General features: G+C 66.5%; 55 protein-coding genes and 1 pseudogene (2 of these 56 only partly in view). 31 read left to right on the top strand and 25 right to left on the bottom strand.

The features are described 5' to 3' along the window. The 5 genes in view from QW861_RS25965 to QW861_RS25945 are tightly spaced (at most 5 nt apart) and all read right to left on the bottom strand, a layout consistent with a single transcriptional unit that may run on beyond the window. On the bottom strand, positions 1–330 hold the beginning of the coding sequence (locus tag QW861_RS25965; protein ID WP_316193656.1) for an FAD/NAD(P)-binding oxidoreductase. 1,065 nt of this gene lie to the left of the window's left edge; the window shows 330 of its 1,395 coding nt (coding positions 1–330); it begins with the start codon at positions 328–330; its stop codon lies beyond the left edge, outside the window. Continuing rightward, the gene (locus tag QW861_RS25960; RefSeq protein WP_316193654.1) at positions 323–616 is read right to left on the bottom strand and encodes a (2Fe-2S)-binding protein; all 294 of its coding nucleotides are present in this window, start codon (positions 614–616) and stop codon (positions 323–325) included. The genes QW861_RS25965 and QW861_RS25960 overlap by 8 nt, the downstream gene beginning before the upstream one ends. 4 nt (positions 617–620) lie before the next feature. Further along, a complete protein-coding gene (locus QW861_RS25955) occupies positions 621–1,415 on the bottom strand; it encodes an ABC transporter permease (RefSeq protein WP_316193652.1) in 795 nt (264 codons plus the stop codon). 5 nt (positions 1,416–1,420) lie between these two features. Next, positions 1,421–2,275 carry an ABC transporter permease gene (locus QW861_RS25950; RefSeq protein ID WP_316193651.1) on the bottom strand — a complete coding sequence of 285 codons (855 nt, stop codon included), beginning with the start codon at positions 2,273–2,275 and terminating at the stop codon, positions 1,421–1,423. Then, entirely contained in the window at positions 2,272–3,327 is a 1,056-nt protein-coding gene (locus QW861_RS25945; RefSeq protein WP_316193650.1) for an ABC transporter ATP-binding protein, read from the bottom strand. Before QW861_RS25945 ends, QW861_RS25950 begins: the two co-directional genes overlap by 4 nt. Before the next feature lie 177 nt (positions 3,328–3,504). On the opposite strand from QW861_RS25945, the gene QW861_RS25940 reads away from it, so the two are divergent. Then, positions 3,505–4,326 (top strand): IclR family transcriptional regulator, encoded by an 822-nt coding sequence (locus QW861_RS25940; protein WP_316193649.1) that lies wholly within the window; start codon positions 3,505–3,507, stop codon positions 4,324–4,326. A 191-nt stretch (positions 4,327–4,517) separates the two neighbouring features. Here QW861_RS25940 and QW861_RS25935 read toward each other — a convergent pair whose 3' ends face one another. From QW861_RS25935 to QW861_RS25910, 6 genes are all read right to left on the bottom strand, one after another. Further along, on the bottom strand, positions 4,518–5,528 hold the full coding sequence (locus tag QW861_RS25935; RefSeq protein WP_316193648.1) for a CobW family GTP-binding protein: 1,011 nt from the start codon (positions 5,526–5,528) through the stop codon (positions 4,518–4,520). After that, a complete protein-coding gene (locus QW861_RS25930; RefSeq protein WP_410052334.1) occupies positions 5,525–7,129 on the bottom strand; it encodes an amidohydrolase family protein in 1,605 nt (534 codons plus the stop codon). The genes QW861_RS25935 and QW861_RS25930 overlap by 4 nt, the downstream gene beginning before the upstream one ends. A 229-nt stretch (positions 7,130–7,358) precedes the next feature. Next, positions 7,359–8,189 carry an ABC transporter permease gene (locus tag QW861_RS25925; protein ID WP_316193645.1) on the bottom strand — a complete coding sequence of 277 codons (831 nt, stop codon included), beginning with the start codon at positions 8,187–8,189 and terminating at the stop codon, positions 7,359–7,361. An 81-nt stretch (positions 8,190–8,270) separates the two neighbouring features. Further along, positions 8,271–9,302 (bottom strand): PotD/PotF family extracellular solute-binding protein, encoded by a 1,032-nt coding sequence (locus QW861_RS25920; RefSeq protein ID WP_315754406.1) that lies wholly within the window; start codon positions 9,300–9,302, stop codon positions 8,271–8,273. Positions 9,303–9,331: 29 nt separating this feature from the next. Further along, a complete protein-coding gene (locus QW861_RS25915) occupies positions 9,332–10,396 on the bottom strand; it encodes an ABC transporter ATP-binding protein (RefSeq protein WP_315713573.1) in 1,065 nt (354 codons plus the stop codon). Then, on the bottom strand, positions 10,396–11,220 hold the full coding sequence (locus tag QW861_RS25910; RefSeq protein WP_316193644.1) for an ABC transporter permease: 825 nt from the start codon (positions 11,218–11,220) through the stop codon (positions 10,396–10,398). Before QW861_RS25910 ends, QW861_RS25915 begins: the two co-directional genes overlap by 1 nt. Positions 11,221–11,674: 454 nt before the next feature. On the opposite strand from QW861_RS25910, the gene QW861_RS25905 reads away from it, so the two are divergent. The 6 genes from QW861_RS25905 (at position 11,675) to QW861_RS25880 (ending at position 20,746) form a co-directional block, all read left to right on the top strand. Continuing rightward, positions 11,675–12,565, top strand: coding sequence for an ABC transporter substrate-binding protein (locus QW861_RS25905; protein ID WP_315713575.1), 891 nt, complete (start codon positions 11,675–11,677; stop codon positions 12,563–12,565). A gap of 317 nt (positions 12,566–12,882) precedes the next feature. Next, complete coding sequence (locus QW861_RS25900) at positions 12,883–14,523, top strand: amino acid ABC transporter permease/ATP-binding protein (protein ID WP_316193643.1); 1,641 nt, start codon at positions 12,883–12,885, stop codon at positions 14,521–14,523. A 58-nt stretch (positions 14,524–14,581) separates the two neighbouring features. Next, a complete protein-coding gene (locus tag QW861_RS25895; protein ID WP_315713577.1) occupies positions 14,582–15,823 on the top strand; it encodes an acetamidase/formamidase family protein in 1,242 nt (413 codons plus the stop codon). A gap of 281 nt (positions 15,824–16,104) precedes the next feature. Then, positions 16,105–18,438 (top strand): acetamidase/formamidase family protein, encoded by a 2,334-nt coding sequence (locus QW861_RS25890; protein ID WP_316193642.1) that lies wholly within the window; start codon positions 16,105–16,107, stop codon positions 18,436–18,438. 191 nt (positions 18,439–18,629) lie between these two features. Further along, complete coding sequence (locus QW861_RS25885; protein WP_316165848.1) at positions 18,630–19,013, top strand: RidA family protein; 384 nt, start codon at positions 18,630–18,632, stop codon at positions 19,011–19,013. Positions 19,014–19,150: 137 nt separating this feature from the next. Next, positions 19,151–20,746, top strand: coding sequence for a gamma-glutamyltransferase (locus QW861_RS25880; protein ID WP_316193641.1), 1,596 nt, complete (start codon positions 19,151–19,153; stop codon positions 20,744–20,746). Positions 20,747–20,807: 61 nt separating this feature from the next. On the opposite strand, the gene QW861_RS25875 is transcribed toward QW861_RS25880, so the two are convergent. Continuing rightward, positions 20,808–21,761, bottom strand: a complete 954-nt coding sequence (locus QW861_RS25875) for a threonine/serine dehydratase (RefSeq protein WP_316193640.1) — start codon at positions 21,759–21,761, stop codon at positions 20,808–20,810. A 55-nt stretch (positions 21,762–21,816) separates the two neighbouring features. Between QW861_RS25875 and QW861_RS25870 the strand changes: the two genes are divergently transcribed. Continuing rightward, positions 21,817–22,119 (top strand): helix-turn-helix transcriptional regulator, encoded by a 303-nt coding sequence (locus tag QW861_RS25870; RefSeq protein ID WP_315754417.1) that lies wholly within the window; start codon positions 21,817–21,819, stop codon positions 22,117–22,119. Positions 22,120–22,182: 63 nt separating this feature from the next. Here the strand turns inward: QW861_RS25870 and QW861_RS25865 are convergent, their stop codons facing one another. Genes QW861_RS25865 through kynU form a run of 4 tightly spaced genes read right to left on the bottom strand, consistent with a single transcriptional unit; the run spans position 22,183 to position 26,252 of the window. Continuing rightward, positions 22,183–23,304 carry a hypothetical protein gene (locus QW861_RS25865; protein WP_315754419.1) on the bottom strand — a complete coding sequence of 374 codons (1,122 nt, stop codon included), beginning with the start codon at positions 23,302–23,304 and terminating at the stop codon, positions 22,183–22,185. Between the two features lie 59 nt (positions 23,305–23,363). Continuing rightward, complete coding sequence (locus QW861_RS25860; RefSeq protein ID WP_315754421.1) at positions 23,364–24,188, bottom strand: alpha/beta hydrolase; 825 nt, start codon at positions 24,186–24,188, stop codon at positions 23,364–23,366. Positions 24,189–24,222: 34 nt separating this feature from the next. Beyond that, positions 24,223–25,062, bottom strand: coding sequence for a tryptophan 2,3-dioxygenase (gene kynA / locus QW861_RS25855; RefSeq protein ID WP_315754423.1), 840 nt, complete (start codon positions 25,060–25,062; stop codon positions 24,223–24,225). Next, positions 25,059–26,252, bottom strand: coding sequence for a kynureninase (gene kynU, locus QW861_RS25850; RefSeq protein WP_315754425.1), 1,194 nt, complete (start codon positions 26,250–26,252; stop codon positions 25,059–25,061). Before kynU ends, kynA begins: the two co-directional genes overlap by 4 nt. Positions 26,253–26,490: 238 nt before the next feature. On the opposite strand from kynU, the gene QW861_RS25845 reads away from it, so the two are divergent. Continuing rightward, positions 26,491–26,895: a DUF4864 domain-containing protein gene (locus tag QW861_RS25845; RefSeq protein ID WP_315713584.1), complete on the top strand. Its 405-nt coding sequence runs from the start codon at positions 26,491–26,493 to the stop codon at positions 26,893–26,895. 10 nt (positions 26,896–26,905) lie between these two features. On the opposite strand, the gene QW861_RS25840 is transcribed toward QW861_RS25845, so the two are convergent. The 4 genes and pseudogenes from QW861_RS25840 to QW861_RS25825 form a co-directional block, all read right to left on the bottom strand. Then, complete coding sequence (locus QW861_RS25840; protein WP_315713585.1) at positions 26,906–27,301, bottom strand: thioesterase family protein; 396 nt, start codon at positions 27,299–27,301, stop codon at positions 26,906–26,908. Between the two features lie 217 nt (positions 27,302–27,518). Further along, positions 27,519–27,725: pseudogene (locus QW861_RS25835) on the bottom strand (tautomerase family protein); the annotation flags it as partial. 124 nt (positions 27,726–27,849) lie between these two features. After that, positions 27,850–29,313, bottom strand: coding sequence for a histidine--tRNA ligase (hisS, locus tag QW861_RS25830; RefSeq protein WP_410051206.1), 1,464 nt, complete (start codon positions 29,311–29,313; stop codon positions 27,850–27,852). A 459-nt stretch (positions 29,314–29,772) separates the two neighbouring features. Continuing rightward, positions 29,773–30,852 carry a branched-chain amino acid aminotransferase gene (locus QW861_RS25825; protein WP_315754429.1) on the bottom strand — a complete coding sequence of 360 codons (1,080 nt, stop codon included), beginning with the start codon at positions 30,850–30,852 and terminating at the stop codon, positions 29,773–29,775. Positions 30,853–31,198: 346 nt separating this feature from the next. Here QW861_RS25825 and QW861_RS25820 point away from each other — a divergent pair, with 346 nt between their 5' ends. From QW861_RS25820 to QW861_RS25810, 3 genes are all read left to right on the top strand, one after another. Beyond that, positions 31,199–31,747, top strand: coding sequence for a MarR family winged helix-turn-helix transcriptional regulator (locus QW861_RS25820; protein WP_315754431.1), 549 nt, complete (start codon positions 31,199–31,201; stop codon positions 31,745–31,747). Next, positions 31,744–32,475, top strand: a complete 732-nt coding sequence (locus QW861_RS25815) for a response regulator transcription factor (protein ID WP_315713590.1) — start codon at positions 31,744–31,746, stop codon at positions 32,473–32,475. The genes QW861_RS25820 and QW861_RS25815 overlap by 4 nt, the downstream gene beginning before the upstream one ends. Positions 32,476–32,601: 126 nt before the next feature. Further along, complete coding sequence (locus QW861_RS25810) at positions 32,602–33,990, top strand: ATP-binding protein (RefSeq protein WP_315713591.1); 1,389 nt, start codon at positions 32,602–32,604, stop codon at positions 33,988–33,990. A gap of 13 nt (positions 33,991–34,003) precedes the next feature. Here QW861_RS25810 and QW861_RS25805 read toward each other — a convergent pair whose 3' ends face one another. Continuing rightward, positions 34,004–34,987: a VOC family protein gene (locus QW861_RS25805; RefSeq protein WP_316193639.1), complete on the bottom strand. Its 984-nt coding sequence runs from the start codon at positions 34,985–34,987 to the stop codon at positions 34,004–34,006. A gap of 140 nt (positions 34,988–35,127) precedes the next feature. On the opposite strand from QW861_RS25805, the gene QW861_RS25800 reads away from it, so the two are divergent. The 5 genes from QW861_RS25800 (at position 35,128) to QW861_RS25780 (ending at position 40,694) form a co-directional block, all read left to right on the top strand. Continuing rightward, positions 35,128–35,919, top strand: coding sequence for a DNA-binding transcriptional regulator (locus tag QW861_RS25800; RefSeq protein WP_315754435.1), 792 nt, complete (start codon positions 35,128–35,130; stop codon positions 35,917–35,919). A gap of 69 nt (positions 35,920–35,988) precedes the next feature. After that, positions 35,989–37,512 (top strand): bifunctional 3-(3-hydroxy-phenyl)propionate/3-hydroxycinnamic acid hydroxylase, encoded by a 1,524-nt coding sequence (locus tag QW861_RS25795; RefSeq protein ID WP_316193638.1) that lies wholly within the window; start codon positions 35,989–35,991, stop codon positions 37,510–37,512. A gap of 31 nt (positions 37,513–37,543) precedes the next feature. After that, the gene (locus QW861_RS25790) at positions 37,544–38,395 is read left to right on the top strand and encodes a fumarylacetoacetate hydrolase family protein (RefSeq protein WP_316193637.1); all 852 of its coding nucleotides are present in this window, start codon (positions 37,544–37,546) and stop codon (positions 38,393–38,395) included. Positions 38,396–38,477: 82 nt separating this feature from the next. Beyond that, positions 38,478–39,683, top strand: a complete 1,206-nt coding sequence (locus QW861_RS25785) for an ABC transporter substrate-binding protein (protein ID WP_316193635.1) — start codon at positions 38,478–38,480, stop codon at positions 39,681–39,683. An 18-nt stretch (positions 39,684–39,701) separates the two neighbouring features. Next, a complete protein-coding gene (locus tag QW861_RS25780) occupies positions 39,702–40,694 on the top strand; it encodes an NAD(P)H-quinone oxidoreductase (protein ID WP_316187097.1) in 993 nt (330 codons plus the stop codon). Positions 40,695–40,740: 46 nt separating this feature from the next. Here the strand turns inward: QW861_RS25780 and QW861_RS25775 are convergent, their stop codons facing one another. Next, positions 40,741–41,289 (bottom strand): DUF3617 domain-containing protein, encoded by a 549-nt coding sequence (locus tag QW861_RS25775; protein WP_315754445.1) that lies wholly within the window; start codon positions 41,287–41,289, stop codon positions 40,741–40,743. An 83-nt stretch (positions 41,290–41,372) separates the two neighbouring features. Continuing rightward, positions 41,373–41,678: a hypothetical protein gene (locus QW861_RS25770; protein WP_316166178.1), complete on the bottom strand. Its 306-nt coding sequence runs from the start codon at positions 41,676–41,678 to the stop codon at positions 41,373–41,375. Positions 41,679–41,846: 168 nt separating this feature from the next. Between QW861_RS25770 and QW861_RS25765 the strand changes: the two genes are divergently transcribed. The 4 genes from QW861_RS25765 (at position 41,847) to QW861_RS25750 (ending at position 44,598) form a co-directional block, all read left to right on the top strand. Beyond that, the gene (locus tag QW861_RS25765; RefSeq protein ID WP_315713599.1) at positions 41,847–42,311 is read left to right on the top strand and encodes a hypothetical protein; all 465 of its coding nucleotides are present in this window, start codon (positions 41,847–41,849) and stop codon (positions 42,309–42,311) included. 132 nt (positions 42,312–42,443) lie between these two features. Continuing rightward, positions 42,444–43,148, top strand: a complete 705-nt coding sequence (locus QW861_RS25760; RefSeq protein WP_315754447.1) for a ribonuclease T2 — start codon at positions 42,444–42,446, stop codon at positions 43,146–43,148. Between the two features lie 121 nt (positions 43,149–43,269). Further along, entirely contained in the window at positions 43,270–44,130 is an 861-nt protein-coding gene (locus QW861_RS25755) for a 23S rRNA (adenine(2030)-N(6))-methyltransferase RlmJ (protein ID WP_315713601.1), read from the top strand. A gap of 252 nt (positions 44,131–44,382) precedes the next feature. Then, the gene (locus tag QW861_RS25750; RefSeq protein ID WP_006612991.1) at positions 44,383–44,598 is read left to right on the top strand and encodes a cold-shock protein; all 216 of its coding nucleotides are present in this window, start codon (positions 44,383–44,385) and stop codon (positions 44,596–44,598) included. A gap of 255 nt (positions 44,599–44,853) precedes the next feature. On the opposite strand, the gene QW861_RS25745 is transcribed toward QW861_RS25750, so the two are convergent. Then, positions 44,854–45,489 (bottom strand): porin family protein, encoded by a 636-nt coding sequence (locus QW861_RS25745; RefSeq protein WP_315713602.1) that lies wholly within the window; start codon positions 45,487–45,489, stop codon positions 44,854–44,856. A 243-nt stretch (positions 45,490–45,732) separates the two neighbouring features. Between QW861_RS25745 and uvrC the strand changes: the two genes are divergently transcribed. Next, entirely contained in the window at positions 45,733–47,796 is a 2,064-nt protein-coding gene (uvrC, locus tag QW861_RS25740; protein WP_315713603.1) for an excinuclease ABC subunit UvrC, read from the top strand. Between the two features lie 12 nt (positions 47,797–47,808). Here uvrC and QW861_RS25735 read toward each other — a convergent pair whose 3' ends face one another. Continuing rightward, entirely contained in the window at positions 47,809–48,297 is a 489-nt protein-coding gene (locus tag QW861_RS25735; protein WP_315713604.1) for a MarR family winged helix-turn-helix transcriptional regulator, read from the bottom strand. Positions 48,298–48,348: 51 nt separating this feature from the next. On the opposite strand from QW861_RS25735, the gene QW861_RS25730 reads away from it, so the two are divergent. The 9 genes from QW861_RS25730 to QW861_RS25690 all read left to right on the top strand — a co-directional run. Then, positions 48,349–49,302: a zinc-binding alcohol dehydrogenase family protein gene (locus QW861_RS25730; protein ID WP_315713605.1), complete on the top strand. Its 954-nt coding sequence runs from the start codon at positions 48,349–48,351 to the stop codon at positions 49,300–49,302. Between the two features lie 102 nt (positions 49,303–49,404). After that, positions 49,405–49,740, top strand: coding sequence for a GIY-YIG nuclease family protein (locus QW861_RS25725; RefSeq protein ID WP_315713606.1), 336 nt, complete (start codon positions 49,405–49,407; stop codon positions 49,738–49,740). A 255-nt stretch (positions 49,741–49,995) separates the two neighbouring features. Continuing rightward, positions 49,996–50,637 carry a CDP-diacylglycerol--glycerol-3-phosphate 3-phosphatidyltransferase gene (gene pgsA / locus QW861_RS25720; RefSeq protein WP_315713607.1) on the top strand — a complete coding sequence of 214 codons (642 nt, stop codon included), beginning with the start codon at positions 49,996–49,998 and terminating at the stop codon, positions 50,635–50,637. Continuing rightward, complete coding sequence (moaD, locus tag QW861_RS25715) at positions 50,634–50,885, top strand: molybdopterin converting factor subunit 1 (protein WP_315754458.1); 252 nt, start codon at positions 50,634–50,636, stop codon at positions 50,883–50,885. Before pgsA ends, moaD begins: the two co-directional genes overlap by 4 nt. Positions 50,886–50,904: 19 nt before the next feature. Beyond that, the gene (locus QW861_RS25710; RefSeq protein ID WP_315713609.1) at positions 50,905–51,369 is read left to right on the top strand and encodes a molybdenum cofactor biosynthesis protein MoaE; all 465 of its coding nucleotides are present in this window, start codon (positions 50,905–50,907) and stop codon (positions 51,367–51,369) included. Beyond that, positions 51,369–52,334 (top strand): 50S ribosomal protein L3 N(5)-glutamine methyltransferase, encoded by a 966-nt coding sequence (prmB, locus tag QW861_RS25705; RefSeq protein WP_316193634.1) that lies wholly within the window; start codon positions 51,369–51,371, stop codon positions 52,332–52,334. Before QW861_RS25710 ends, prmB begins: the two co-directional genes overlap by 1 nt. A 306-nt stretch (positions 52,335–52,640) precedes the next feature. Further along, positions 52,641–53,984: an aspartate aminotransferase family protein gene (locus QW861_RS25700; protein WP_315754462.1), complete on the top strand. Its 1,344-nt coding sequence runs from the start codon at positions 52,641–52,643 to the stop codon at positions 53,982–53,984. 455 nt (positions 53,985–54,439) lie between these two features. Then, positions 54,440–55,000 carry a phage holin family protein gene (locus tag QW861_RS25695; RefSeq protein WP_315754464.1) on the top strand — a complete coding sequence of 187 codons (561 nt, stop codon included), beginning with the start codon at positions 54,440–54,442 and terminating at the stop codon, positions 54,998–55,000. A gap of 344 nt (positions 55,001–55,344) precedes the next feature. Then, positions 55,345–55,710 carry the 5' portion of an EAL domain-containing protein gene (locus QW861_RS25690; protein ID WP_316193633.1) on the top strand. Its footprint extends 1,173 nt past the window's final position, so 366 of the gene's 1,539 nt are visible here — the first part of the coding sequence; the start codon lies at positions 55,345–55,347; the stop codon falls past the right edge of the window.

The following is a 55,710-nucleotide window of genomic DNA, read 5'->3' as shown; positions in this document are numbered from 1 at the left end:
ATCATAATTGATGCGATGGCTGATGCCGTCGCGGAGAATGGCGGCCGCGCCGTCGCGCAGATTCCACAGCAGCGTGTTCGACTGATAGTCGATTGCGGTGCCGAGCGCCGCAAAGTCGTGATGCAGCCGCGCGGCCTTCGAAGCCTCCGAGCCGTAGCGCGCCGTGGCATCGCGGCCGTCGGGACTCAGCGGCTGGCGATAGATCTGGCCGCCGCAGGCGTGGCCTTCATCGACCACGATCGGCCGCAGGCCGGCCGCGACCAATGTCATCGCGGCGCGGATGCCGGCCGGGCCGGCGCCGACGATCAGGGGCGATGCGCGCTCAGCCATGGCCGCGCCCTCGTCGTGTGATGATGTCCATGCCTTCGGTAAGCGGCGTCGTGCAGGCGCGCAGCTGCTCACCGCTCGCGAGCTGCACCCGGCAGTCCTGGCACGCGCCCATCTGGCAGAAGCCGGCCCGTGGCGCGGCGGAAAACTCGCTGTAGCGAAGCCGGTCGACCTGGCAGAGCATGGCCGTCAGCACGGTGTCGCCGGCGCGGCCGTCGCAGGGCACGCCATCGATCGTGAAGGAGATGACGGCGCTGTCGTTGCGGACGAGGCGATGCAGCAACGGCATGGTATCAGCCTTGGCCCACGAGGATCTTGTCGAGGCCGAAGATGCGGTCGAGCAGCAGCATCGCCGCCGCCGTCACCGCGATCATCAGCGCCGATACGGCGGCCATCATCGGATCAATCGATTCGGTCGCGTACATGTACATGCGCACCGGCAGGGTGATCGTGGCGGGCGAGGTGATGAAGATCGACATCGTGAGCTCGTCGAAGGAGTTGATGAAGGCAAGCAGCCAGCCGCCGGTGATGCCGGGCAAAATCATCGGCACGGTGATGCGGCGGAACACGATCCAGCCGGAAGCGCCCAGGGTCACCGCCGCCTGCTCGGCGCTGAGGTCGAGGCCGGACAGGGCGGCCAGAACCAAGCGGAGCACATAAGGCGTGACGACGACAATGTGACCTGCGGTCAGCCACAGCAGGCTGCCGGTGGCGCCGAGCAGCGCGAACAGCCGCAGCAGCGCAACGCCGAGCACGAGATGCGGGATCATCAGGGGCGACAGGAACAGCGCGTTCAGCGCCGCGCGGCCGCGGAAGTCGTAGCGATCGAGCGCGAGGCCGGCGGCGACCGCGAGCACGACCGCAATCGTCGCGGCTGTTGCCGCAACCCACAGGCTGTTGAGGAAGGAGGCGACGAAATCCGGATGCGCGAACACGGCCGTGAACCAGCGCAGCGAGACCTGCGTGGTCGGCAATGTCAACGTGTTGGCCGGCGTGAACGCGACGAGGCAGATCACGATGAGCGGCGCCAGCACGAAGCCAGTGACGAGCGCATGAAAGACCAGGGCGATCGGACCGTTGTGGCGCATGCCGCTCACCCCAACATCCGCCTGGCGCGCGCCTCGACGACGCGCTGATAGGCCAGCATGATGACGAGATTGATCACCAGCACGAGAATCGCGATGGCGGCCCCCAGCGGCCAGTTCAGCTCGTGCATGTATTCGTCATAGACCAGCGTCGCCGCCATCTTCAGCCGCCGGCCGCCGAGCAGCGCGGGGATCGCGAAGGCCGAGGCCGAAAGTCCGAACACCACCAGGCTGCCCGACAGCAGCCCCATCGTCACCTGCGGCAGCACTACGCGGCGCAGCGCCGTGAAGCGCGAGGCGCCGAGCGTCCAGGCGGCGGCCTCGACCATCGGATCGAGCTTCTGCAGCGAGGTCCAGACCGGGATGACCATGAACGGCAGCATCACATGGACGAGCGCGATGACGATGGCCGTCTCGGTGTAGAGGATCCTGACCGTGCCGAGCCCGAGCGCACGGGAGGCCTCGTTGACGAGGCCCGTGGGGCCGAGCAGCATGCTCCAGCCAAAGGCGCGCACCACGACCGAAACCAGCAGCGGGCCGATGATCGCGAGCAGGAACGCCGAGCGCCAGGGCTCGCGCATGCGCGCCAGGATGTAGGCCTCGGGCGCGCCGATCACGGCGCAGATCAGCGTGGTCAGCGCGGCGAGCCGCAGCGTGCGCCAGAAGATATTGAGAAAGTAGCTGTCGGAGAGGATGCCGATGTAGTGCGCCAGCGTGGTCTCGTCCTTGACGCCGGTCGCGGCGTCATAGACGTGGAACGACAGCGCCAGGGTGAGCACGAGCGGCACGGCCACCAATGCGGTGAACAGCAGCGCGCCCGGCGCCGCCAGCAGCCATGGTGTCGTCGCGCGCGTGCCGCTCATGCCGACTGCGCTCCGTCGGGCTTCGACGCGCGTGCGCTGGCGCTGCTCCAGGCGAGACCGACCTGATCGCCCTCGCACGCCGGCTCCTCGCCCGCATTGGGCAGGGCGACGCCGATCAATCCGGCGGGCGTCTCCACGGTGAAGAACCAGCTGCTGCCGAGGAAGAAGCGCGCTTTGATGCGGCCATCGAGCACGCCGGCGCCGGGAGCTGTCAGGCCGATCTTCTCCGGCCGGATCGCGAGCACGGCGGCCGTGCCGTCGGTGAGGTCAGCCCCCTCGCACGGCAGCAGGCGCCCGCCGATCTCGACGCCCCCGTTGCGCCGCACGCCGGACAGCCGGTTCATCTTGCCGACGAAGGAGGAGATGAACGGCGTCACCGGATTTTCGTAGAGCCGATAGGGCGCGTCGATCTGCATGATGCGGCCCTGCTCCATCACCACCACGCGATCGCTCATCGACAGCGCCTCGCTCTGGTCGTGCGTCACCATGATCGTGGTGGTGCCGACGCGCTGCTGGATGCCGCGCAGCTCGAACTGCATCTCCTCGCGCAGCTTGGCGTCGAGATTGGACAAGGGCTCGTCGAGCAGCAGCACCGGCGGATCGATCACGAGCGCGCGCGCCACCGCGACGCGCTGACGCTGCCCGCCGGAGAGCTGGCGTGGATAGCGGTCGGCGAGCGCGGCGAGTTGCACCAGCGCCAGCGCCTGTTTGACGCGCGCCTCGCGCTCGGCCCTGATCACCTTGCGCATTTCGAGTCCGAAGGCGACGTTCTGCGCCACCGTCATGTGCGGAAACAGCGCGTAGCTCTGGAAGACGATGCCGAGGCTGCGGCGATCGGGCTTCTCGTGGGTGATGTCGCGACCGTCGAGCGTGATGCGCCCCGACGTCGGCTCGACCAGGCCGGCGATCATCTGCAGCGTCGTGGTCTTGCCGCAGCCGGAGGGGCCGAGCAGCGAGATGAACTCGCCCTTGGCGACGCTGAGTTTGACGTCGCTGACCGCAGCGACATCGCCGTAGAGCTTCGTCAAACCGTCCAGCGTCAGGAAACCCATGCGTCCTCGCGCGGGAGGCTTCCTGTCATCGCCAGGGATTGCCGCCCTGGGGCTCTTTCATGCCGGCAGGCAACGCAGACGGTCAATCATGTATTCCGATATCCTGAATTTATCTGTCTGGAATTCTGATATATGAAATCTATGCGACGAATTTGACTCCAACATTCACCAGATCAGATGACGACAGCCGACACCGATTCGTCCTCCAGCCTTCGCCGGGCCCTGAAGCTGCTGCGCATCCTCGCCGAGGGCGACCCCGACGGGCTGCGGCTGAAGGACATCGCGGAGACCGCGGGCTGCAGCCAGCCGACCGCGCATCGCATGCTGCAGGACCTCGCCGCCGAGGGTTTCGCCGAACAGGCGGCCGGCAAGCGCTATCGCCTGGCGCTCGACTTCTACGTGCTCGCCGCACGCGCCGGCCAAGCCAGCGGCCTGCGCGAGGCGGCGCGGCCGGCGCTGCTGCGGCTGTCGGCGACCTTGAGCGACACGATCTTCCTGCTGGTGCGCAACGGCTTCGATGCGGTCTGCCTCGACCGCGTCGAAGGACCGTTTCCGATCCGCTCCTTCACCGGCGACATCGGCGGCAAGGTGCCGCTCGGGCTTGGCCAGGGCAGCCTCGCGATTCTCGCCAACCTGCCCGAGGACGAGCAGGAGGCCGTGATCCGCTTCAACATCCCGCGCCTGCTCGATCGCGGCTTCCTCGACGAGGCCTCGCTGCGCAGTGCGCTGGCGCAGGCGCGCGCGCAAGGCTGGGTCAACACCAGCACCGGCCTCATTCCCGGCATGGCCGGCGTCGGCGTGCCCGTGCTCGACGCGCAGGGCCGCGCGGTGGCGGCGCTCAGCGTGGGCACGCTGGCGGAGCGGCTGAACGCGGACCGGCTGCCGCATGTGGTGAAGATCCTGCAGGGCGAGGCGCAGGTGCTGGCCGGCAAGCTCAACCCGTTCGACGTGGCTTTGCGCTATCCATCACGGAGCTTGAGCACGATCGGGGGAAGCTGATTCTTCTCTATCGCAACCACCGTCATTCCGGGGCAAGGCCGCAGGTCTTGAACCCGGAATCCCGAAGTTGTCTTGCGTTCGTTTCCAACAATCTCGAGATTCCGGGTTCAATCGCGCACACGCCGTCGCGTGTGCACGATTGCCCCGGAATGACGCCAAGTCCTTTCGCACGGTCCAACCGAGACAACCGCCTAGGTCACCCACTCCGCGCGGATGCCGCCCCTCGCTGCTCCGCGCTCGGGCTCTCGCCAGGAGAACGTGAACAACCCCATCGGCTCGACCTGTTCGAGCTCATCGCGGGCAATGTCGCGCGCGATCACGACGATGAAGGGCGCCGGCGGTTTCTCGGCCGTCAATTGCCGCGGCGGCGAGAACACCGTGCCGACGCTTTCGACCAGCAGCGGCCGCGGCGCCTCGTGGATCTTCACCAAGCCCTTGATCCGCAGCAGGCGCTCGCCGAGCCGACCCGCGACGTTGTCCAGCCAACTGGCGAGATCGGCATAGCCGATCTCATGGCGCGGCCGGACCAGGCAGAGCGCGAGGCGCGGATGCGCGGCGGCGAGATCAGGCGCGACGTCGCGCAGCGGCGGGGACGCCGTAAGCGGCGCAAAGGCCGCCGACACCACAGCGGCGCGATCCGCGTTGGCGACGGCCTTCGCGACTGGATTGAGCTGCGCGATCACCACCGGCGCATCGGTCAGCCCCTCCGGCGCAAGATCCGCCTTGGTTGCAATGATCCGATGTGCCGCGGCCCATTGGGCCGCGGCCTCCTCGAACGTCGCGACGTCCAGGCCGCGCGTGAGATCGTAGGTCGCGACGACGGCGACGCGCATGCGGTGCTCGGCCAAGGTCGCGAGCTGGCGCAGCACCGGTCCTGGCATCGACAGGCCCGAGGTCTCCAGGATGATCCGGCGCAACGGCGGCAGGCCGGCGGGCCGCGGCGCCATGATCAGGCGGTCGATGGTGAAGGCGAGATCGCTGCCGACCTGGCAGCAGACGCAGCCGTTCGACAGCATCGCCAGCGGCACGTCATCGCCGCTCTCGCGCAGCAGCACGCCATCGAGCCCGACCTCGCCGGCCTCGTTGACGATCACGGCCGTGTCGGACGCCGTCTCCGCGCTCAGCACATCGCGCAGCAGCGACGTCTTGCCCGAGCCGAGAAAGCCGGTGAGGACGAAGAAGTCGATGATGCCGACGCTCATGGCGCCGCGGCGTCCTTGTCTTTATCCTTGGCGGCGTATTTCTCCGGCACGTCGCTCTCCCAGCTCGCCTTGACGAGCTCGCGCACGTCGGCCAGCAGCTCCTCCGTGTCGTAGATGATGCCGTCCTTGATCGTGTATTTGAGGCCGCGGTGCCACTCGACCGCGTTGGTCGTGTCGTTGAAGCGCATCGCGCCGGTGCCATAGAGCAGCTTGAAATCGGTCAGCGGATTGTGGTCGTGCACCAGCATGTCGGCGCGCATGCCGATGTCGATGGTGCCGATCTCGTCCTGCAGCCCGCACAGCGCGGCGCCCTGCGAGGTCGCCGAGCGGATCACCTCCAGCGGATGGAAGCCCGCCTCCTGCAGCAGCTCCAGCTCACGGACATAGCCGAAGCCGAAGATCTGGTAGATGAAGCCGGAATCCGAGCCGGTGCAGACCCGGCCGCCGCGGTTCTTGTACTCGTTGATGAACGCCATCCAGCGCCGGTAGTTCTCCTTCCACTCGATCTCGTTCTGGGTCGACCAGCGATACCAGTACGAGCCGTGGCCGCCGCGCTGCGGCGTGAAGTAGTCCCACATCGACTTCCAGGTGTACTCCTTGTGCCAATAGGCCTGGCGCGCCCGCATCAGGTCGCGGTTGGCGTCGTAGATCGTGAAGGTCGGCACGAAGGTGAAACCGATCTCCAGGAACTGCTCCAGCACCTCGTTCCACTTGGCCGAGCCGGGCTCGGCGCCCTGCCTGAACATCTGCCCCGAGACCGAGAAGCGGAAATATTCATCGGTGTAGTTGTAGTCGAGCGGGAAGTTCTGGATCACGCGGTCTTCGAACAGCGCCTCCGGCAGGCCGTAATAATGCTCCGCGCTCGTCAGGCCCCACTTCGCCGTGGTCAGCGCATTCATGCGCGACACCGCCATCTGGGCGTGATGGCAGCCGGTGCGCAGGCCGATCTGTTTGCACTCGTCGAGCGCGGCTTCCATGATCGCGGGCGGCGCGCCGAAGAACTTGATGCCGTCGGCGCCGCGCTCCTTGACCTGACGCAGCCAGGTGCGCCCCTGCTCCGGCGTGTAGATCGTCTTGACCATGTCGTTGACGGCCGGGAAATAGGCATAGGCGAGCAGCCGCGGCGCGGCGATCGTGTTGTTCTCGGCGCGCTCTTTCTGGTCGAGCATCCAGGACAGCCCGTTCATCGAGCCCATCTCGCGCACCGTGGTGACGCCATGCGCCAGCCAGAGCTTGTAGACGTAGTCGACCGGCGGCACCCAGCCATTGGCGGAGTGATAGGCAACGCCGGCATGGGCGTGGCAGTCGACGAAGCCCGGCGTCACCCATTTTCCGCGACAGTCGATCTCGTGATCGGCCGGTTCGCCAGCGTTGCCGGCATAGCCATAGCCGACGATCTTCTTGATGCTGACGATGCGGCCGTTCTCGACGATGATGTCGACCGGCCCGATCGGCGGCGCCCCGGTGCCGTCGATGACAGTGGCGCTGCGCAGCGCCAGCCGCTTGAACGGCCCGATCCCGCGATCCCGCGTCGTCGCCTTCGGCACGATCGGCGCCGCGCCCTTGTTCCGGATGAAGGCGAGCTCATCGCCAGGGAGCATCTGTTCCGTCACGACGGCGTGTCCTCCATTTGAGACCGTAGGGTGGGCAAAGCGCAGCGTGCCCACCATGCGTCTGCTTTCTTCCAAGATGGTGGGCACAGCGCTGCGCGCCTTTGCCCACCCTACGCATCGTCTTCCCGTCATTGCGAGCGGAGCAAAGCAATCCAGGGCCAGGAAGCAAGTCTGGATTGCTTCGTCGCTGCGCTTCTCGCAATGACGGCGTCTACCGTCACCCCGCCCTGTACTTCCGCGCGAACGCCACGCTGCCGAACACCGTGAAGGCCATGGTCACCGCCAGCAGCATGAAGGCGAGGGCGGCGCCCATCGGCCAGTTGTTGCCGCGCACGAACTGGTCGTACACGGCAGGCGCCATCATCTTGAATCGCGGGCCGCCGAGAAGCACCGCCGTTGCATAGGTGTTCATGCACAAAACGAACACCAGGATCGAGCCGGCGGCGACGCCGGGACCCGACAGCGGCAGGATCACCCGCCAGAACACGCGCGCGCCTGAGGCGCCGAGATTGGCGGCGGCATATTCGAGGTCGCGGGGGATGCTCTCGATGACCGCGGACAGCGTCAGGATCATGTAGGGCAGCACGACGGCGATGATGCCGATGATGACCGCCTTGGTCGTGTACATGATCTCCAGCGGCGTGGAGATCAGGCCGAGCTTCATCAGAACCGTGTTGACGAGCCCGTCGCGCGCGAACAGCGCCATCCAGCCGGCCGAGCGCACGACATTGCCGACCAGCAGCGGAAACAGGGTCGCGATGACGACCAGGCTCTTCCAGCGGCTCTCCATGCGGCCGAGCCAATAGGCCGCCGGAAAGGCGAGAATCAGCGTGAGCAAAGTACACAGCAGCGCGATGCCCAGCGTGGCCAGGATGATCTGCTGGTAGTACGGATCGGTCGCGGCCTTGACGTAGTTGTCCGGCGACAGCGCCTGCACCATCAGCTGGGTCGGGCTGAACTGGTTGAGCGAGATCCGGAACATCAGGATCATCGGCCCGACCAGCAGCGCCAGGACCAGCAGACAGGCAGGAACGACCAGCAGCGCCATCGCGCGAGCTCCGATTGCAGATAAGCGGCGCATCGGCCGCGTGCTCCTGCGGCCGGTGCCGCAGGAGCGAGGTTTTGAGGCTCAGGCCTTGAACTCCTTGTTCCAGAAGTCGAGCGTGCGCTGCGCACGCCCGGCGGCGTAGGCATAATCCGGCTTCAGCAGCCGCGCGCGCTCGGCCTCGGTCAGGCTGACCTGCTTGGCGAGATCCTCCGGCAGCGGCGCATCGGTGACCGTCGGGACATAGCCCATCTTGTCGGCGAAGCCGCCTTGCGCCTTGGCGTCCAGCATCGCGTCGAGATAGGCGAAACCGCCGGCCTTGTTCTTGGCGTTCTTCGGCACCGCGGCCTGGAACACGATCGCCGGCGTGCCTTCCTTCGGCACGACATGGGCGAGCGGAATGCCGGACTTCTTCCACATGAAGCCGCGGGCAAGCCACATCGTGGTGATCCAGACCTCCTCCGACTTCAGCGCCGCCGCCAGCGCCTCGTTCGAAGGATAGATCTTCACGTCGAGCGAGCGCCATTCCATCAGCTTCTTCTCGGCCGGATCGAGATTGCTGACGCCGCCGCCGCCGGCGAGCGCCGCGGCCAGCGTGTTGTTGGGATAGAGGATGTCGGCGAGACCGATGCGGCCGCGCCATTTCGGATCCCACAGATCGGCGAAGGATTGCGGCGGCGTCTTCACCTGGTTGGTATTGTAGAGGATCACCTGCGCCGAATAGATGTGCGGGATCGCGATGTCGCTCTTGAGCTCCGGGAACACCTTGTCGAGCCGCTTCACCTGGGCTGCATCGACCTTTTCGAACACGTCCGACTGCGACACGATGTAGGTATCGTTGTCGGACAGGCACGACACGTCCATCGAGCCGCGGCGACTCTGCCGCTCGGCCAGCAGCTTGGTCTTGCGCGGATCGGCGTTGGCGACGTCCTGCACGATCTCGAACCCCTTCGGCGTCATGATCGGCTTATCGATGATGTCGGAGAGCAACTGACCGTAGTCGCCGCCCCAGGTGCCGACCACGACCTGTCCGCCTTCGGCGCGGGCAGTGGGCATGCCGGAGGCCAGCGCGGCGACGCCGGCGCTGGCGGAGAGAAAATGTCGTCGCGAAATCATGGGAGAACCTCTCGCTGTGGATGGATGCGTTACGAAGATGTCTGCGGCACGAGACGCGGGACCTTGCGGTCCCACTGCAGGGACACGGGATCGTTCGGTTTGAGTGTTGCCAGCGGCTCGCTCGCGTCGGGCGTTGGCCTGACGGCCACCAGCGTCTCGTCGCCGATCGCCACCACATATTCGCTCTGCGCGCCCATATAGGTGATCGCCAGCACGCGGCCGCGCACCTCGCCGGACTCGCCGGCCACCACTGCAATGCGTTCAGGCCGCAGCGCGAAGGCATCGGCATCACCGCGCTCGCCGCTGGCGACATCGACCGGCAGCAGCAGGCCAGCGCTGGTACGGAAGTTATTGGCGTCCGCACGCCGGCCGGCCAGGATGTTGCAACGGCCGACGAAGTCGGCGACGAAGGCATCCCTGGGCGAATCATACAGCTCCTGCGGTGTGCCGATCTGGCGGACGCGGCCGCCCTCCATGACCACGAGGCGGTCGGCCATCGTCAGCGCCTCCTCGCGGTCGTGCGTCACCATCAAGGTGGTCAGGCCGAGCCGCTGCTGCAGCGCGCGGATCTCGAGCCGCACCTCGGCGCGCAGCTTGGCATCGAGGTTGGACAACGGCTCGTCGAGCAGGAAGATGCGCGGATTGATCACCAGCGCCCGTGCCAGCGCGACGCGCTGCTGCTGGCCGCCCGACAATTGCCGCGGCAGCCGGTCGGCGAGATGCGACAGCCGCACCAGCCTGAGCGCCTCCTCGATCTTCGTCTTGCGCTCGGCCGCACTGATGCCGCGCATCTCCAGGCCAAAGCCGACATTGTCGGCCGCGCTCATGTGCGGAAACAGCGCGTAGGACTGGAACACCATGCCGGTCGCACGCTTGTAGGCCGGCAGATGCGTAACGTCCTCGCGGTCGAACAGCACGCGGCCACTGGTCGGCGGCAGGAAGCCGGCGACCATGCGCAAGGTCGTCGTCTTGCCGCAGCCGGAGGGTCCGAGCAGCGCGACCAGCTCGCCCTCGCCGACGGCGAGATCGAGCCCCTCCACGCCGATCGACGTGCCGAAGCGCTTGGTCAGCTTCTCCAGGGTGAGCTGCGCCATCACACCACCCGCGACAGCTTGACGAAGCGGTCGGTCGCCACCATCAGAATGCCAACCAGCGCGATCTGCACAGTGGCGACCGCGGCGAGCGTCGGATCGATGCGGAATTCGAGGTAGTTCAGCATCGCAACCGGCAAGGTGATCCGGCCGGGACCGACCAGCAGCATCGACAGATCGAGATTCTCGAAGCTCTGGATGAACGAGAACATCGCCGCCGCGACGATGCCGGAGCGCATCATCGGCAGGGTGATACGGCGGAACACCGTGAACGGGCTGGCGCCGAGATTGGCGGCGGCCTCCTCGGCGGCACGGTCGAGCCCCTGCAGGCTGGCGACCACGAGCCGCACCGTCCACGGAATCGCCAGCAGCGTATGCGCGGCGACGAGGCCTTCCGTGGTTGCCTTGATGTCGCGGTCGAGCAGGTCCTCGGCGAGCACATAGAACATGTAGAGGCCGGAGCCGGCGACGACGCCGGGCACGGCCAGCGGCGCCAGCAGGAACGACGACAGCGCCTGGCGGCCACGGAACTCGCCCCGCACGATGGCAAGCGCCGCCGCAGTGCCAATGGGCACGCCGATCGCGGTCGCGAGCAGCGCGACCTGGAAGCTGGTCACGAGGCCACGCAGAAATTCCGGCTTGCTCAGCGCGTTCGCGTACCATTTCAGCGACAGGCCCGGCGGCGGAAAGCTCACGATCTCCTGCGCGAAGAAGCTGGTCACGACGATCATGACGACGGGCGCGAAGATGATTGCGTAGGCGACGACGATCAGTGTCCGCACTGCGAATTGGCCGAGTGATATTTGTCCCGTAAAACGGAACAGCATTGCAGACACCTCAACAAACAGATCAGCGACTTGTGCAGCGGCATCGTAGTCGGCAGCTCCGCTGCCGCCAAGCCTGTGCCACGAGTTATCGCAATGCACATTCGCATGGGCGCAGCGACGCGGCGATCCTGACGCGTGATGCGGCGGCAGCGCCATCTTGGCGCTAGCCCCGTGCGCACGTGAAACCGTCGCCGGCGCGCTCGATTTCCGACTTTCGGAATCTTCGAGGACCGAGCAGGCGGACTTGACGCCTGCGCGACGGTCCGTCGCAACGGCGCGGATTTGAGCAATGCGTGCTCAATTCTTGCACCGGCACGATCCAATATTTTGTGCGCCCACGGACAAGCCATCCGCGCAGGCCCGCACCTAAGCTTGCCTTCGAGCTTGGACCGGGGCGACGGCACCAATGCACCGCCGGACCAGCGCGACATCATCGTTCGAAGGAGCTGGCAACATGCAGACGAGGCTATTCACTGGAGCGCGGCGGGCGTGGCTTGCCGCGCTCGGCGCCATCATCGCGGCGGGACTTCTCGCCCCCATCGACGCGCAGGCGGCGACGCCCGCGGGCTGCGCGGCGCTGAAGGAGAAATATCCGGACTGGAAGGGCAAGACGCTGGTCAACGCGATCAATCCGCACACGCCGGGCTATGAGTCGATCGACCCGAAAGACCCGAGCAAATATGTCGGCTTCGACATCGATCTCGGCGAGGCCATCGGCGACTGTCTCGGCTTCAAGCTGACCTACAAGCCGGTGACCTTCGCCGCGCTGCTGACGACCTTGGCGAGCGGCCAGGCCGACATCGTCATCTCCGACATCTACGCCACCAAGGAGCGCGCCAAGGCCGCCGACTTCATCACCTACTCCAAGGTGTTCGACGGCGTGCTGGTCGCCAAGGGCAACCCGAAGGGCATCAACGGCATCAACCTGTCGATGTGCGGCGCGGCCGCGGCCGAGAACACCGGCTACGTCGAGGTGCCGCTGATCCAGGATCTCGCGCCGAAATGCAAGGAAGCCGGAAAGCCTGAGCCGACGATCCAGCTCTACGACAACAACGCCAACTGTATCCAAGCCATCCTGGCCGGGCGCGCCGACACCTATGTCAACGACGTCAACACGGTCGACCAGGCGGTGAAGGCCTATCCGGACAAGCTCGAAAAGGCGATCGCGGTCACCATCCCCTATTCGGTCGGCATCGCCGTTCCCAAGGACAAGCCGAAGTTCCGCGACGCCGTCATGGCCGCGCTGATCGAGGTGCAGAAGGAAGGCATCCATCAGGAGCTGCTGAAGAAGTGGCAGCTCGATCCGGCGAACTTCAAGGAGCCGGATATTCTCACGGCGGACTAATGCCTCGTAATCGTCTCAAGGCGGAACCGCGGCCGCGCGCGCGCTGCGCTCCCCTCCCCCCGCGCGAAGCGGAGCTTCGCTAGGCGGGGAGGGGTCGGGGTGGGGTCCACACGATGACTCTTTGCTGGGTACCCCCCTCCCCACCCCTGCCCCACAAGGGGGGAGGGAGCGCACCAGTTACTTGGCGACTCGTGCGCGAGGCAACTTCGTAGGGCGGGCAAAGCGAAGCGTGCCCACCGTATTTCTTCCCGAACACCACGGTGGACACGGCGCGTCGCGCCTTTGCCCACCCTACGCATCCAGCAGGCCGCCCCCTCATGTCCCTCTTCCTGCACTATCTCAGCATGCCGTACATGATACAGGGCATCGAGCTGACCCTGCAGGTCACCGCGCTCGGCCTGATCGGCGGACTAATCCTCGGCCTCGTCCTCGCGGCCATGCAGCTCAGCCGGTTCTGGCTGCTGGCGGCGATCGCACGCGGCTACACCGTGATCTTCCGCGGCACACCCCTGATCCTGCAGATGGTGTTCGCCTACGACGCGCTGCCGCATATCGGCATCAAGCTGCCGGCGGTGCTGGCGGCGGGCCTCGCACTCGCCTGCAACGAGGCGCCGTTCATCGCCGAGATGCTGCGCTCCGGCGTGCTCGGCGTCGATCGCGGCCAGCTCCTGGCCGGCCAGGCGCTCGGCATGACGCCATCAGTGCTGATGCGCCGCATCATCGCGCCGCAGGCGATCCGCACCATGATCCCCGCCTTCGGCAACGAGGCGGTGAGCGCGCTGAAGAACTCTTCGCTCGCCTCCGTCATCGCGGTGCAGGAATTGACCTTGCGTTCGACGCAGCTCGCGTCGTCCACCTTCGACTTCTTCTCGATCTTCTTCGCCTCGGGTCTCATCTATCTCGTGCTGACCGGCGCGATCAGCGTCATCCAGCTCGCGCTGGAATGGCTGCTCGATCTCGACCGCACGGCGAAGCAGCGCAAGCTGGCGGACTACCTTGCGCTATTGCTACCTTGGCGCCGCATCGGCCACGCGACGAAGCTGGAACTCGCCGAGAAAACAGCCCCTGCCATCGAGGCCGCGCCGCCGGAGCCCGCCGAACTGAAAGAAACGCCGCGGCTAGCGCTGTCGATCGAGGATCGCGCCAGGCGCGCGGCGACGGTCGCCCGCAACAATGTCGCCGTCGAGGTCACCGGGCTGCGCAAGGCCTATGACGGCCACACCGTGCTCGACGGGCTCGATCTCACCGTGCGCATCGGCGAGGTGATCGCGCTGCTCGGCCCCTCAGGCTCCGGCAAGAGCACGCTGCTCCGCTGCATCAATCACCTGGAGAACTGGGATTCCGGTGAGATCCGCGTCGGCGGCCGCAAGCTCGGCTTTGACGAGGCCGGCCGCAAGCTGTCGCCGCGCGCGATCGCCAATGAGCGCGCCAACGTCGGCGTCGGCATGGTGTTCCAGCAGTTCAACCTGTTCGGCCATCTCACCGCGAAGGAAAATGTCGCAGGTCCCTTGCGCTGGGTGCACGGCCTGGGCCGCTTCGAGGCCGAGCGCCGCGCGGCGGAGCTGCTCGACCGCGTCGGCCTGTCGCATCGCGCCGATGCGCTGCCGCGCCATCTGTCCGGAGGCCAGCAGCAGCGCGTGGCGATTGCCCGCGCGCTGGCGCCGAACCCGAGCGTGCTGCTGCTGGACGAGCCGACCTCAGCGCTCGATCCCGAGCTCGTGGGCGAGGTGTTGGAGGTGATCCGCCGGCTCGCCATCGACGATGGGCTCACCATGATCATTTCCACGCATCAGATCCGCTTCGCCGACGAGGTCGCCGACCGCGTCGCCTTCCTCAACGGCGGCGTCATTCTCGAGCAGGGTCCGGCGCACGAGGTGCTCTCCAATCCGCGTCACCCGCTGACCGCGCGCTTCCTCTCGGTGATGGACGCCGAGCGGCCGAAGGACGCGGTCGCATGAGTTCATCCTTCACGTCAACATCAACGATCTCGCGTCCGATCTTTCATGAGGCCCTTGCATGAAGCACCATCTGCTGCCGGTGTCCCCGAAGACCATCCATTGGGGATATTTTTCCAAGGTGGTGACACCGGCTCTCACCTTGCGCTCCGGCGACCGCGCCACGATCGAGACGCTGACGCATCACGCCAACGACGACTACGAGCGCATGATCAAGGACGATCCCGGCGCCGAGAGCGTGTTCAAGTGGACGAGGGAGCACAAGGCCGTCGCGCGGCGCGGCTCCGGCCCGACCGAAGGCCCGTTCATCCGCGGCTCCGGCGAGGGCATCGGCGTGCATCTGCTCACCGGCCCGGTTGCGATCGAGAGCGCCGAGCCCGGCGACGTGCTGGAGGTGCGCATCCTCGACATCAGGCCGCGGCCGAGCCAGTGCGGCTGCCATGCCGGCAGATGCTTCGGCTCCAACGCCGCCGCCAATTGGGGCTTTCACTATCACGACCTGATCGAGGAGCCGAAGCCGCGCGAGGTCATCACCATCTACGAGCTGGACACCGCGGGGGAGCCGTTCGCCAGGGCGGTCTACAACTACGTCTGGACGCCGCAGACCGACCCCGACGGCATCGTGCATCCGACCATCGACTATCCCGGCGTGCCGGTCGACCACGCGACGATCAGGAAGCGCGAGAACATCATGCCGGGCATCAAGGTGCCGGCGCGGCTGCATTTTGGCACGATGGGGCTCGCGCCATCGGAAGCCGACTACGTGTCCTCGATCCCGCCGAGCTACACCGGCGGCAACATCGACGACTGGCGCATCGGCAAGGGCGCGCGGATGTACTATCCGGTCGCCGTGCCCGGCGCCTATTTCTCGGTCGGCGATCCTCATGCCGCGCAAGGTGACAGCGAGCTCGGCGGCACCGCGATCGAGACCTCGCTCACCGGCGACTTCGAGTTCATCCTGCACAAGAAGAACGATCTCGGCGGCACCCAGCTCGAAGGCCTCACACATCCGCTGCTCGAGACCAACGACGCCTGGTCGGTCTACGGCTTCACCTATCCGAACTATCTCGCCGAACTCGGCGCCAATGCGCAGACCGAGATCGCCAACCATTCCAGCCTCGACCGCGCCATGCGCGACGCCTTCCGCAAGCTGCGCCGCTTCCTGATGACGGTGCATCATCTCAGCGAGGACGAGGCGATCTCGCTGTTGTCGGTCGGCGCCGATTTCGGCGTCACCCAGGTGGTGGACGCCAATTGGGGCGTGCATGGCACGATCCGCAAGAACGTGTTCCGGTGTGAGTGAGGTCGACGTCGGGCACCCTCTCGCCCAGCGCAAGGTGCGCTCCCTCCCCCGCTTGCGGGGGAGGGTCGGGCGCCCCAAGCGACACCGCCGCTGTGGACCCCCACCCCTAACCCCTCCCCGCAAGGGGGAGGGGAACAGACCGCGCGCGCGGCGACAGCCCCAGCGACAACGACACCAGGAGCCGACGACTGACGCGCACCGAAACGCCGATGCCAAAACGACAAACGGTCAAGCTCATCTGGCACGGGGGTTGCTTCGCGTTCCCGGACCCGGGGCGTGCCATGAGTTTTCGTCCGTTCACCAGCGAATCCTATGCAAGGGACGAACGCCCTGAAGCGTGGCGCGACGTGCTGAATGCGATCGGGCTGCAGCCCGCGGCGAAGACGCCATTCTATGATGGCCATGCCACCGCCTCGCATCGCCATGCGCCGGGCATCGCGCTCTCGCGGCTGTCGGCCGGCGCGCAGGTGGTCACTGCGGTTCCGCAGCCCCACGAAGACCTGCCGATCGTGCTGCTGGCGATCGAGGACGGCGCCGTGCTCCGGAGCGGCGACAGCCACCGCATCGTGCCCGCGGGGCATCTGATGCTGCTGCCGCGCACGGGAGACTGGGGGATCGCCTTCCAGCGCGACCTGCGCGCGATCGTGCTGTCGGTGACGGCGGACGCCCTGCATGGCCGCATCAGCGGCAAGCTGAAATTGGCCAGGCCCCAGGTGATCGCGCCGAGCGGTCTTGCCGACGTGGTCTGCCGCACCATCGAGGCGACCGCGCGGGCGCTCGAAACCCTCAGCGATGCCGAATGGAGCACGGTCGCACAGAGCCTGGTCGATCTGCTGCTGACGCTCGCCCATCAACAAGCGGTGCCGGCAACGGAGGCCGGCAGCAGCGCGACGCAGGCCGCGATCCTTCACCGGATCTGCCAGACCATCGAGCGGCGGCTCGACGATGCCGAACTGACGCCGGCGCGGGTGGCCCAGGCCGAAGGCATCTCAGAGCGCTATCTGCAGAAATTGTTCGAAGGCGCTGGTGATAATTTCAGTCACTACGTGAGGGAACGGCGGCTGCAGCGGGCCTGGACCGACCTGTCCAATCCGGCCGAAGCCAACCATTCGATCTCGGAGATCGCCTATCGCTACGGCTTCGCCGATTCGGCACATTTCAGCCGCAGCTTCCGCGCCCGCTTCGGCCTGTCGCCGCGCGAGTTCCGGCAGCAGAAGGCCGAGCAGGCGATCACGTCGGCGACTCCGCGCGGCCAGCGCGGCTGGCCGCAGGATGCGCTGGCGCAGCAGCGCGTCTGCGAGAGGCCGGCGTCAACCAGGAGCGACATCGCCCTACCCGCGCCGGCCAACGACCAGGATGCGCGGCGGCATCACCATCATCTCGCGGTGTCGGCCGAACGGGTGCATTGGGGCTATTTCAGCCGCTCGCTGCCGCCGCAGATCGAAATCGCATCCGGCGACACGATCACGGTGGAGACGCTGACCCAGCATGCCTCCGATGATCCCGAGCTGATGATCGCAGGCGATGCCGCTGCGCTCAGCGTGTTCGGCTGGACCAAGGCCAAGAAGAACGTCGACCGCCGCGGCGCCGGTCCGATGGACGCCAGCGTGTTCGGCCGCGGCGCCGGCGAAGGCTTTGGCGTCCACATCTGCACCGGCCCGGTCGCGATCAAGGACGCGCAGCCCGGCGACGTGCTCGAAGTTCGCATCCTCGACATCGTGCCGCGGCCAAGCAAGAGCAGGACGCATGAAGGCCGTGTGTTCGGCTCCAGCGTCGCGGCGTGGTGGGGCTATCACTACAACGAACTGATTGCAGCACCGGCGCCGCGCGAGGCGGTGACGATCTACGAGATCTTTGCCGGCGATCCCGAGCCGCATGCGCGCGCGCTCTATTCCTACCGCTGGGAGCCGCAGACCGATCCGGCCGGAGTCGTCCACGCGACCTACGACTATCCCGGTGTGCCGGTGGCGCCCGGCAGCATCAAGCGCCGCCACGGCGTGCTCGACAACATCCGCATTCCGCTGCGGCCGCATTTCGGCGTGATCGCGGTGGCGCCGCGCGAGGTCGACTTCGTCGATTCGATTCCGCCGTCCTATTTCGGCGGCAATCTCGACAATTGGCGGCTAGGCAAGGGCGCGACCGTGTATCTCCCCGTCGCGGTTCCCGGCGCGCTGCTGTCGGTCGGCGACCCCCACGCCACGCAAGGCGACGGCGAGCTCGGCGGCACGGCGATTGAATGCTCGATGACTGGCACGTTCCAGGTCATCCTGCACAAGAAGGCGCAGCTCGCGGGGAAGCCGTTCGCCGATCTCTCTTACCCGCTGATCGAGACCGCGACCGACTGGGTGCTGACCGGCTTCAGCCACCCGAACTATCTCGCCGAGTTCGGCGCGCAAGGCCAAAGCGAGGTCTACGCGACCTCCTCGCTCGACCTCGCGATGAAGGATGCCTTCCGCAAGATGCGCCGCTTCCTGATGCACATCAAAGGCCTCAGCGAGGACGAGGCGGTCGCGCTGATGTCGGCGGCGGTGGACTTCGGCGTCACGCAGGTCGTCGACGGCAATTGGGGCGTGCACGCGATCCTGAGCAAGCGGCTGTTCGAGGATGCGGGCTGACTCTCGATCCAATCGCCGCGTCCCGGAATTCCGTCATTGCGAGCGAAGCGACTTGTCCGCCGAAGCTCGAAGAGCGAAGGCGGAAGCAATCCAGGGCGTCACGCTCGGCCCTGGATTGCTTCGTCGCTTCGCTCCTCGCAATGACGACGGTTGTTGTGTTTCGAGCGAGCCCCGAACAAAGGACCATCCCTATGCAGTTCCACATGATCTCCGGTGCGACCAGGCCGGTGGCGCCGTTCAGCCACGCGGTCGAAACCGACGGCTTCGTGTTCGTCACCGGCCAGATGCCGGACTCGCCGGAGGCGCCGGGCGTGCTGCCGGAGGGGATCGTGAATCAGACGAAGGCGGTGATGCAGAACTTGAAGTACATCCTCCAAGGTCTCAACCTTGGCCTCGAACATATTGTGATGTCTAGGATTTACCTGACCGAGTTCAAGCGCGATTACGCGGCGATGAATGAAACCTATCGTTCATTCTTCCCGCCGGACCGGCTGCCGGCCCGCACCTGCGTCGGCGTCACCGGTCTTGCCTATGACGCGCTGATCGAGATCGATCTGGTCTGCCGAAGACCATAGTACCCATTGGTAAACATCTCCTCAACGCGAGGCCCCGTCATTCGATCCGGGCTGGGGAGCGTCCCGCTGTTGCCGATTGTGTGCCGAGGCCCGGCGGTGTCAATTCGCCGGACCATCAGGCGGGATCGGGGAGTGCCATGCCGTATCAGTTTTCCAATCGTCAGCAGATCCGCAAGCCGGCGGTGACCAGCAAGGGCGGCATTGTCGCGGCGCAGTCACGGCGCGCCGCCGAGGTCGGGGCCGAGGTGCTCGCCGCGGGCGGCGACTGCGTCGACGCCGTGGTGGCGACCGGCTTTGCGCTCGGCGTGCTCGAGCCGTGGATGAGCGGCCTCGGCGGCGGCGGCGCCATGCTGCTGTACCGCGCCAGGGACAACCACGTCGAGGTGATCGACTACGGCATGCGCGCGCCCGACAGCCTTGATGCCGCGGACTATCCGCTGGCCAATGACGGCAGCGTCGCGGCAGACATCTTTCCCTGGCCCCGCGTCAAGGACGACCGCAATCTGCACGGCCCCGGCGCGATCGCCGTGCCCGGCGTCGTCGCGGGCATGGAGGCGGCGCATCGCCGCTACGCGCGGCTGCCGTGGCAGGATCTCGTCGCGCCGAGCGTGAAGCTCGCCGCCGAGGGCTTGCTGGTGGACTGGTGGACCACCGTGATGATCTCGAGCTGCGCCGCCGACCTGCGCCGCTATCCCGGCAGCGCCGCGGCCTATCTGAAGGATGGCTTGCCGCCGAATCCGCAATGGGGCGCCAAGGCGGTGACGCGGCTGCCGCAGGAGCAGCTGAAGGCGACGCTGGCACATCTTGCCAGCGCCGGCGCGCGCGACTTCTACCGCGGCGACATCGCCCGCTCGCTGACCCGCGACATCCAGGCCGCCGGCGGCGCGCTCTCGGTGGATGACCTCGCCGCGTTCGAGGCGCATGTCCGCGATCCCCTGCACATCCCCTATCGCGGCGGCACGGTGTTCGCGACGCCGGAGCTGACGGCCGGCCCGACGCTGGCTCACGCGCTGCGGCTGATGCAGGCGCGCGTGACGGCATCGGGCAAGGCGCCGGATGCAAGCACGTTCATCGCCTATGCCGAGGCGGTGCAGTCGGCGTACCGCGAACGGCTGAACGACATGGGCGATGCGCCTGGCAAGCGCGCGCTCGGCGCCGAATATCTCGCGCCGGCCTGCACCACGCACTATTCGGTGGTGGACCGCGACGGCAACATGGCGGCGGTGACGCAGACGCTGCTGTCGGGCTTCGGCTCGAAATTCCAGGCGCCGCAGAGCGGCATCATGATGAACAACGGCATCATGTGGTTCGACCCGACGCCCGGCACGACGAACTCGCTGGCTCCGGGCAAGCGCTGCCTCACCAACTACACGCCGGTGGTGGCGCAGGCCGCCGATGGCCGTCGCCTCGCCCTCGGCGCCTCCGGCGGCCGCCGCATCCTGCCCGCCGTGGCACAGATGCTGTCCTTCGTGATGGACTTTGGCATGGATCTCGATACGGCGATCCACCAGCCGCGCATCGACGCCAGCGAAGGTGACGTGGTCGGCGCCGACACCCGGCTGCCGGCGGAGGTGATGGACGTGCTGACAGCGAAGTTCGAGACCGTGCCGGCGCCGGTGCAAACCATGCCGATGAAGTTCGCCTGCCCCAGCATCGTGCTGCGCCAGGGCGACGTGAACAGCGGCGCGACGGAGATCTTCCACGCCTGGGGCGATGCGGTGGCGGAGCGGTGAGGAGGTCCGGGGGCCCGACGCGTCGCGCGCTCCTACCACGGCAAGTTCGTCGACCCTTTCCTCAATTCTCGAAATTCACGGCGGTGGTGTTCGCGCCGCAGATCAAGATCGCGACGCGTTCGGCCGGTGCAGGACGATAAACGCCGGACAGCAACGCGGCAAAGGCCGCGGCTCCGCCGGGCTCGGTGACGATGCGCAACGCCGTCCAGAGCGCTTGCTGCGCGGCGCGGATGGCGTGGTCGCTGACGACCGCGACATCCGGCGCGGCAAAGCGTTGGACGATGGGAAACACCCGCGCGCCGATCCGGCGCGGTGCGAGGCTGTCAGCGGCGATGCCACCGGCCGGCGCATCGACCGGATGCCCTGCCGCCAGCGCGTCGCGCAACGTCGGCGCACCCTCGGGTTCCACCGCCACAACCTTGACGCGCCCCTCATACCAAGCGGCGATGCCGGCAATCAGTCCGCCGCCGCCGACAGCAACCAGCAGCGTGTCGATCTCGGGCGCGTCGCGCTCGATCTCCAAGCCGACCGTCCCCTGCCCCAGCATGGTCTCGGGCTGGTCGAAGGCGTGGATCGGCATCGCACCCGTGGCCGCAACATGCCGTTCGCTCGAAGCAAGCGCATCGGCGTAGCGATCGCCGCCGACATGAATATCCGCGCCGCAACGCCGGATGAGATCGATCTTCGACGGCGAGGCGATGCTCGGCACGAAGATCGCCGCCTTGCGGCCGAGACGCTGGGCTGCCAGCGCCACCGCGACGCCGTGATTGCCGCCCGACGCCGCGGCCACGCCCGCTTCGGGCACCTCGCGCATCAGGAGATTGGCGAATGCGCCGCGCGCCTTGAACGAGCCGCCATGCTGCATGAATTCGAGCTTGAGCCGCAACGGGCGAGCCGAGAGACCGACGTCGCCGCCCGCGATCGTGATCAGCGGTGTGTGCCGGACATGGGGCCTGATGAGTTCGTGGGTCGTGGCGATCCGCTCCCGCGTAAACGCCGTGGACGTTTCCGACATGCCGCACCTCTCCTGCGCATCTTGACATAGCTTAGCTAATTGGCAAAGTTACAAAATGGCTCCCGACCTCGTGTTTCGCGCCCTGGCCAACGACAAGCGGCTGCAGATCCTGGAATGGCTGCGTGATCCCGCGCGGCATTTCCCGCCGCAGCGCGACGGTGACTTGGTCAAGGATGGCGTCTGCGGGCTCTTCATCGCCGACAAGCTCAGCGTGTCGGCACCGACGCTTAGCGAGCACATGCGCGTGCTGACGGCCGCAGGGCTCGTGAAGGCCAAGCGCGCCAAGGGCTGGACCTTCTACAAGCGCGACGAACAAGGCCTCAAGACAGCGCGACGGCTGCTCACCGCCGCACTCTAGACCTGGCGAGAGGCGTGACAAACGCTCTCATTGGGCGGACGCTCGGCAGCCGCGCTAGCACTGTCATACGGTCGGCGGTGACGGCACGGCGATTTGCGGAAAGCTTGCCCGCAAGAAGGCCCGCATACGGGAGCGGAACGCGGCCACGTTCAAGCCAACGAGCGCAAGCCCGATCAAGCCGCCGACGAGCAACGTCGGCAAGGACCAGGTCTGGCCCCCCACTGCGGCGAGCGCCGGACCGAACAAGCCGGCTGCGACCACCACGACAGCAATGCAGCTCGCCGGCGCCAGACAGATGTCCCACCCGATGACGGAACGCTCGGTTGCGTCGACATGCAGCCTGCCGACGACGAGGGGAATCTGAATCAGAATCAATCCGCGCGGCCGCAGCCAGATCACACGATGCCTCTCGTCCCAGTAGACGGTGCAGGTGCTGAGCTTGACTCTCCTGCCCGCCGCCAGTTCGGATTGAAGAACAAATCGATCCCGCTCCCGCCCGATCCGCAGGAAGGCTCCGAGATAGGGCCGGTAGAGGGCCATGATTGCGATCAGGTCGAAAATCACAGTGCCAAACAGCAAAGGCGCCAGCCAGGACGGCAGATCGACCGGGGTGGGAGCCGCAGACGGAGGATCGTGAGGCTGAAGAGATGGACGTCCGACCTGGTTCGGCACGGGTCCGGCAAAGCCGCGGATCTCCAGGCGCAGGATCACGCTGTCAGACGGGTCGTAGCAAATCCGGACGTAAGCACCGGGCGTGAGCGGGCCGCCGCGGGCCGCCGTCGCGTGGAAGCCCTCAATGAGATCCATGTCCGAATATTGGAACGGCACGCCCGACACCGTGAACGACTCGCTCGAACGCCGCGCGAGCGGCCCCGGCGTGAACTGCTCGACGGGCCCCTCGACCATCCGGCATTCGCCGCTCGCGGCCAGCCTGTGATGACGGTGATAGGGGACGAAGGTCAACGCAAAGGCCCCAACGGTCCAAATCGTCGCGAACACGACCGGGCCATAGCGCACGACATTCGACTTCGGGAGATACGGAATTCCTAGAGCTTGCAGCCCGCGGGGAAGCGCCGCGAGAAGTCCGGTCAGAACGATGAAGAGCAGGCCGGTCGCGGGAATCCACGAGGCCATGAAACCCGCGTCGAGGACATCGAAGACCTTGACGAACTGATCAGGCGTCATCGCTTCAGGCTCACTCTCGACCAGCAGTCTCTGCAATTGCGAACGGCGGCACCGACATCCTATCCGACCAGTGCCGTCATCAACGCGCTGTCCGCATCCGCCAGATCGTCGATCACGTCGAAATGGTGCCGGTCCGGCGCCTCGACATAAGCCGTGGATGCGCCAAGCCCCGTCCAGATATTGGCGAGCAGCTGAGCCTGGCGGCGGAATTCGTTGCGCTCGGCGCCGCCGACCCAGGCAGTGACCTTGACGTGATCGATCGGCACCAGCAGCGCGGGGCTCTCCTTCGCAGCCGTGGCGTCGTCGATGTGCAGCGTCTCGTTCATCGCGGTCCGCTGCAGCGGGCGCAGATCGTGCAGGCCGGAGATCGAGACCACGCTGGTGATGCGCCCCTGTCGCTCGGGCGGCAGTGGCGCGCCGCGGCAGATCATGCGGCTGACGAGATGGCCGCCGGCGGAGTGGCCAGTCAAAGCCACGGGACCTGCGACCTCGTCCATCGCGCGCGCGATGGCCTGCGCCACATCCGTCGAAATATCGGCGATGCCGACCTCGGGACACAGCCGGTACGACGGCATCGCCACGGCATGGCCGCGCGCGATAGGCCCCCGCGCAAGATGCGACCAGAAGCTCTTGTCCAGCCGCATCCAATAGCCGCCATGCACGAACACGACGAGCCCCTTCGGCGCGCCCTCCGGCAGGAACAGATCGAGGCGCTGCCGGTCATGCGCGCCATAGGCGATGTCGAGCTTGGCACGGCCCTGCCCCACCATGTCGGCGCGATAGCTCTCCGCCGGCGCCACCCACAGCCCGGGCCAGCGCTCGCCGCCGGCGATGTTCGGGCCGTTGGCGTAAGCGTTGTCCCAGTCCTTGACGGCATAGAGCATGAGGATCTCCTGATCGATTGATGTGCGCGCGGGCTCACAGCCCGGTGCGCAGCTTCCAGAGTTCGGGGAACAAAACGATCTCCAGCATCTTGCGCAGATAGTTGACGCCGCTGGTGCCCCCGGTGCCGGTCTTGAAGCCGATGATGCGCTCCACCGTGGTGACGTGGTTGAAGCGCCAGCGGCGGAAATAATCCTCGAAATCGACCAGCTTCTCGGCGAGCTCATACAGCTCCCAATGCCGCTGCGGATCGCGGTAGACGCTGGTCCAGGCCGCCGCGACCTCCGCGCTCTCAGCGCGCGTGCCGCGCCAGTCGGTGCGCTGGCCGTCGGCGCCGGTGAAGAAGCCGCGCCGCGCCAACAGCCGCAGCGCTTCGTCGTACAGACTGGGCTTCGCCAGGATCGCTTCCAGCTCGGCGGTCAGCTCCGGATGATGGGCATGCGGGCGCAGCATCGCGAGATTGCGGTTGCCGAGCAGGAATTCGATCGAACGATACTGGAACGATTGGAAGCCGGAGGACTCGCCGAGCTTGTCGCGGAACAACGTGTACTCGCTCGGCGTCATCGTGCGCAGCACGTCCCAGGCGCCGTTGAGCTGCTCGAAGATGCGTGACACCCGCGTCAGCATCTTGAACGCCGGCTGCACGTCGTCTTTGGCGATCGCGGCCATCGCCGCCTTGATCTCGTGGATCGCGAGCTTCATCCACAATTCGGAGGTCTGGTGCTGGATGATGAACAGCAGCTCGTCATGCGCGGTCGAGAGCGGCGCCTGCGCATCGAGCAGGCGATCCAGCATCAGATAGTCGCCATAGGACATCCGACCCTTGAAGTTCATCCGCGCACCCTCGGTGGCGGGATCGTAGGGCGCGCTGCTCACGTCACGAGCTCCTTCTGGCGATAGTCGGGCCTGTCCCACAGACTGTTGTCGAGGACCTCCGCGAGGATGCCCACGGCGCCGCGCACCTCGGCCTCGCCGATATAGAGCGGCGTGAAGCCGAAGCGCAGCGCGTCCGGCGCGCGGAAGTCGCCGATCACGCCGCGCGCGATCAGCGCGCGCATGATCGCATAGCCGTCCGGGTGGCGGAACGACACCTGGCTACCGCGCTGCGTCGCATCACGCGGTGACGCCAAGGTCAGCGACGGACAGCGCTTCTCGACCTCGGCGATGAACAATTCCGACAGCGCGATCGAAGCCGCGCGCACGTCCGGCATCGACACGCCGTCCCAGGCGTCGAGCGCGGCATCGAGCGCGGCGAGCGCAATGATCGGCGGCGTTCCGATGCGCATGCGCTCGATGCCGCCGCCGGGGCGGTAGTCGAGATCGAAGGCGAACGGCGCCTCGTGCCCCATCCAGCCGGACAACGCCGGCGGCGCGATGTCTGCGTAACGCGGCGCGACATAGATGAAGGCCGGCGCGCCGGGCCCGCCATTGAGATATTTGTAGGTGCAGCCGACCGCGAAGTCGGCCTCGGCGCCGGCGAGGTCGACCGGCACGGCGCCGGCGGAATGCGCGAGGTCCCACACCGTGAGCGCGCCGGCCGCGTGCGCCTTCTTCGTCAGCGCGGCCATGTCGTGCATGCGGCCGGTGCGGTAATCCACCTCGGTCAGCATCAGCACGGCGACGCTGTCGTCGATCGCCGCCTCCACCTGCTCGGGCTCGACCACCTTCAAGGTGGCGCGGTCGCCGAGCATGCGAACCAGGCCCTGCGCCATATAGAGATCGGACGGGAAGTTGCCGCTGTCGGACAGGATCACGCGGCGGCCCGGATTGAGCGACAGCGCGGCGGCGAGCGCCTGATAAACCTTGATCGAGAGCGTATCGCCCATCACGACCGTGCCGGGCGCGGCCCCGATCAGCCGGGCGATGCGATCGCCGACCCGGCGCGGCTGCACCATCCATCCGGCGGTGTTCCAGCCGCGGATCAGCTCCTGTCCCCACTCCGCTTCGATCATGCGGCCAACGCGGGCGGGCACGGCCGACGGCAGCGCGCCGAGCGAATTGCCATCGAGATAGATGACCCCTTCAGGTATCGTGAAGAGCGATCGGGTCCTGGAAAAATCGGTCATGCGGCTCCTGCTTCGTTCACGGCCTGAATGCATGATTCGCGCCGGGTCGGGCCAGATCAAGCCGGTCCCATCGCCACCGGCACCGCGCGGGCCGCATGGCTCGCGAAGACGTGACGATGGCGACACAATCCAGCCGGTCGATCGCCGCCGGCCGGTGACATTGACGCGCCACGGCAGGCTTGTCACGGGCGGCGCGTGGCGCATGATAGATCGATCTGAACTGCCGATGGAGCACAACATGCGCATTCTGGTGCCGCTCGTCCTGCTGATGGCGCTGCTGATGCACCCTGCCGAGGCTGCCGACGCCAGCGCGGCGCAGAGCGTCATTCGCGCCCAGGAACAGGCTTTGGCGCGCGACGACGGAGCGACCGCCTATGCCCAAGCCGCGCCGGAGATCCAGGCGCTGTTTCCGAGCGTCGAGATCTTCATGAGCATGGTCAAAAGCGGCTATCCGCCGGTCTATCGCCATCGCAGCTTCGAATTCGGCGCCGCGCAGGTCGAGGACGGCAGCATCGCGCAGCGCGTGCACATCGTCGATGCCGAAGGCGAGGCGTGGGAGGCTCTGTACACGTTGCGGACCCAGCCCGACGGCAGCCTCAGGATCACCGGCTGTTCGCTGTTGAAGACGGGCCAGTCGGTCTAGCGCTGAGCGGCTACGTCACGCCGAAGCGCTTCTTGAACTGCTCGACATTGATGAGGCCGCGGCCGTGGCGGCCGTCGCCGATCTTCACGTCGCCATGATAGGCCTCGACCGAGAAGCGGATGACGCGGCGCTCGACCTCGATCACCTCGGCGACCGTGCGGATGGTCGCGCCGACCGGCGAGGCCGCGAGATGGCGGACGTTGACCTCGGTGCCGACCGTAACCCAGCCCGGCGGCAGCGCCGGGTTGATGGCGTCGCCCGACGTCATCTCCATCTCCAGGATCATCATCGGCGTCGCATAGACCATCGGCATGTGCGGCACGAAATGCCCGACGGTGCGCTCCGGCGGCACCACCAGCAGGCGCTCGGCGCGCATGCCCGGCTTGATGATCTCACGTGCGTCCATGACTGCTCCGAACTGTGCTGTCGTCCCGGACAAGCGCGCGGCACGCGCGCGCCGATCCGGGATCCATACGCCGTGGCGGTCGTGATGGGCGAAGGGCCAATGACCAGCGTGCCTCGAGCCGCTCCCTTGGGGGTATGGGTCCCGGCGTTCGCCGGGACGACCGCGGTGATCGTCGAGACAGATGTCATAGCCTCGCTTTCGCCAGGACGACGGCCAACTACTTCTTCTGCTCGGCCAGGCGCTCGACGAAGGTCTTGCCGCCCTTCATCTTGTGCGTCAGCGGCGCCTCGTTGATCTGGATCACCACCGCTTCCGGATCGACGCCGAGATGCGTCACCAGCGCCTTGGTGATGTCGCGCATCATGTTGGCCTTCTGCTCGTCGGTGCGGCCGGCGGCCATGCTCACGGTGATCTCGGGCATTCGTTGCTCCCTGTTGTTGTCTCTGCTGCGTCATCGCCGGGCTTGCCCCGGCGATCCATCTTCTGAAATCGATGGCGTCGTTTGAAGAGATGGATACGCGGGTCTAGCCCGCGTATGACGAGTCTTGTTATCCCCAGCTCACGTCGTGGCGCGCGAGCACCTCGCGGACGCCGGCGACCAGTTCGTCCTCCTTGGCTGAGAATTGCGCCGGGCGGCTCTCGCGCCATTCCTGGTTGGAGGCGATCGCGGCGGCCGCCTTGGCGCCCTCGATCAGGTCCTTGATCTGCACCTCGCCACGCGCCTTCTCGTCCGAGCCCTGGATGATGACGCAGGGCGCGTTGCGGCGGTCGGCATATTTGAGCTGGTTGCCCATGTTCTTCGGATTGCCGAGATAGAGCTCGGCGCGGATGCCGTGATTGCGCAGGGTCGACACCATCTTCTGATAGTCGGCGACGCGGTCGCGGTCGAACACGGTGACGACCACGGGCCCGAAGGCGGGGCGCGTGTCGAGCTTGCCGAGCAAGGTCAGCGCCGCCTGCAGGCGCGACACGCCGATGGAGAATCCGGTCGCCGGCACCGGCTCGCCGCGGAAGCGCGAGACGAGACCATCATAGCGCCCGCCGCCGCCGACCGAGCCGAAGCGCACCGGACGGCCCTTCTCGTCCTTGGTCTCGAGCAGGAGTTCGACTTCGTAGACAGGGCCGGTGTAGTATTCGAGACCACGGACGACGGAGGGTTCGACGCGGACGCGGCTGTAACCGTAACCGGCCGCGCTGCACAGCCTGGCGATCTCGGTCAGCTCGTTGACGCCTTCCACATAGGCCGGCGAGGACATGAACAATTTCTGCTGAGCAACGCTCGCCAAGACCTGGGCGTTGAACTGCAGATCCTGCTCCTCACCTTGGATTTGCGGCTCCGCGACCTTCATCTCGAAGAAGGCCAACAGGGCGTCGATCTGACTTTCAGTCAGGCCCGCGCCCTTGGTGAAATCACCCTTGCCGACCTCGCCGCCGTCCCAGCGGCCCTCGCCGAGCAGCTTCTTGATCTCTGAAATCGGAAACTTGTCGGCCTTGTCGATTGCCCTGAGCACCGTCAGCCGACGGCCCACGTGCTCATCACCGCCGATGCCGATCGCATCCATCACGCCATCGAGCACCTTGCGGTTGTTCACCTTCACGACATACGAGCCGCGCGGAATCCCCAGCGCCTCCATCGCATCCGCCGCCATCATGCACATCTCGGCGTCCGCCGCCGGCGAGCCGGAGCCGACCGTGTCGGCGTCGAACTGCATGAACTGGCGGAAGCGGCCAGGGCCGGGCTTCTCGTTGCGGAAAACGTAGCCGGCGCGATAGCTGCGATACGGCTTTGGCAGCGCGTCGAAATTCTCGGCCACGTAGCGCGCGAGCGGCGCGGTCAGGTCGTAGCGCAGCGAGATCCACTGCTCGTCATCGTCCTGGAACGAGAACACGCCCTCGTTCGGACGATCCTGGTCGGGCAGGAACTTGCCGAGCGCGTCGGTGTATTCGAACGCCGGCGTCTCCACCGGCTCGAAGCCGTAGCGCTCGTAGACGGCGCGGATCTTCTCGACCATCTCGCGCGTGGCGGCGATCGCCGCGGGGCCGCGATCCTCCAGCCCGCGCGGCAGCCGCGCCTTCAGCTTCTGGGGTTTCTTGGGTTTGTCGGACATCTGGGACCGGAACGTAGGGCGGGCAAAGCGCAGCGTGCCCACGGCTGACAAAGACCGGAACGGTGGGCACGGCCCGCTGTCGCGGTCCTTTGCCCACCCTACGGGATGGAATGCGTTGGCTCGGTTGGTAGCAGTCAGGGCGGGGTGCGGCAACCCGAAGCAGGGTTGGGCCCGGGGCGCGCTGGCTCGGCTGCGGCCTGTGAATTTGAGCCGAGCATTCGCTCCGATTGCGGTGCGCCCCCTCCCCCTTGCGGGGAGGGGTTGGGGGTGGGGGTCCACACGGGCAGTCTTTGCTGGGACCCCCACCCCCGACCCCTCCCCGCAAGGGGGAGGGGAGTCGACCGTCCGTGGGGCGCCCAGCCCCTACTTCACATCCCTGATCCAATGATGCGGATCGGGGCTGCGGCCGTACTGGATGTCGACGAGCTGCTTGCGCAGGCCCATGGCGACCGGGCCGGCCTCGCCGCCGTTGATCAGGACGTCGCCGCTCGCCGAGCACACCTTGCCGATCGGCGAGATCACCGCGGCGGTGCCGCAGGCGAACGCCTCCTTCAGCTTGCCGCTCTTGGCGTCCGCCCGCCACTGGTCGATCGAATACGCCTCCTCGCGCACCTCGCGGCCGGCGTCGCGCGCCAGCTTGATGACGGAATCGCGGGTGATGCCCGGCAGGATGGTGCCGAGCGGCGGCGTCGACAGCGAGCCGTCGTCGAACACGAAGAACACGTTCATGCCGCCGAGCTCCTCGACATAGCGGCGCTCGATCGCGTCCAGGAACACGACCTGGTCGCAGCCATGCGCGATCGCCTCGGCCTGCGCCTTGAGGCTCGCGGCATAATTGCCGCCGCATTTGACGCCGCCGGTGCCGCCGACCGCGGCGCGGGTGTAGTTCTCCGAGACCCAGATCGAGACCGGCGCCGGGCCGCCCTTGAAATAGGAGCCGACCGGCGAGGCGATCACCGCGAAGATGTATTCCGCCGACGGCTTCACGCCGAGGAACACCTCGTTGGCGATCATGAACGGGCGCAGATACAAGCTGCCCTCGCCGCCCGGGATCCAGGCGCGGTCGATGCGGACGAGCTGCTCGACCGCCTCGATGAAGACCGCCTGGGGCAGTTGCGCCATCGCCATGCGCTCGGCCGAATTCCAGAACCGCTTGGCATTGGCATCGGGGCGGAACAGGTTCACGCCGCCATCGTCGCGCTTGTAGGCCTTCAGGCCCTCGAAGATCTCCTGCGCATAATGCAGGACGGCCGCGGCCGGATCGAGCGGGAAGTTGGCGCGGGATTCGACCCGCGCGCTGTGCCAGCCCTTGTCCTGGCTGTACTGGACCACGGCCATGTGATCGGTGAACACCCGGCCGAAGCCCGGGTTGGCGAGCTTGGCCGCGCGCTCCTGGTCGGAGGTCGGGTTCGTGGTCGGCTTGATGTCGAATGTCAAAGTCATGTCCTTGCTTCCCCCGCTCTGATCGCCATTCGCGAGTTCTGGCGCCGACCCGTCCGATCGGGCCAGTCGGCTTTCTGAATTTCGGACCTGCCGCGACCGGCCTTGAGCCGGTCACCGGGCAAGCATGCCACCACAGGACATGCTTTTGCGCCCGGCGGAAGTCCAGTATGGTTTGCCGAAATGCCGCTCGACATCACACGGTTGTTCGATACGTCGCCCAAGGATGCCCGTCGGGGTTGCCTACGGCCCGTTGAGACACGCCTGGAGACCATTGCCCGCCGATGAAACGATCTAAAATTTCGCCGCGGGCGATTGTTTTGTAACATTGAACCGCAGAAACGTCAATATGGCTGACATAAATTTCTCGTCTCCGACGTTGAGCCCCGAGCTGCGCGCGGCTGAGCCCTCCGCGACGGCCGGCGAGCCGCTGCGCTGGGACATCATCGAGCTCTTGTTCTTCGCCTATCGCGACTTCGTGGGCGATGCCGACCACGAGCTGGAGGCGTTCGGATTCGGCCGCGCGCATCACCGCGTGATGCATTTCGTCACACGCTATCCCGGCCTGAAGGTCGCCGATCTGCTCGACGTTCTGCGCATCACCAAGCAGTCGCTCGGCCGCGTGCTCAAGCAGCTGCTCGACGAGGGCTACATCGTGCAGAAGACGGGCAACAACGACCGCCGCCAGCGCCTTCTTTTCGCCACGCCGAAGGGCGAGGCGCTGGTCGCCAAGCTGGCTGGGCTGCAGACGCGGCGCATCGATCATGCGCTGGAGCAGATCGGGCCGGCCGGCGCCGAAAAGGTCCGGCAGTTCCTGCGCGCGATGATCGATCGCGACGATCCGGACAAGGTGCTGGAAGCCATCTTCAAGACGCCTGTCGCCGCCGCCAAGGAGTGACCGTGACGATCGCCGCCATCGCACCGCATCCGCCGCAGACGCCGGCCGACGACGCACCGCATCTCCTGCTCGTCGACGACGACCGCCGCATCCGCGATCTGTTGTCGCGCTTCCTGCGCGGCGAAGGCTATCGCGTCACCACGGCGGCGAGCGCAAGCGATGCCCGCGCCAAGCTCACCGGGCTGCATTTCGATCTGCTGATCCTCGACGTGATGATGCCCGGCGAAAGCGGCTTCGACCTCGCCCGCTTCATCCGCACGCAATCGTCGGTGCCGATCGTGATGCTGACCGCGCGCGCCGAGCCAGAGAGCCGTATCGAGGGCCTGCAGCTCGGCGCCGACGACTACGTCGCAAAGCCTTTCGAACCGAGAGAACTCGCGCTGCGCATCGGCAACATCCTCAAGCGCGCCGCGCCGCCGCCGGCGGAGGAAGTCGTCGAGCAGATCGCGTTCGGCCCGTTCGTCTATCATCTGGCGCGCGGCGAGCTGAAGCAGGGCGAGGAGATCGTCCACCTCACCGACCGCGAGCGCGAGATGCTGCGCATCCTCGCCAATGCCCGCGGCGAGACCGTGCCGCGCGGCGCGCTGACCGGCAACGGCACCGTCAACGAGCGCGCGGTCGACGTCCAGATCAACCGCCTGCGCCGCAAGCTCGAAAGCGATCCGGCCAACCCGCTGTTCCTGCAGGCCGTGCGCGGCATCGGCTATCGGTTGATGGTGACGGGCTGAGGCGGTGCAGGTGAAGGTCTCGACGTCATTGCGAGCGCAACGAAGCAATCCAGAGGCCCGCGATGACTCTGGATTGCTTCGTCGCTTCGCTCCTCGCAATGACGGAAGCAGCGAGGGCGTCCCAGCATGAGCACGCTCGACACCGGCCTCACCCTCATCCGCACCGCATCCCGCCGCGTCTCGCGCGCCAACAGCATCGTCGGCAACGCGTTCAAGGGCTGGATGCCGACCGGCCTCTATGCGCGCGCGCTGCTGATCATGATCGTGCCGATGGTGATCCTGCAGACGGTGGTCGCGGGCGTGTTCATGGAGCGGCACTGGAACACGGTGACACGACGGCTGTCCGCCGCAGTGGTGCAGGACGTCGCCGCGCTGATCGACATCTACAAGGGCTATCCGCAGGACAAGGACCGCACCATGCTGCGCCGGATCGCGCAGCAGCGGCTCAATTTGGTGGTCGACTTCCTGCCGGCCGGCGACATGCCGCCGCCGGGGCCAAAACCGTTCTTCAACCTGCTCGACCAGTCGCTGTCGAGCCAGATCGGCCGCCAGATCAGCCGACCGTTCTGGATCGACACCGTCGGCCGCTCCAACCTGGTCGAGATCCGCATCGCGCTCGATGATGCCGTGATGCGCGTGTTCGCGCAGCGTGGCGCCGCCTATGCGTCGAACACCGACATCTTCCTGTTCTGGATGGTCGGGACGTCGTCGATCCTGCTGATCGTCTCGGTGCTGTTCCTGCGCAACCAGATCAAGCCGATCCTGCGGCTCGCCGACGCCGCCGAGAGCTTCGGCAAAGGCCGCGAGGTGCCGAACTTCCGGCCGCGCGGCGCGCGCGAGGTGCGGCGTGCGGCGCACGCCTTCCTGGAGATGAAGGCGCGCATCGAGCGCACGCTCGAGCAGCGGACGGCGATGCTGGCCGGCGTCAGCCACGATCTGCGCACCATCCTGACGCGCTTCAAGCTGGAGCTGGCGCTGCTCGGCGACAGTCCCGAGATCGACGCCATGCGCAAGGACGTCGACGAGATGTCGCACATGCTCGAGGATTATCTCGCCTTCGCGCGTGGCGACAATGGCGAGATCGCGCAGCCGACCGACATCTCCAATGCGCTGGAAGAGCTGCGGAGCGACGCCGAGCGCAACGGCCATTCCGCCACGGTATCGTTCCACGGCCTGCCGGTGGTGACCGTGAAGCCGCAGGCGCTGAAGCGCTGCCTCGGCAACCTCGTCTCGAATGCCGCCCGCCATGCCGACGCGATCGCCATCACCGGCCATCGCGACCACCGCTACCTCACCATCACCGTCGACGATGACGGCCCGGGCATCCCGGCCGACATGCGCGAGGAGGTGTTCAAGCCATTCCTGCGCCTCGACGACGCGCGCAACCAGGACGAGGGCGGCACCGGCCTCGGCCTCGCCATCGCCCGCGACATCGCCCGCTCCCATGGCGGCGACATCACCCTCGGCGACAGCCCGATGGGCGGGTTGCGGGCGAGCGTGCGCATTCCGGTGTAGCGCGCCGCATAGCTCATTCCTGCGCGATCACCGCGTCGAGCCAGGCGCAGTTCAGCGGCGGAACGCGTGGGTCCGGCACACGGACGCCGCGTGCGGCGGCGGACAGCCGCATGTCACGCATGCGCTTGCGCTGCTCGTCCGGCAGGTACAATCGCTCGTGCCCCCACAGCGACGGGCCGTCGAAGGTCTCATGCGGCTGCCACGTCGCGGGATCGATCACCCGGCCGCCCCAGCCATATTCGATGAAGAAGCCGGAGGGCGTGTTGACGTAGAACGAGGTCATGTGGTCGTTGGTGTGACGGCCCAGCGTGTAGGCCACGCGCCCGTCGTCGAGCTGTGCCAGGTCGTAGCCCTGGCCGACGTCGTCGAGACTACCTAGTTCCACCATGAAGTGATGCAGTGTGCGGCGACCGGAGCCGACCATCGCGAAGCTGTGGTGACGGCCGTTGACGTGGAAGAAATAGAGCTTGTACGGCGTCAGGCCGAAGTCGGACACCTTGAAGCCGAGCAGGTCGCGATAGAACCGCAGCATCGGCTCGACGTCCTCGACGTTGAGCACGACGTGCCCCATGCCGAGCGGCCCGGTGCGAAAGCCGGAGATCGGACGTCCCGGCCTGAAGGGATCCGAGGCGACGGCTGCCCCCCAGAACACCTCGATCGTGTTGCCGGCGGGATCCTGAAAGCAGATCAGCTCGCTGACATGACGCTCGTCGGCCAGTGCCTGCGAACCGCGGGCCACCTTCACGCCGTTGTCGTCGAGACGGCTCGCGAGCCGCGCGAGCGCGGCAGCGTCGCCGACCTCCCAGCCCATGACGGCGAGCCCGCCATCGGCGCTGCCATCGACGATCAGCCGCTGCTTGCGATCATCCATCCGATAGGCCTGCACGCTGGCCGCGCGATCCACGCGCTGCATCCCGAGGAGCTTGGTCGCCATGCGTCCCCACTGCTCCGCTTGGGACGACTTGATGCCGATGTAACCGAGCGCCGTTATTTCCATCTTGTTTTCTCCCGAAAGGCGCGGGCGGAATTTCGTATCAGCTCCGCGCGGTCCTGCAGTAGACTGCCGCCCCTGCATCCGGCTCGCGTTCTCAAGACGGTATCGGCGGACGGAAACGAAGAACAGGGAGGATTTTCCAAGTGTCCAAGCAACGGACGCGATCTCCGCAGGCCCGTCCTGCGGAGGGTGTCCGCGCCTTCAAGCGGGGGCTCGACGTGCTGCGCGCGGTCAATCGGTCCGGGGGCATTCGCGCCGGCGACGTGGCGCGCCAGCTCGATCTGCCGCGGCCCACGGTCTATCGGTTGCTCGAAACACTCGAGGAACTCGGCTATGTCGCGCGCAGCGCCAGCGACGACCGCTTCCGGGTCACGCGCCACGCGTTGAGCCTCGGCGACGGCTATGATCCCGGCATCTTCATCTGCCAGGTCGCCGCGCCCTATCTCGCCGAGCTCAGCCGCAGCCTGATCTGGCCGGTCGATCTGTCGACTTATGAGAACGGCGCGATGGTCATCCAGGAGACCACGCATGCGCGCAGCCCGCTCTCGATCGATCGCAGCATGATCGGCAAGCGGCTGCCGATGCTGCACACCTCGGCCGGCCGGGCCTATCTGGCCGCCTGCCCGCCCGCAGAGCGGGACCTCATCATCAACCATCTGCGACGCATCGAGGATGCCGAGGACCTCTTCTTCCTGGCGCCCGAGCGGCTGCAGCGCATGATAACGGAAACGTCTCAGCGCGGCTATGCGATCCGCAACGAGGGCGAATTCAATCCGAAGACGTCGTCGATCGCGGTGCCGATCGTGCGGGGCGACGTCGTGTTCGGCTGCATTTCGATCATCTGGATCCGCTCCGCCATGACCCTCGAGGAGGCTGTCGCTCAGTACGCGGCCCCATTGCGCGACGCCGCGGCCGCGATCCCCGTCCAGGCCTGAGCGTCCGCTGCGCGGACAGTTCGTGACCGCGCCTTGAAGCTGCGAGGCGGTTGCGGATCAGATGCGGCCATGAGCAACATGGCCGCACATTCCGGAAGCTTCGACGTCGTCATCGTCGGTCGCGGGCCCGTGGGCTCGACGCTCGCCAACCTGCTCGGCCTGTGCGGCATCCGCACGCTGATCCTGGAGCGCGAAGCCAAGGCCTATCATTTGCCTCGCGCGGTGCATTTCGACGACGAATGCATGCGCGTGTTCCAGACCATCGGCCTTGCCGACGCCATCCTGCCCCACCTTACATTGAGTCCCGGCATGCGCTTCGTCGATGCGGGGGGACGATTGCTGCTCGACTGGCCGCGCCCCAGCGAGTCGACCGCGATGGGCTGGAATCTGAGCTACCGCTTTCACCAGCCCGATCTCGAAGCCGTGCTCAACACCGGCCTGGAGCGCTGGCCTCATGTCGAGCTGCGCACGCGCTGTGATGTCTTCGCGCTCGAGCAGGACCGCGAGGGGGCGCGCGTTCGCTATGAGGACCTCGGCACCGGCCGGCTCGTCGACATCTCCTGCGCCTATGTCATCGGCTGCGACGGTGCACGTTCGCTGGTGCGCCGCTTCATCGGCTCGGCGCTGGACGATCTCGGCTTTCACGAGCGCTGGCTCGTCTGCGACGTGCTGCTGAGGGAGGAGCGGCCCGATCTCGGCGATTTCAGCGTCCAGCACTGCAACCCGCAGCGTCCCGCAACCTATATTCGCGGCACCGGCAACCGGCGCCGGTGGGAGATCACGGTTCATCCCGACGAGGACGCGGTCGAGATCACCCAACCGGCGCGCGTGTGGGAGCTGCTCTCGCCCTGGCTCCGGCCCGCAGAGGCCGAGATCGAACGCGCCGCCGTCTACACATTCCACTCCGCGGTCGCCCAGCAATGGCGTGCCGGACGGTTCCTGCTCGCAGGCGATTCCGCGCATCAGACCCCGCCTTTCCTCGGTCAGGGCATGTGTGCCGGCATTCGCGACGCAGCCAACCTCGCATGGAAGCTGGCGCTTGTGATTGCCGGGAAGGCGACGCCTGATCTTCTCGACACCTATCAGAGTGAGCGCGCGCCGCATGTGCGCGAATTCATCGAGCTCGCGATCCGGCTGGGTGGGCTGATCAACACCAAGGCGGTCGAGGCGGCGCTTGCGACCGGCACGGCACAGGGCGACGGCCAGCTCAAGCTCGACGTGCAGAAGCCAGTGCTCGGCCCGGGCCTTGCCTGCGGCGAACGCAGCATGACGGGAAAGCTGGCGCCGCAATTCCGCAGCCGTGATCACGGCCGCAGCGACGACCGCGTCGGCTATCGCTTCGCGCTGCTATGCCGGTCCGGTCTCGGGACCGCAATGATCGAGCAGCATCATGCCCGCCTGACGGCCGCCGACGTCGCCGTCATTTGCGGCGAGGAAGCTGGCGGCCTCGACGGCTGGCTCGATCAGCACGGCTTCGACGCCGTGCTGATGCGCCCCGACCGCTACATCCTGGGTGCTGTCCGCACGGGCCAAGATCCCGCGGCGCTGTTGTCAGGCCTCGCCTTCCTCGCACCGCCGCCGAGCGCGGCCTGAGCGTTTCCGTTCTTTTTGAGAGGGTTCACGTATGAAGCTGGTTTCCTTTGTGATCGACGGGCGTCCCGGATACGGCGCCGTGAAGGGAGACGGTGTCGTCGACCTCGGCCGGCGGCTGCCGGCGAAGAGCCTGCGCGCGCTGCTCGAGGCGGATGCGCTTCGCGACGCCGCCGCGCTGCTCACCTCCGAACAGCCCGACTATCCGCTCGATGCGATCACCTTCGCGCCCGTCATCCCCGATCCCGGCAAGATCATCTGCGTCGGCCTGAACTATCGCGACCACGTCGCCGAGACCGGACGAACGGTCACCGAGAAGCCCGCGCTGTTCGCGCGCTTTCCGACCAGCCAGGTCGGACATCTGCAACCGGTCATTCGCCCTGGTGTCTCCGATCATTTCGACTATGAGGGCGAACTCGCGCTCGTGATCGGGAAAGCCGGCCGGCATGTCCGGCGCGAGGACGCGCTCACGCACATCGCCGGCTATTCCTGCTACAATGAAGGCAGCATCCGCGACTGGCAACGCCACACGTCGCAATTCCTGTCGGGCAAGAGCTTCGACCGGTCCGGCGCATTCGGCCCCTGGCTGGTCACCGCCGACGAAATTCCCGACCCGTCCAAGCTGACGCTGCAGACCCGCCTCAATGGCGAGACCGTGCAGCGGACCACCACGGATCTCCTCATCACCGACGTGCCCGATCTGATCGTCTATTGCTCGACGATCATGACCTTGCTGCCCGGGGACGTGATCGTCACCGGCACGCCGGGAGGCGTCGGCTTCAAGCGCACCCCGCCTCTGTTCATGAAGCCCGGCGATACGGTCGAGGTCGAAATCTCGGGCATCGGCGCGCTGCGCAATCCCGTGACTGCCGAACTGGAAGCCTGACGTTTCCGCCTCGCGGAGAACCGCGAGGCGCACCAATCAAACACGACAAAAAACCAAATCTTCAAATCCGGGGAGGATCATCATGTCGCGCTGTCTCAGATCCAGCATCGCTGGCCTGCTGCTGCTTGCAGGCTCATCCGCGCAGGCCGAAATCAAGGCGGGTGCCATCCGTATCGGTGTGCTCACCGACATGACCGGCATCTTCGCGACCGCGATGGGGCCCGGCTCCGTGGAAGCGGCCCGGATGGCCGCTGAGGAGTTCGGTGGCAAGATCAACGGCAGGCCGATCGAAATCTTTCAGGCCGATCATCAGAACAAGCCGGATATCGCGGTCGCGATCGCCCGGCGCTGGTTCGAGCAGGACGGTGTGCAGGCGATCGCCGACGGCGGCAGCTCCGGCGCGGCCCTTGGCGTCCAGGAGCTGGTGCGCAGCAACGGCAAGATCTTTCTCATCTCCGGGGCCGGCGCCAATCAGCTCACCGACGAGGCCTGCGCCCCGACCTCGGTGCAATGGACGCACGACGCCTATTCGACCGCGACAGCCGTCGTGTCGGGCATCATGCAGACCAGCAAGGAGCCGTGGTTCTTCATCACCGGCGACTACGCATTCGGCCATTCGGTCGAGGCGACCGCGCGCGCTCGCATCGCCGAGCTCGGCGGCACGGTCGCCGGCAGCGTCAAGGCGCAGCTCGGCACGCCGGATTACGGCTCGTTCCTGCTGCAGGCCCAGGCCTCCGGCGCCAAGATCCTGGCGCTCAACGTCGCCGGCGACAATGCCACGGCCATCAAGCAGGCCGAGGAATTCGGGCTTGCGGCCCAGGGCATGAAGATCGTGCCAATGTCGTTCCAGAACGTCGACATCGAATCCATCGGCCTCAAGGCGACGCAGGGCGATCTCATCGTCACCAGCTTCTTCGAGGATGCCTCCCCCGCCGCGCGCCGCTTCTCCGACGCGTTCTACGCGCGCCGGAAGGCGATGCCGTCACAGATCCAGGCCGGGGTCTATTCGGCCGTGCGGCACTATCTGCAGGCGGTGAAGGATGCCGACAGCGACGACGGCGCAACTGTGATGGCCCGAATGAAAGCCACGCCGGTCTCGGATGCCTATGCGGACCACGGCCAGATCCGCGACGACCAGCGCATGGTGCACGACCTGTATCTGGTCCAGGTCAAGACCCCCGCCGAATCGAAGCGCCCCTGGGACTTCGTCAAGCTGGTGACGAAGATCGCCCCCGATCAGGCGTTTCGCCCGCTCGACCGCAGCAAGTGCAGCCTGGTCAGCAAGTGAGCACATGAGCGACCAAGCATGATTCCGGACGATCAGCGCGCCGTCATCATCACCGCCGCGGGCGGCCCGGAGGTCCTGTCGGAGCGACAGGACTGGCCGGTCCCGCGCCTCGGACCAGACGATGTGCTGATCGAGGTCGCAGCCGCCGGCATCAACCGTCATGACTGCAACCAGCGCGCTGCCGGGCCGTCGCGGGAGCCCAATCCCATACCGGGATTGGAAGCCTCGGGGCGCATCGTGGCCTGCGGCGCCAACGTTTCCCCGGAACGGCTGGGTAGAGCGGTGATCGCACTGACCGACGGCGGTTCATACGCGCAATACGTCGCCACCGATCAGCATCTTGCACTGGACTTGCCGAGCGGCCTCGACTTGATCCAAGGCGCCGGCCTACCCGAAGCGCTGTTCACGACCTGGTTCAATTTCTTCGAGCTGATGCGCATGATGCCCGGCGAGACCGCCCTGATTCATGGCGGAAGCAGCGGCGTCGGCACGATCGCGATCCAGCTCCTGCGCGCGCTGGGTCATCCCGTCATGGCCACCGCCGGCACCGCAGAGAAGCGCGCCCTGGCACTCGGGCTCGGCTGCAGCGCCGTGTTCGACTATGCCGATCCCGATCTCGCCGAGCAGATCCGCGCGGCGACGGGGAAGCGCGGGGTCGACTGCATCCTCGACACCTCCGCCGGCGCTCACATTGCGCAGGACCTTGCGGCGCTCGCGATGGGCGGACGGATCGCCCTGCTCTCGGCCGGACATGGCAAGGAGCTGGCGGTGCCGCTGCGCAGCCTGATGGCGCGCCGGGCCAGCATCACCGGCGCATTCCTGCGGTCGACGTCACTCGATATCAAACGCCGCCTCGCAAGCGAGCTGCGGCAGCGCATCTCGTCCCTGCTCGGAACGGCCATTCGGCCGCACATCGACAGCACCTATCGCCTGTCCGAGGCAGCCGATGCGCACGAACGCATGGAGACGGGCCGGCACATCGGGAAGATCATGCTCAACGTCCGCGAATGAGCGACGATCCACGTCGCTGCGCCCGCCACGCGCAACGAGCGCCCGCCTACTGCTTCACGCCCGGGATCAGGGCCTTCAGCTTGGCCATGTCCTTGACGTTCATCTTCATGCCGCCGGGCATCACGATGTCCCCGGGCTTCTGGTCGGGCTTGCAGGCGCCGAGCCATCTGGCCTCGATCGTCATCGCGGTGTCCTTCACCCCGGTGCCGGCGGCGCCGCCCGTGACGCGCGACATCGTCTTCACCGTATAGGCCGAGTTGAAGTCGCCGGTGATGTCGGCATGCGACGTCGTATTGATGCCGCCGAAATTGCAGACCGAATCGGAGACGTAGCCGGTCGCGGTCTTCTGGATGTCCTGCTTGGAGCAGACCTGCTGCGCCATCGGCGAGGCGAAGTTGTTCATCTCCTTGTCGGTGGCCGCGTCGGTGCAGTGCTGCATCGTCGCCTCCGGCAGCTGACCGCCGGATCTGATCATCTTCAGCTCCCACAGGCCGGCCTTGCGCACCGGTAGGTCGACGGCCCGTGCCTCATGGCTCGCGGTCACGCCCAGGAGGCAGCAGGCCAACAGCCCAATTGCGATGCGTGTGCAGGTCATATGCCCCGTTCCGGCTCGTTGATCGATGCCGGAGCGAATGCCGCAGAAAAATGGCAATTGGGAGAACGGCAGTTGATGGAAGGTCAGTACAGCGTCCGCAGCGGCCGCTGCGCCGAGCCATAGGGCACCCAGCGGCAGGCGAACGAAACGTAGCCACCGTAGCGCGCATCGACGGCGCGGAACTTCGCGACCTTGCCGTAGGAGGCGCAATGATCGACCGCGAGCTGGCGCGCATCCGTGGTCTGGGCCAGCTGGAAGGCGATGATGCCGCCGGTGTCGTTGCCCTTGAAGGGCGGCACCACGTCGGCCTGGGCGGATGCCGCAACCAGCACCATCCCAGTGGCCACGAGGCCTGCAGTCTTCACGAATCCGGCCATCAGCGTCCGCATTGCATTCTCCTCGATCTGGCCCGCCATTCTAAAGGTCCTGTCCGGTCAAGAAAAGAACACCGGCCTCGCGTTAACAGGACTAATCGTGGAGTGTTGCCGCGTTGCACTTGACCTCCTGTGGCCGCCGCGGCACGGTCCACGCTCCCGGATCAGCCTTGCGGACGGCCCATGCGCGACTTCAGTTCACCTTTCAAGATGTTCGGCGCCGCCTGTGGCGCGCTGCTTGCCGCCATCGTCGCCACCGCCCCGGCTCAGGCCGCCAACCCGCTCGAGATGAACTTCTGGTTGTCCGGTCCGAAATATGAAGGCCGGGTCGCGCCTTGCGAGGCGGCCATTCCGACCATCGTCTCGCGATTCCAGGACAAGGAGAGCACCTTCTGGAATTCCTCGCTGACGATCACCGGCGTCGCCAATGTCCATGAGATCGCCTTCCGGCCCTGGCAGTCCGACAACATTCCGCGTCGCTTCTGCACCGGCAGCGTGATGATCAGCGACGGCAAGGCGCGCACCGTCAACTTCTCGATCATCGAGGATGGCGGCTTCGCCGGCTATGACCAGGGCGTCGAGTTCTGCGTCGTCGGCCTCGATCGCAACTGGGCCTTCAATCCGGCCTGCCGCGCCGCCAAGCCCTGATTCGCCTTTCCCGGCGTATCGGCCGCTCGCGCGGGCGGCCGGCTGACGAATGGCTGCCTCGGGGCAGCCATTTTTGTTCTTGAAATGTTCCCGCACGCTGGTAGGCTCATGGCATTGTCCGGGGAGTACGCCATGTTCGATTGCCTGTGCCGACCTGCCGTCCTGTTGTCCAGAACGATCGCCTGCTTTGCCCTCTTGCTCGGTGTGCTCACGGCTGGCGCCGCCGAGGCGCAGGACCGCCGCCAGAATGCGCCGGGCGCGTTCGACTTCTACGTTCTCTCGTTGTCGTGGTCGCCCTCGTACTGCGCCGAAGCCGAGGAGCGCGGCGGTCGCGGCAGCCGGTCCCAGCAATGCAGCGGCCGACCGTACTCGTTCGTCGTGCACGGGCTGTGGCCGCAATACGAGAACGGCTACCCCGAATATTGCGAGCAGCCGGCGCCGCGCCTGCCCCGCAACATCATGACCTCGATGCTCGACCTGATGCCGGCGCCGGGCCTGATCTACAACGAGTGGGACAAGCACGGCACCTGCGCCGGCGTGTCGGCGAAGGCCTATTTCGAAGCCATCCGCAAGGCCCGCGCCGCCATCAAGATCCCCCCGGAATTCCTCGATCTCGCGGAGGCCAAGACGGTGGCGCCGGCGGCGATCGAGGAGGCCTTCATCAAGGCCAACCCCAAGCTCACGACATCGGGCATTGCCGTCACCTGTAACCGCACCAGGCTGAGCGAGGTCCGGATCTGTCTGTCGAAGGATCTGGAGTTTCGCAACTGCGACGAGATCGACCGGCAGGCCTGCCGGCGCGACGAGGTCAACATGCCGCCGGTCCGCGGCGGCTAGCGGCTGCGAATCGGGCGACGCAGCGCGTCGGCCTGCGGCGGCGCTCATCCGCGGCTCTCCGGAGGGCGTCCGGCGCATCGACGGGGTACCCTTTTGACGCGGAACGGCGTAACCGGATGGCATGAACTACCGACATGCCTTCCACGCCGGCGGCTTCGCCGACGTCATCAAGCACATCGTGCTGACGCGCATCCTGGTCTACCTCCAGGAGAAGCCCGCCGCGTTCCGGGTGATCGACACCCATGCCGGCGCCGGCCTGTATGACCTCACCGGCGACGAGGCGACGCGCAGCGGCGAGTACCTCACCGGCATCGCCCGCGTGCTGCAGGCGCGGCTGTCGGATCAGGCCTATGCGCTGGTCCAGCCCTATCTGGATATCGTCCGATCGTTCAATCCCAAGGCCGAACTGGTCGCCTATCCCGGCTCGCCGCTGATCGCGCGCGCGCTGCTGCGGCCGCAGGACCGCATGACCCTGTGCGAGCTCGCGCCGATCCCCCGCAAGCAGTTGATCGATCAGTTGCGCCGCGACACCCAGGCCCGTGTCGTCGATCTCGACGGCTGGGTCGCCCTGCCCGCCTTCGTGCCGCCGAACGAGCGCCGGGGCGTGGTGCTGATCGATCCGGCGTTCGAGGCGAAGGATGAGTTCGAGCGGCTCGCCGATCGCTTCGCCGCGGCCTTCGCGAAGTGGACCACCGGTATCTACGTGCTGTGGTATCCCGCCAAGAGCCGGCGTGCGACGGAAGAGCTGAGCGATCGTGTCGCGGCGCTCGCAGCCGCGGCCAAGCCGCCGGGCAAGGTTCTGCGGATCGAGTTCAGTGTTGCGCCGCAGATCGAAGGCGAGGCGCTCACCTCGACCGGGCTGCTGATCGTCAACCCGCCCTGGACATTACATGACGAGCTGAAGCTCATCCTGCAGGAACTGCAGAAGCCCCTCGGCCAGGGCGGCGCGGCGCGCTTCCGACTCGAATTCCCCAAAGCTTGAAACGGCGACTGGTCGAAAAGCCGTAGTCAATCGGCGCGGAACCGTATTATTGTGTCCGATTGTAAGACTGGCTTTACGTTCCGCTTCCGCGAATGGTTGCGGCGGGGTGATCAAGGCCTAACAAGATCCGGCGATCCGGCGCGGCGAGCGCTGGGCGTTAAGGTGGCCAACGCTTTCCGATCAAAGTGATGTCCGGTCGGACGCTGCGCAGGGCGCGCAGTGGAGGAAGCATTGCGGGGGAGGAGTTTCCCGATGGCCATGACTGGGACGGTCAAGTTCTTCAACGGCGAACGCGGCTACGGCTTCATCAAGCCGGACGACGGTGGACGCGACGTGTTCGTGCACATCACGGCGGTGGAGCGCGCGGGCCTGAAGGACCTGACCGAAGGACAGCGGATCAGCTTCGAGGTCGAGCCGGACAAGAAGGGCAAGGGCCCGAAAGCGGTCAACCTGGTGCTGTCGTCTTAGGGCGAGCCCGCCTGGCGGTGGTTCACGCGCCGGCATGATTGCAGCCGGGCGCGCCTCGACGCCACCTCTTCGCTGGTTTGGAAGCTGTCGGCAGCGCCTGCTCGCGTGCACAGCATTGCCGGCTCGTACGTGCAGGCCGCGCGCAATGATGCACGTCTCCAGATTGCACAGAGCGCTCCGACAAAAAAATCCCGGCCACGCGAGCGGCCGGGAGGTTGTCGTTGGACGTTTCTTCTTCCTATTCCCTCGTTGCCATCAGAAGTGGAAGTTGATGCCTGCGCGCACAATTCCAAACCGATAGTCGTTCTTCGCCCCCGTGATCACGAAATTGCTGCTGTCGAGATCGACGTAGAGATACTCGATCTTGGCGGTCCAGTTCTGTGCCAGGCCGAACTCGGTGCCGGCACCGAGCGTCCAGCCCACCGTGGTGTGCGATTCCGAAAGACCGAAGGTCTCGGCGCGCAGGCCGCCAAAGGCGAGGCCGCCGGTGCCGTAGAACAGGATGTTGTTGAAGGCGTAGCCGGCGCGGCCGCGCAATGTGCCGAACCACGGGTTCGAGAACTTCCACGGGGCGAAGGTGTCATTGGCGCCGGTCAGGTTGATGTCGCCCTCGGCGCCGAACACCCACGGGCCGTTCTGCCAATTGTAACCCGCGGTCAGGCCGCCGGTGAGACCGGACGGCTTGGTCGGGTTGTTGCCGACGGTGCCCCATTCATAGCCCAGCGTGCCGCCGAGATAGGGCCCGGCCCAGCTGTAGGCGTTGAGGGGCTGGTTCACGGTATAGGGCGCGCCGCGCCCGTAGCCGAGATCCGCCGCCTGCGCCGAGACCGATCCGAGAGCCGCCGCGCCCAAGCCCGCCGCGGCGGCAGCACCGACCAAGAACCTGTTCATCGCTCACTCCACGCCACTCGCCGTCACCCGCCGGAGCCTGCGCCGCGCGACTGTGGTGCGCGGGCCGGCGTGGTTACGGAACTCTCGCTTCTTTCGTGAGCATTTATCGAGAGTTTTAGGTTAAGCCGTTGTTAAGCCGGGTTACCCGGCCATTAACGTGCTTAACGAAGCGTTACCGCCCTGCCCTGTGCATGGCGCCATCGCAAGCTGGCGAGACGGCGCGGCAGCGCTTAGTTTGCGGACATGACCACCCACAGCTCCGATCCACCCAAGGCGCCGGCGCCCCCGAGCCGGCGTGGCGCGGCCGACCTGCCGCCCGAGACCATCGACACGCCCGACCTCGATCCCGCCGCATCGGCTGCGGACGAGGACGATGACGGCCGGCTGCCGGAGCTGGCCGAGGAGAGCCTGGAGGCGGTCGGCGAAGGTCCGCTCGCGATCGGCCACGCGGCGATCGAGAACGCGGTGCGGCTGGCGCCGACCTCGCCGGGCGTCTACCGCATGCTCAACGCGGCGCACGACGTGCTCTATGTCGGCAAGGCCAAGAACGTCAAAAAGCGCCTGTCGTCCTATGCGCGTGCCAACGCGCCGCTGCCGGCGCGCATCCTGCGCATGATCGCAGCCACCGTGACGGTCGAGATCGTCTCCACCACCACGGAGACCGAGGCGCTGCTGCTGGAGGCGAACCTCATCAAGCAGCTCAAGCCGCGCTTCAACGTGCAGCTGCGCGACGACAAGTCGTTTCCCTATATTCTCATCACCGGCGACCATTGGGCGCCGCAGATCCTCAAGCACCGCGGCGCGCAGTCCAGGCCGGGGCGCTATTTCGGTCCGTTCGCCTCGGCCGGTGCCGTCAACCGCACCATCACGGCGCTGCAGCGCGCCTTCCTGATCCGCTCCTGCACCGACTCGTTCTTCGAGAGCCGCACCCGCCCCTGCCTGCTGCACCAGATCCGCCGCTGCGCCGGGCCCTGCACCCAGGAGATCGACTTCCCCGGCTACACCGAGCTGGTGCGCGAGGCGACCGACTTCCTGTCCGGACGCAGCCAGGCGGTGAAGGCGCTGCTGGCGGCCGAAATGGAGAAGGCGTCGGGCGAGCTCGAATTCGAGACTGCCGCCGTCTATCGCGACCGCCTCGCGGCGCTGTCGGCGATCTCCTCGCAGCAGGGCATCAATCCGCGCACGGTCGAGGAAGCCGACGTGTTCGCCATCCACCAGGAGGGCGGCTATTCCTGCGTCGAGGTGTTCTTCTTCCGCACCGGGCAGAACTGGGGCAACCGCGCCTACTTCCCGCGCGCGGAGAAGAGCTATCTGCCGGAGGAGGTGCTGTCGGCGTTCATCACGCAGTTCTACGACGACAAGCCGCCGCCGAAGCTGATCCTGCTGTCGCACGAGATCGAGGAAGCCGAGCTGCTCGCCGAGGCGCTGTGCGTCAAGGCCGGCCACAAGGTCGAGGTGTCCTGCCCGAAGCGCGGCGAGAAGAAGGACCTCGTCATCCATGCGCTGACCAATGCGCGCGAGGCGCTGGGCCGCAAGCTCGCGGACACCGCAACGCAGAGCCGGCTCTTGGAGGCGATGACGACGACGCTCGGTCTGCCGCAGGTCCCGAAGCGCATCGAGGTCTACGACAACAGCCACATCCAGGGCACCAACGCGGTCGGCGCGATGATCGTCGCCGGCCCCGACGGCTTCATGAAGAACCAGTACCGCAAGTTCAACATCAAGTCGGAAGGGTTGACGCCCGGCGACGACTACGCGATGATGAAGGAGGTGCTGCAGCGCCGCTTCAAGCGGCTGGTGTCACCGTCGGAGAAGGATGTCGCCCGCGCGGCCAAGGAGGACGACGTGCCGCAATGGCCGGACCTCGTCATCATCGACGGCGGCCGCGGCCAGCTCAATGCCGTCCGCGAGATCTTCACCGAGCTCGGCGTCACCAATGTCGCGCTGATGTCGGTCGCCAAGGGCCCTGATCGCGACGCCGGCCGCGAGACGCTGTTCATCCCGGAGCGGGAGGCGATCAAGCTCGAGCCGCGCGACCCCGTGCTGTATTTCATCCAGCGGCTGCGCGACGAGGCACATCGCTTCGTCATCGGCTCGCACCGCAAGCTGCGCAAGAAGGACATCCGCGAGGCCGGCCTGCAGGAGATCCCCGGCATCGGCCCGTCGCGCAAGCGCGCGCTGCTGCACCATTTCGGCACCTTGAAAGAGATCGAGCGCGCCTCGATCGCCGATCTCGGCAAGGTGCCGGGCGTGAGCGCCGAAAGCGCGCGGAAGATTTTCGAGTATTTTCACAGCAACGCGAGCTGAGCCGATCGCGGCTCAAGCCGCAGCCGGCGGCTCCTGCTTCACCGCATCGGCGAACTTCCGCATCAGCCGCACCAGCTCATCCACATCGCGGATCTCCCAGCTTTCGAAGATGGCGCGGCCGATCCGCTCGCGCGCAGCGTCGACGAGGTCGGTCATGGCCTTGCCCTTCGGCGTGATCACCGCCTCGCGCACCCGCCGGTCCGCGGCGCTGGCCTGGCGTGCCACCAACCCGAGGCTCTCGAGCTTGGCGACCTGGCGGCTGACGGTGGTGTAGTCGCGCCCGACCCGATCCGCCATCTCGACCACACCGATCGGGCCAAATCGCTCGATTCCGACCAGCAGCGGAAACAGCGCGCGGTCGAGCGCGATGCCGGCTTCCCTGATCAGCGCCTCGTCGCGCTGCGGCCGGTTCATCACGGCCACAATGTCGAGCAGCGCCCCGTGCAGGACGCGGAGCTGCTCACTTATATGTGTATTTTGCACATTATTCCTTGGCGACATCAGCCCCTCCGGATATATGTGCATTATACACATATAATCCGGAGCTCCACCATGAAAGCCGCTATTGTCCAGAAAGCCGGGCAGCCGCCGGTCTACGCCGATTTCGCCAACCCGATCGCTGCTCCTGACGAGCATCTGATCACCGTGACCGCCGCAGCGATCAGCCAGATCACCAAGGCCCGCGCCTCCGGCACGCACTACAGCTCAACCGGCGCGTTTCCCTTTGTGGCTGGGATCGATGGCGTCGGCCGCTGTGAGGACGGCAGCCGGGTCTACTTCGTGCTTCCCAGGGCCCCCCATGGCGGCATGGCCGAAAAGACGGTGGTGCCGAAGGCGCGATGCCTCGCCTTGCCCGATGATCTCGATGACGTCACCGCGGCGGCAATCGCCAATCCTGGCCTGTCGTCCTGGGCGGCGCTGCGCGAGCGCGCACACCTCCGCGCCGGCGACACCGTGCTGATCAATGGCGCCACTGGAACGTCCGGTCGGCTCGCGGTTCAGATCGCCAAGCATCTCGGTGCGGCCAAGGTGATCGCGACCGGGCGCAACGCCGCGACGCTGCAATCCCTGACCGCGCTCGGCGCCGACGCGGTCATTCCCCTGGTCGGCGATGGCGACGCGCTGGAGGAACGTTTCAAGCCCCATTTCGCCGGGGGTGTCGACGTCGTGCTCGACTATCTCTGGGGCGCCAGCGCCGAGCGGCTGCTGATGGCAGCGGCCAAGGCGGGCGCGGAGGCGAGGCCGATCCGATTCGTCCAGATCGGCTCCATCAGCAGCGGCGACATCACCCTGCCGAGCGCGGTGCTGCGCGCATCAGCCATCGAATTGATGGGCAGCGGCATCGGCAGCATTCCGCTCGAGCGTCTGATCGCGCTCACCGGTGAGTTGTTGCAGGCGGCCATCCCTGCCCGGCTCGAGATCGCGGCCGATCCGATCCCGCTGAACGCGATCGAACGCAATTGGGCCAGGGATGATGCCACCCGCCGCGTCGTGCTCACCATGTGAAAGCCGGGACCAAAAAAACGACGAGTTGGCAGGCTGTCGGCAAAAACAATTTACCCGGATAAAAATATACGCTAATTACCCGGGTTAAAGTGGAGCCCCACCATGACCCCCGACCAGCGCAAGGCGGCCGTCGCCGCCTATAAGGAACGCAAGACACCTGCCGGCATCTTCGCCGTGACCTGCGCCGCCACCGGCGAGCGCTGGATCGGCTGCGCGCCGGACCTCGACAAGATCCAGAACCGCCTCTGGTTCACCCTGCGCCAGGGCGGCCATCGCCGCGGCGGCCTGCAGGCGGCCTGGACCGCCCACGGCGCGGAGGCGTTCAGCCTGGACGTCATCGAGACCCTGGACGAGGAGACGCTGGGCTATGTCCGCGACCGCGTGTTCGCGGAACGCCAGGCGCATTGGTGCGCGGTGCATGGCGCGGAGGCGATCTGAGGCTTTCGCTCAAGCCTTCGCGCGGCCGTCACTGCACCGCAATAAGGTCCCAGCCGCGCGTCGCGCCCGCCGATCTGCGCACTGGCGCGACCGCGTCCGGTTGCTTAATGAAGCGTTGCGGGTCGCGTTGCCGCATGCGCAAGAGTTCCTATCTCCGCAAGACTTCGTTGCGATTCGCGTCATATCTGCGTCATCCTGCCGAAGCGGCTCGGCTCGGAGGTTGACGTCCGAACCGCGGCAGTATTGGTACACCGGATGAATATTGCGACCACACGCGTGCCCAGCAAGACGTCGACGTCCCTGCCGAACATCCTGACCTATACGCGCATCGCCGCGATACCGGTCGTGGTCGGTTGCATCTACGCGCAGTCGGTCTGGATGTATCCTTTGTGGCTCCGCTGGGTCGCCGTCGCAGTGTTCATTGCAGCTGGGATCACCGACTATCTCGACGGTCATTTCGCGCGGATCTGGAACCAGCAATCGGCATTCGGCCGTATGCTCGATCCGATCGCCGACAAGCTTCTCGTCGCCTCCTGCCTGCTGATGCTGGCCGCCGACAGCACCATCCAGAACTGGTCGCTGTGGGCGGCCATCGTGATCCTGTGCCGCGAGATCCTGGTGTCGGGCCTGCGCGAATATCTCGCCGCGCTGCGCGTCTCGGTGCCGGTGACCAAGGTCGCCAAATGGAAGACCACGATGCAACTGGTGGCAATCGGCTTCCTGCTCGCGGGCGAGGCCGGCGATACGGCGGTCGCCCAGATCTCGACGGCCGTTGGCCCGATCGTGAGCGGGATCGGAATTTGGCTGCTCGGCTTGTCGGCGGTCTTCACCATCTACACCGGCTACGACTATTTCCGCGCCGGCATTCACCATCTCATCGAGGCGGACTCGCGATGAAGGTGAAGTATTTCGCCTGGGTGCGCGAGCGCGTCGGCAAGGCCGAGGAGACGATCGAGCCCCCGGCGGACGTGCGCACGGTCAGCGAGCTGATCGCCTGGCTCACCACGCGCGGCGAGGGCTACGCCTATGCGTTCGAGAGGCCGAAGGTGATCCGCACCGCGATCGACCAGACCCATGTGCAGCCGGATGCGGCCATCGCCGGCGCCCGCGAGATCGCGTTCTTCCCGCCGATGACCGGCGGCTGACGTAACGGAATATCTGTCCATGACCGCGATCGTCACCGTCCGGGTGCAGCAAGAGGATTTCGACACCGCGGCCGAGATCGCGGCCCTCAGCCATGGCCGCACCGACATCGGCGCCGTCGTCAGCTTCTCCGGCCTGTGCCGCGGCAACGACCATGACACGCCGATCAGCGCACTGACGCTCGAGCACTATCCAGGGATGGCGGAAGCCGAGATCATGCGCCATGCCGAGCAGGCGATGGCGCGCTGGCCGCTGCAGGGCATGACCGTGATTCACCGCTTCGGCCGGATACGGCCCGGCGAGAACATCGTGCTGGTGGTGACCGCATCCAGCCACCGTCAGGCGGCGTTCGAGGCGGCTGAGTTCCTGATGGATTATCTCAAGACCAACGCGCCGTTCTGGAAGCGCGAGGAAACCGAGAACGGCGGCAGCTGGGTCGAGGCCAAGAGCCACGACGATGCCGCCGCGGCGCGCTGGAAGTCGTGATGGCGAAGAAGGTCAAGACGGCAGCGCCGCGCAAGGCGGCGGCACTGAGGCTGCCGAAGGTCAATGCGGGCGAGCTGGCGAGCCTGCTCGACTACCTGCGCTACGCGGTGAGCTGCTTCCAGAACGCCGATCTGGTGTTTGCGCACGGCACCACCGATCCGGTGTCGGAGGCCGCCTTCCTGATCGGCGAGGCGCTGCATCTGCGCCCCGATCAATTCGAGAGCTTCGTCACGGCCCGGGTCACCGCGGCCGAAGGCAAGATGATCCTCGACCTGATCACGGCGCGAATCACCACGAGGAAGCCGGCGGCCTATCTGGTCAACAAGGTCTACATGCGCGGCCTGCCGTTCTACGTCGACGAGCGCGTCATCGTGCCGCGCTCGTTCATCGGCGAGCTGCTGGAGACGCATTTCGGTGGCGCCGAAGCCGACGGCACCTCGCTGATCGACGATCCGCTGGCCGTGGACAGCGTGCTGGACCTCTGCACCGGCTCTGGGTGCCTGGCGATCCTGGCCAGCCGCCACTTCCCCAATGCGGTGATCGACGCCGTCGACATCTCCAAGGATGCGCTCGCCGTTGCGGCGAAGAACGTCGCCGACTACGACCTCGGCGAGCGCATCTCGCTGCACCGCGGTGACCTGTTCGCACCGCTCAGCCAGCGCCGCTACGATCTGATCATCACCAACCCGCCCTATGTCGACGCCGAGGGAATGGCCGGCCTGCCTCGGGAATGCCGCGCCGAGCCGGCGCTGGCCTTCGACGGCGGCACCGACGGGCTCGACATCATCCATCGCATCCTCAGCCAGGCGCGCGACCATCTGACTGCGGAGGGAGGGTTGTTGTGCGAGGTCGGGCGCGACCGTCCGCAGATCGAGGCGGCCTATCCCGACCTGCCGCTGCTCTGGCTCGACACCGAGGACTCCGAGGGCGAGGTGTTCTGGATCACCGCGCGCGATCTCGTCTGAGACGCGGCTGCCCGAGGCACACCGGCCCGGTTGGCGCGAAATGACGCAGCGACTTCCAATATGCGGCACAATCTGCTGCTGCCGTGCAGAATCCGCTCACCAGGGCAGCGGGAACGCTGGACCTTTGACATTTCCGTCCGTCCGCGAAGCTGATAGCTTGGCGGCGGCCCGGATCAGCGGCTGACAACGTCGGCGCACGCATTCAGGCCCATCAAGCACGATCCGTTTCGGCAAGCTTTTCTGGCACCGGTTCGCCACCTTTCCGGATCATGCTGCCGCCGTCGCACAACCGTCCGAGAGGTCCCCATGCTGGACAAGAGCCCCCGCCCCGCCGTCACCGTTCCGAATGATCTTGCCGCGCATTGGATGCCGTTCACCGCGAACCGCGCCTTCAAGAAGAACCCGCGCCTGCTCGCCGGTGCCAAGGACATGCACTACATCACCGTCGATGGCCGCAAGATCATCGACGCCGCCGCCGGCATGTGGTGCTGCAACGCCGGTCACGGCCGCAGCCAGATCGCCGAGGCGATCGGCCAGCAGGCCGCGGCGCTCGACTACGCACCGCCGTTCCAGTTCGGCATTCCCCAGGCGTTCGAGCTGGCCAACCGCATCGCTGATCTCGCGCCCGCCGGCCTCGACCACGTGTTCTTCTGCAACTCCGGCTCGGAGGCAGCCGACACCGCGCTGAAGATGGCGCTCGCCTATCACCAGATCAACGGCCAGGGCAGCCGCACCCGCCTGATCGGCCGCGTCCGCGGCTATCACGGCGTCGGCTTCGGCGGTACCTCGGTCGGCGGCATCGTCAACAACCGCAAGCTGTTCGGCACCTTGCTGACCGGCGTCGACCACATCCCGGCGACCTATGACCGCGAGAAGCAGGCCTTCACCAAGGGCGAGCCGGAGTATGGCGCGCACTTCGCCGACGAGCTCGAGAACCTCGTCAACCTGCACGGCGCCAACACCATCGCCGCCGTAATCGTCGAGCCGATGGCCGGCTCGACCGGCGTGATCCCGGCGCCGAAGGGCTATCTCAAGCGGCTGCGCGAGATCACCCAGAAGCACGGCATCCTGCTGATCTTCGACGAGGTCATCACCGGCTTCGGCCGCCTCGGCTACGCCTTCGCCGCCGAGCGCTACGGCGTGACGCCTGACCTTCTCACCTTCGCCAAGGGCGTCACCAATGGCGCGGCACCGATGGGCGGCGTGCTGGTGCGCGACACCATCCACGACGCCTTCATGAGCGGCCCCGAGCACATGGTGGAGTTCACCCACGGCTACACCTATTCGGCGCATCCGATCGCCTGCGCGGCCGGCCTCGCCACGCTCGACATCTATCGCGACGACAAGCTGTTCGAGCACGCCCGCGCGATCGAGCCGAAATTCGCCGACGCCGTGATGTCGCTCAAGGGCCTGCCCAACGTGCTGGACATCCGCACGGTTGGTCTCACCGCCGGCATCGACCTCGCGCCGCTGCCCGACGCGGCTGGCAAGCGCGGCTACTCCGCGATGGAGACCGCCTTCCACAACAACGACCTGATGCTGCGCATCGCCGGTGACACGCTGGCGCTGACCCCGCCGCTGATCGTCAGCGAGGATCAGGTCGGCGAAATCATCGAGAAGGTCGGCAAGGTCATCAAGGCCGTGGCGTAAGCCGCGCGCGGACATCGTCAGCCAACAACAATGGCGGCCCCGGTGGCCGCCATTTCCTTATCTGGACTGCTTCCCAGCAGCGGTCATTCCGGGGCAATCGTCAACGCGGCCCCGCGTTGGCGATTGAACCCGGAATCTCGTACTTGTTGGGAAGGGACGCGAGACAATATCGGGATTCCGGGTTCAAGGCCTGCGGCCTTGCCCCGGAATAACGTTGGTTGGCATAGCTATTCATACGGTCTCGCTCTGGCTCCGCATCGGTCATGCGCCGCCATCACCTTATGAAGTCCGCTCCTACCCGGCGTGCGGGAGAGCATCCCCGATCGCAAATAGCTTGCCCTGCAAGGATTGCCGCAGAACGGCACGCCTGATTGCCGGGAACCTTCGCAAATCCTCCACGTTCATGTCGCGAGCCGGCGGTTTGCGCGCGGCGAGCGGATTGTCGGAGGACGCGCATGCTTGCACCGCCAGGAGAGCTGCTGCGATTGGGGCTCGAACAGAGGCTCAACCGCGTCAAGCGCGCCACCCAATCCTACATTCGGGATCGCGCCCGGCAGGCCACCGGAACGGTGACGTCCTACGCCGTCGCCGCCGGGCTGTTCGCCACCGCGGGCATCTTCCTGATCGCCGCCTGCATCGTCGGATTGACCGCGCTGTTCCGCTGGGTGGAAATGACCTACGGCCTGTTCACCGCGTTCGCGGTTGTCGGCGGCATCCTGATCGCGCTGGCGGCGATCTGCGCGATCGTCGCGGCAGTGAAGCTCCGCAGCCCTTCGCCGCACTATCCGTCGCTCTCCAGCCGGCTGCGCGTGGCGATCGCAGCGCCCGTGGCCCGGGAACCCGACGCGGACGAGATCGATCCCGACACCATCCCCTTGGCACCGTCACCGACCTCCACGAATCACGCGAGCGGAGTTGCGGGCGCACTCGGACGGATCAACGTACCCGTCGGTGTCGCCGTTGCGGCACTGCTGCTCGGCGTGGCCGCCCTGCGCCGGCGTCACCGCAGCACGTGAGCCTGCCCGGACAGCGGCAGGCGCGGTTCGACGGACATCGAAGCATAACCGCTCAGTTGAGCTGATCAGCGTCGGGATCACCACCGCTCCTGGAGCGCCTACATGCGCGATCAGCCGAAGGGCATCGCGAGCATGTCTAAAGATGTCTGGAATCCGCACGGCGCGTACTCCGGCGTTCTACGGACCCGCGACACTACGATGACACTCCGCTTTCCCACGTGAACTTGCGTAAATGACACGCAGACGAGAAATCATCGGCGTCTCCCGGTATTTGAATCCCGCCCACTATCCTCGCGAATCAACAGAAGTGCTAAGGTTGCGTTCGGTTGGGAGCGTCGCCAAGCATGATCCGTATCTCCACGATTTTCGTTGCCATTTGTATGGTTCTGGTCGCGGCCTCGCTCGGCCTGATCCTGTATTCGGTGGCCGGTATCAGTGGCTCGGAATCCGCGATCGTCGCGCTCGCCGCACTGACGTTCCTGATTCTCTACAATGCCGTGTCGATGCGACTGAGCGACCGCACCGACATCGGCAGCCAGATCGCCGATCTGTCGCGCGGCACCGCCGACCTCGCGCGTCAGGTCGCCGAGTTCGGCCGCCGCCTGTCGGCGGTGGAGGGACGCATCGTGTCGTCGAGCTCGGTCAGCGCCGATCGCCTGCAAGGGGTCATCGGCGAGATCAACGAGCTCGGCGGACTGATGAAGCAGCTC

This window comes from Bradyrhizobium sp. SZCCHNRI1029 (genome assembly GCF_032487555.1).
GTDB lineage: Bacteria > Pseudomonadota > Alphaproteobacteria > Rhizobiales > Xanthobacteraceae > Bradyrhizobium.
Note: the sequence above shows the minus strand (reverse complement) of the source record. Positions and strands in the feature narration are given on the sequence as shown.

Excerpts from the sequence above, each read along its gene's own strand:
- QW861_RS25960 (WP_316193654.1), bottom strand. The coding sequence starts at position 616 with ATGCCGTTGCTGCATCGCCTCGTCCGCAACGACAGCGCCGTCATCTCC.
- QW861_RS25955 (WP_316193652.1), bottom strand. The coding sequence starts at position 1,415 with ATGCGCCACAACGGTCCGATCGCCCTGGTCTTTCATGCGCTCGTCACT.
- QW861_RS25950 (WP_316193651.1), bottom strand. The coding sequence starts at position 2,275 with ATGAGCGGCACGCGCGCGACGACACCATGGCTGCTGGCGGCGCCGGGC.
- QW861_RS25945 (WP_316193650.1), bottom strand. The coding sequence starts at position 3,327 with ATGGGTTTCCTGACGCTGGACGGTTTGACGAAGCTCTACGGCGATGTC.
- QW861_RS25940 (WP_316193649.1), top strand. The coding sequence starts at position 3,505 with ATGACGACAGCCGACACCGATTCGTCCTCCAGCCTTCGCCGGGCCCTG.
- QW861_RS25935 (WP_316193648.1), bottom strand. The coding sequence starts at position 5,528 with ATGAGCGTCGGCATCATCGACTTCTTCGTCCTCACCGGCTTTCTCGGC.
- QW861_RS25930 (WP_410052334.1), bottom strand. The coding sequence starts at position 7,129 with ATGCTCCCTGGCGATGAGCTCGCCTTCATCCGGAACAAGGGCGCGGCG.
- QW861_RS25925 (WP_316193645.1), bottom strand. The coding sequence starts at position 8,189 with ATGGCGCTGCTGGTCGTTCCTGCCTGTCTGCTGGTCCTGGCGCTGCTG.
- QW861_RS25920 (WP_315754406.1), bottom strand. The coding sequence starts at position 9,302 with ATGATTTCGCGACGACATTTTCTCTCCGCCAGCGCCGGCGTCGCCGCG.
- QW861_RS25915 (WP_315713573.1), bottom strand. The coding sequence starts at position 10,396 with ATGGCGCAGCTCACCCTGGAGAAGCTGACCAAGCGCTTCGGCACGTCG.
- QW861_RS25910 (WP_316193644.1), bottom strand. The coding sequence starts at position 11,220 with ATGCTGTTCCGTTTTACGGGACAAATATCACTCGGCCAATTCGCAGTG.
- QW861_RS25905 (WP_315713575.1), top strand. The coding sequence starts at position 11,675 with ATGCAGACGAGGCTATTCACTGGAGCGCGGCGGGCGTGGCTTGCCGCG.
- QW861_RS25900 (WP_316193643.1), top strand. The coding sequence starts at position 12,883 with ATGTCCCTCTTCCTGCACTATCTCAGCATGCCGTACATGATACAGGGC.
- QW861_RS25895 (WP_315713577.1), top strand. The coding sequence starts at position 14,582 with ATGAAGCACCATCTGCTGCCGGTGTCCCCGAAGACCATCCATTGGGGA.
- QW861_RS25890 (WP_316193642.1), top strand. The coding sequence starts at position 16,105 with ATGAGTTTTCGTCCGTTCACCAGCGAATCCTATGCAAGGGACGAACGC.
- QW861_RS25885 (WP_316165848.1), top strand. The coding sequence starts at position 18,630 with ATGCAGTTCCACATGATCTCCGGTGCGACCAGGCCGGTGGCGCCGTTC.
- QW861_RS25880 (WP_316193641.1), top strand. The coding sequence starts at position 19,151 with ATGCCGTATCAGTTTTCCAATCGTCAGCAGATCCGCAAGCCGGCGGTG.
- QW861_RS25875 (WP_316193640.1), bottom strand. The coding sequence starts at position 21,761 with ATGTCGGAAACGTCCACGGCGTTTACGCGGGAGCGGATCGCCACGACC.
- QW861_RS25870 (WP_315754417.1), top strand. The coding sequence starts at position 21,817 with ATGGCTCCCGACCTCGTGTTTCGCGCCCTGGCCAACGACAAGCGGCTG.
- QW861_RS25865 (WP_315754419.1), bottom strand. The coding sequence starts at position 23,304 with ATGACGCCTGATCAGTTCGTCAAGGTCTTCGATGTCCTCGACGCGGGT.
- QW861_RS25860 (WP_315754421.1), bottom strand. The coding sequence starts at position 24,188 with ATGCTCTATGCCGTCAAGGACTGGGACAACGCTTACGCCAACGGCCCG.
- kynU (WP_315754425.1), bottom strand. The coding sequence starts at position 26,252 with ATGACCGATTTTTCCAGGACCCGATCGCTCTTCACGATACCTGAAGGG.
- QW861_RS25845 (WP_315713584.1), top strand. The coding sequence starts at position 26,491 with ATGCGCATTCTGGTGCCGCTCGTCCTGCTGATGGCGCTGCTGATGCAC.
- QW861_RS25840 (WP_315713585.1), bottom strand. The coding sequence starts at position 27,301 with ATGGACGCACGTGAGATCATCAAGCCGGGCATGCGCGCCGAGCGCCTG.
- hisS (WP_410051206.1), bottom strand. The coding sequence starts at position 29,313 with ATGGTCGAGAAGATCCGCGCCGTCTACGAGCGCTACGGCTTCGAGCCG.
- QW861_RS25825 (WP_315754429.1), bottom strand. The coding sequence starts at position 30,852 with ATGACTTTGACATTCGACATCAAGCCGACCACGAACCCGACCTCCGAC.
- QW861_RS25820 (WP_315754431.1), top strand. The coding sequence starts at position 31,199 with ATGGCTGACATAAATTTCTCGTCTCCGACGTTGAGCCCCGAGCTGCGC.
- QW861_RS25810 (WP_315713591.1), top strand. The coding sequence starts at position 32,602 with ATGAGCACGCTCGACACCGGCCTCACCCTCATCCGCACCGCATCCCGC.
- QW861_RS25805 (WP_316193639.1), bottom strand. The coding sequence starts at position 34,987 with ATGGAAATAACGGCGCTCGGTTACATCGGCATCAAGTCGTCCCAAGCG.
- QW861_RS25795 (WP_316193638.1), top strand. The coding sequence starts at position 35,989 with ATGAGCAACATGGCCGCACATTCCGGAAGCTTCGACGTCGTCATCGTC.
- QW861_RS25790 (WP_316193637.1), top strand. The coding sequence starts at position 37,544 with ATGAAGCTGGTTTCCTTTGTGATCGACGGGCGTCCCGGATACGGCGCC.
- QW861_RS25785 (WP_316193635.1), top strand. The coding sequence starts at position 38,478 with ATGTCGCGCTGTCTCAGATCCAGCATCGCTGGCCTGCTGCTGCTTGCA.
- QW861_RS25780 (WP_316187097.1), top strand. The coding sequence starts at position 39,702 with ATGATTCCGGACGATCAGCGCGCCGTCATCATCACCGCCGCGGGCGGC.
- QW861_RS25775 (WP_315754445.1), bottom strand. The coding sequence starts at position 41,289 with ATGACCTGCACACGCATCGCAATTGGGCTGTTGGCCTGCTGCCTCCTG.
- QW861_RS25770 (WP_316166178.1), bottom strand. The coding sequence starts at position 41,678 with ATGCGGACGCTGATGGCCGGATTCGTGAAGACTGCAGGCCTCGTGGCC.
- QW861_RS25765 (WP_315713599.1), top strand. The coding sequence starts at position 41,847 with ATGCGCGACTTCAGTTCACCTTTCAAGATGTTCGGCGCCGCCTGTGGC.
- QW861_RS25760 (WP_315754447.1), top strand. The coding sequence starts at position 42,444 with ATGTTCGATTGCCTGTGCCGACCTGCCGTCCTGTTGTCCAGAACGATC.
- QW861_RS25755 (WP_315713601.1), top strand. The coding sequence starts at position 43,270 with ATGAACTACCGACATGCCTTCCACGCCGGCGGCTTCGCCGACGTCATC.
- QW861_RS25750 (WP_006612991.1), top strand. The coding sequence starts at position 44,383 with ATGGCCATGACTGGGACGGTCAAGTTCTTCAACGGCGAACGCGGCTAC.
- QW861_RS25745 (WP_315713602.1), bottom strand. The coding sequence starts at position 45,489 with ATGAACAGGTTCTTGGTCGGTGCTGCCGCCGCGGCGGGCTTGGGCGCG.
- uvrC (WP_315713603.1), top strand. The coding sequence starts at position 45,733 with ATGACCACCCACAGCTCCGATCCACCCAAGGCGCCGGCGCCCCCGAGC.
- QW861_RS25735 (WP_315713604.1), bottom strand. The coding sequence starts at position 48,297 with ATGTCGCCAAGGAATAATGTGCAAAATACACATATAAGTGAGCAGCTC.
- QW861_RS25730 (WP_315713605.1), top strand. The coding sequence starts at position 48,349 with ATGAAAGCCGCTATTGTCCAGAAAGCCGGGCAGCCGCCGGTCTACGCC.
- QW861_RS25725 (WP_315713606.1), top strand. The coding sequence starts at position 49,405 with ATGACCCCCGACCAGCGCAAGGCGGCCGTCGCCGCCTATAAGGAACGC.
- pgsA (WP_315713607.1), top strand. The coding sequence starts at position 49,996 with ATGAATATTGCGACCACACGCGTGCCCAGCAAGACGTCGACGTCCCTG.
- moaD (WP_315754458.1), top strand. The coding sequence starts at position 50,634 with ATGAAGGTGAAGTATTTCGCCTGGGTGCGCGAGCGCGTCGGCAAGGCC.
- QW861_RS25710 (WP_315713609.1), top strand. The coding sequence starts at position 50,905 with ATGACCGCGATCGTCACCGTCCGGGTGCAGCAAGAGGATTTCGACACC.
- prmB (WP_316193634.1), top strand. The coding sequence starts at position 51,369 with ATGGCGAAGAAGGTCAAGACGGCAGCGCCGCGCAAGGCGGCGGCACTG.
- QW861_RS25700 (WP_315754462.1), top strand. The coding sequence starts at position 52,641 with ATGCTGGACAAGAGCCCCCGCCCCGCCGTCACCGTTCCGAATGATCTT.
- QW861_RS25695 (WP_315754464.1), top strand. The coding sequence starts at position 54,440 with ATGCTTGCACCGCCAGGAGAGCTGCTGCGATTGGGGCTCGAACAGAGG.